This is a genomic window from Thalassomonas sp. RHCl1, from assembly GCF_947387555.1.
Classification (GTDB): domain Bacteria; phylum Pseudomonadota; class Gammaproteobacteria; order Enterobacterales; family Alteromonadaceae; genus Thalassomonas.
Map to the genome: position 1 here is coordinate 860,586 of NZ_CANDNZ010000001.1, position 57,377 is coordinate 917,962.

60 protein-coding genes and 1 tRNA gene (1 of these 61 only partly in view) are annotated in these 57,377 nt (G+C 45.9%); 47 read left to right on the plus strand and 14 right to left on the minus strand.

From position 1 onward, the window contains the following. A protein-coding gene (locus QL234_RS03870) for a helix-turn-helix transcriptional regulator (protein WP_281556530.1) crosses the window boundary here: on the minus strand, window positions 1-353 show its 5' portion. Its footprint begins 61 nt before the window's first position; only the first 353 of its 414 coding nucleotides appear in the window; it begins with the start codon at window positions 351-353; its stop codon lies beyond the left edge, outside the window. A 437-nt stretch (window positions 354-790) separates the two neighbouring features. On the opposite strand from QL234_RS03870, the gene QL234_RS03875 reads away from it, so the two are divergent. The 9 genes from QL234_RS03875 to QL234_RS03915 all read left to right on the plus strand — a co-directional run bounded on the left by QL234_RS03875 (window position 791) and on the right by QL234_RS03915 (window position 7,871). Then, on the plus strand, window positions 791-1,960 hold the full coding sequence (locus tag QL234_RS03875) for a replication initiation factor domain-containing protein (RefSeq protein ID WP_281556531.1): 1,170 nt from the start codon (window positions 791-793) through the stop codon (window positions 1,958-1,960). Window positions 1,961-2,012: 52 nt separating this feature from the next. Beyond that, window positions 2,013-2,396 (plus strand): DUF1293 family protein, encoded by a 384-nt coding sequence (locus tag QL234_RS03880; RefSeq protein ID WP_281556532.1) that lies wholly within the window; start codon window positions 2,013-2,015, stop codon window positions 2,394-2,396. Further along, entirely contained in the window at window positions 2,389-2,589 is a 201-nt protein-coding gene (locus tag QL234_RS03885) for a hypothetical protein (protein ID WP_281556533.1), read from the plus strand. The genes QL234_RS03880 and QL234_RS03885 overlap by 8 nt, the downstream gene beginning before the upstream one ends. Further along, on the plus strand, window positions 2,586-2,888 hold the full coding sequence (locus QL234_RS03890) for a hypothetical protein (RefSeq protein WP_281556534.1): 303 nt from the start codon (window positions 2,586-2,588) through the stop codon (window positions 2,886-2,888). Before QL234_RS03885 ends, QL234_RS03890 begins: the two co-directional genes overlap by 4 nt. A 17-nt stretch (window positions 2,889-2,905) precedes the next feature. After that, on the plus strand, window positions 2,906-3,130 hold the full coding sequence (locus QL234_RS03895; protein ID WP_281556535.1) for a hypothetical protein: 225 nt from the start codon (window positions 2,906-2,908) through the stop codon (window positions 3,128-3,130). Between the two features lie 114 nt (window positions 3,131-3,244). Continuing rightward, the gene (locus QL234_RS03900) at window positions 3,245-4,663 is read left to right on the plus strand and encodes a hypothetical protein (RefSeq protein ID WP_281556536.1); all 1,419 of its coding nucleotides are present in this window, start codon (window positions 3,245-3,247) and stop codon (window positions 4,661-4,663) included. Then, on the plus strand, window positions 4,660-5,070 hold the full coding sequence (locus tag QL234_RS03905) for a DUF2523 family protein (protein WP_281556537.1): 411 nt from the start codon (window positions 4,660-4,662) through the stop codon (window positions 5,068-5,070). Before QL234_RS03900 ends, QL234_RS03905 begins: the two co-directional genes overlap by 4 nt. Continuing rightward, entirely contained in the window at window positions 5,070-6,356 is a 1,287-nt protein-coding gene (locus tag QL234_RS03910) for a zonular occludens toxin domain-containing protein (RefSeq protein WP_281556538.1), read from the plus strand. Before QL234_RS03905 ends, QL234_RS03910 begins: the two co-directional genes overlap by 1 nt. A 297-nt stretch (window positions 6,357-6,653) precedes the next feature. Continuing rightward, window positions 6,654-7,871 (plus strand): hypothetical protein, encoded by a 1,218-nt coding sequence (locus QL234_RS03915; RefSeq protein WP_281556539.1) that lies wholly within the window; start codon window positions 6,654-6,656, stop codon window positions 7,869-7,871. Between the two features lie 199 nt (window positions 7,872-8,070). On the opposite strand, the gene QL234_RS03920 is transcribed toward QL234_RS03915, so the two are convergent. From QL234_RS03920 to QL234_RS03955, 8 genes are all read right to left on the minus strand, one after another. Then, a complete protein-coding gene (locus tag QL234_RS03920) occupies window positions 8,071-8,331 on the minus strand; it encodes a hypothetical protein (protein ID WP_281556540.1) in 261 nt (86 codons plus the stop codon). Beyond that, entirely contained in the window at window positions 8,328-8,516 is a 189-nt protein-coding gene (locus QL234_RS03925; RefSeq protein WP_281556541.1) for a hypothetical protein, read from the minus strand. Before QL234_RS03925 ends, QL234_RS03920 begins: the two co-directional genes overlap by 4 nt. A 610-nt stretch (window positions 8,517-9,126) precedes the next feature. After that, entirely contained in the window at window positions 9,127-9,390 is a 264-nt protein-coding gene (locus tag QL234_RS03930) for a hypothetical protein (protein ID WP_281556542.1), read from the minus strand. A gap of 431 nt (window positions 9,391-9,821) precedes the next feature. Further along, window positions 9,822-10,085 (minus strand): hypothetical protein, encoded by a 264-nt coding sequence (locus QL234_RS03935; RefSeq protein ID WP_281556543.1) that lies wholly within the window; start codon window positions 10,083-10,085, stop codon window positions 9,822-9,824. Between the two features lie 212 nt (window positions 10,086-10,297). Then, on the minus strand, window positions 10,298-10,888 hold the full coding sequence (locus QL234_RS03940; RefSeq protein WP_281556544.1) for an endonuclease: 591 nt from the start codon (window positions 10,886-10,888) through the stop codon (window positions 10,298-10,300). A gap of 178 nt (window positions 10,889-11,066) precedes the next feature. Beyond that, on the minus strand, window positions 11,067-11,480 hold the full coding sequence (locus QL234_RS03945; protein WP_281556545.1) for a hypothetical protein: 414 nt from the start codon (window positions 11,478-11,480) through the stop codon (window positions 11,067-11,069). 138 nt (window positions 11,481-11,618) lie between these two features. Next, window positions 11,619-11,695: transfer RNA gene (locus tag QL234_RS03950), tRNA-Arg, on the minus strand. 186 nt (window positions 11,696-11,881) lie between these two features. Further along, entirely contained in the window at window positions 11,882-13,045 is a 1,164-nt protein-coding gene (locus tag QL234_RS03955; protein ID WP_281556546.1) for a flagella assembly protein FlgT, read from the minus strand. 432 nt (window positions 13,046-13,477) lie between these two features. On the opposite strand from QL234_RS03955, the gene QL234_RS03960 reads away from it, so the two are divergent. Beyond that, entirely contained in the window at window positions 13,478-13,945 is a 468-nt protein-coding gene (locus QL234_RS03960) for an LPP20 family lipoprotein (protein ID WP_281556547.1), read from the plus strand. A gap of 68 nt (window positions 13,946-14,013) precedes the next feature. Here QL234_RS03960 and QL234_RS03965 read toward each other — a convergent pair whose 3' ends face one another. The 3 genes from QL234_RS03965 to flgA all read right to left on the minus strand — a co-directional run bounded on the left by QL234_RS03965 (window position 14,014) and on the right by flgA (window position 15,478). Then, window positions 14,014-14,445 carry a flagellar protein FlgN gene (locus QL234_RS03965; protein ID WP_281556548.1) on the minus strand — a complete coding sequence of 144 codons (432 nt, stop codon included), beginning with the start codon at window positions 14,443-14,445 and terminating at the stop codon, window positions 14,014-14,016. Window positions 14,446-14,470: 25 nt separating this feature from the next. Then, on the minus strand, window positions 14,471-14,782 hold the full coding sequence (gene flgM, locus QL234_RS03970) for a flagellar biosynthesis anti-sigma factor FlgM (RefSeq protein ID WP_281556549.1): 312 nt from the start codon (window positions 14,780-14,782) through the stop codon (window positions 14,471-14,473). 72 nt (window positions 14,783-14,854) lie between these two features. After that, window positions 14,855-15,478, minus strand: coding sequence for a flagellar basal body P-ring formation chaperone FlgA (flgA, locus tag QL234_RS03975; protein ID WP_281556550.1), 624 nt, complete (start codon window positions 15,476-15,478; stop codon window positions 14,855-14,857). 249 nt (window positions 15,479-15,727) lie between these two features. On the opposite strand from flgA, the gene QL234_RS03980 reads away from it, so the two are divergent. The 20 genes from QL234_RS03980 (at window position 15,728) to QL234_RS04075 (ending at window position 38,458) form a co-directional block, all read left to right on the plus strand. Then, window positions 15,728-16,654: a chemotaxis protein gene (locus QL234_RS03980; protein ID WP_281556551.1), complete on the plus strand. Its 927-nt coding sequence runs from the start codon at window positions 15,728-15,730 to the stop codon at window positions 16,652-16,654. 41 nt (window positions 16,655-16,695) lie between these two features. Then, window positions 16,696-17,529 carry a protein-glutamate O-methyltransferase CheR gene (locus QL234_RS03985; RefSeq protein ID WP_281556552.1) on the plus strand — a complete coding sequence of 278 codons (834 nt, stop codon included), beginning with the start codon at window positions 16,696-16,698 and terminating at the stop codon, window positions 17,527-17,529. Between the two features lie 63 nt (window positions 17,530-17,592). Then, window positions 17,593-17,991, plus strand: coding sequence for a flagellar basal body rod protein FlgB (flgB, locus tag QL234_RS03990; RefSeq protein WP_281556553.1), 399 nt, complete (start codon window positions 17,593-17,595; stop codon window positions 17,989-17,991). Window positions 17,992-17,993: 2 nt separating this feature from the next. Continuing rightward, window positions 17,994-18,413: a flagellar basal body rod protein FlgC gene (gene flgC / locus QL234_RS03995; RefSeq protein ID WP_044830647.1), complete on the plus strand. Its 420-nt coding sequence runs from the start codon at window positions 17,994-17,996 to the stop codon at window positions 18,411-18,413. A gap of 17 nt (window positions 18,414-18,430) precedes the next feature. Next, complete coding sequence (locus QL234_RS04000; protein WP_281556554.1) at window positions 18,431-19,120, plus strand: flagellar hook assembly protein FlgD; 690 nt, start codon at window positions 18,431-18,433, stop codon at window positions 19,118-19,120. A gap of 28 nt (window positions 19,121-19,148) precedes the next feature. Next, a complete protein-coding gene (gene flgE / locus QL234_RS04005) occupies window positions 19,149-20,528 on the plus strand; it encodes a flagellar hook protein FlgE (protein WP_281556555.1) in 1,380 nt (459 codons plus the stop codon). Window positions 20,529-20,889: 361 nt separating this feature from the next. After that, window positions 20,890-21,633 (plus strand): flagellar basal-body rod protein FlgF, encoded by a 744-nt coding sequence (flgF, locus tag QL234_RS04010; protein ID WP_281556556.1) that lies wholly within the window; start codon window positions 20,890-20,892, stop codon window positions 21,631-21,633. Window positions 21,634-21,654: 21 nt separating this feature from the next. Continuing rightward, window positions 21,655-22,443 carry a flagellar basal-body rod protein FlgG gene (flgG, locus tag QL234_RS04015; RefSeq protein ID WP_044830650.1) on the plus strand — a complete coding sequence of 263 codons (789 nt, stop codon included), beginning with the start codon at window positions 21,655-21,657 and terminating at the stop codon, window positions 22,441-22,443. 17 nt (window positions 22,444-22,460) lie between these two features. Continuing rightward, window positions 22,461-23,147: a flagellar basal body L-ring protein FlgH gene (gene flgH, locus QL234_RS04020; protein ID WP_281556557.1), complete on the plus strand. Its 687-nt coding sequence runs from the start codon at window positions 22,461-22,463 to the stop codon at window positions 23,145-23,147. Window positions 23,148-23,202: 55 nt separating this feature from the next. Then, a complete protein-coding gene (locus tag QL234_RS04025) occupies window positions 23,203-24,300 on the plus strand; it encodes a flagellar basal body P-ring protein FlgI (protein WP_281556949.1) in 1,098 nt (365 codons plus the stop codon). 19 nt (window positions 24,301-24,319) lie between these two features. After that, window positions 24,320-25,312: a flagellar assembly peptidoglycan hydrolase FlgJ gene (flgJ, locus tag QL234_RS04030; RefSeq protein ID WP_281556558.1), complete on the plus strand. Its 993-nt coding sequence runs from the start codon at window positions 24,320-24,322 to the stop codon at window positions 25,310-25,312. A gap of 86 nt (window positions 25,313-25,398) precedes the next feature. Further along, window positions 25,399-27,390, plus strand: a complete 1,992-nt coding sequence (gene flgK / locus QL234_RS04035) for a flagellar hook-associated protein FlgK (protein ID WP_281556559.1) — start codon at window positions 25,399-25,401, stop codon at window positions 27,388-27,390. Between the two features lie 8 nt (window positions 27,391-27,398). Then, window positions 27,399-28,661 carry a flagellar hook-associated protein FlgL gene (flgL, locus tag QL234_RS04040; protein ID WP_281556560.1) on the plus strand — a complete coding sequence of 421 codons (1,263 nt, stop codon included), beginning with the start codon at window positions 27,399-27,401 and terminating at the stop codon, window positions 28,659-28,661. Between the two features lie 353 nt (window positions 28,662-29,014). Further along, window positions 29,015-30,448 (plus strand): flagellin, encoded by a 1,434-nt coding sequence (locus tag QL234_RS04045; RefSeq protein ID WP_281556561.1) that lies wholly within the window; start codon window positions 29,015-29,017, stop codon window positions 30,446-30,448. Window positions 30,449-31,030: 582 nt separating this feature from the next. Continuing rightward, window positions 31,031-32,470, plus strand: a complete 1,440-nt coding sequence (locus QL234_RS04050; RefSeq protein WP_281556562.1) for a flagellin — start codon at window positions 31,031-31,033, stop codon at window positions 32,468-32,470. Window positions 32,471-32,790: 320 nt separating this feature from the next. Further along, a complete protein-coding gene (locus tag QL234_RS04055; protein WP_281556563.1) occupies window positions 32,791-34,230 on the plus strand; it encodes a flagellin in 1,440 nt (479 codons plus the stop codon). Between the two features lie 201 nt (window positions 34,231-34,431). After that, window positions 34,432-34,899 carry a flagellar protein FlaG gene (locus QL234_RS04060; RefSeq protein ID WP_281556564.1) on the plus strand — a complete coding sequence of 156 codons (468 nt, stop codon included), beginning with the start codon at window positions 34,432-34,434 and terminating at the stop codon, window positions 34,897-34,899. Window positions 34,900-34,963: 64 nt separating this feature from the next. Next, on the plus strand, window positions 34,964-36,397 hold the full coding sequence (gene fliD / locus QL234_RS04065; protein WP_281556565.1) for a flagellar filament capping protein FliD: 1,434 nt from the start codon (window positions 34,964-34,966) through the stop codon (window positions 36,395-36,397). A gap of 310 nt (window positions 36,398-36,707) precedes the next feature. Then, window positions 36,708-37,433 (plus strand): DUF1566 domain-containing protein, encoded by a 726-nt coding sequence (locus QL234_RS04070; RefSeq protein ID WP_281556566.1) that lies wholly within the window; start codon window positions 36,708-36,710, stop codon window positions 37,431-37,433. Between the two features lie 182 nt (window positions 37,434-37,615). Continuing rightward, the gene (locus QL234_RS04075; protein WP_281556567.1) at window positions 37,616-38,458 is read left to right on the plus strand and encodes a PEP-CTERM sorting domain-containing protein; all 843 of its coding nucleotides are present in this window, start codon (window positions 37,616-37,618) and stop codon (window positions 38,456-38,458) included. Window positions 38,459-38,637: 179 nt separating this feature from the next. Here the strand turns inward: QL234_RS04075 and QL234_RS04080 are convergent, their stop codons facing one another. Both QL234_RS04080 and fliS read right to left on the minus strand, forming a co-directional pair. After that, on the minus strand, window positions 38,638-38,922 hold the full coding sequence (locus QL234_RS04080) for a hypothetical protein (RefSeq protein ID WP_281556568.1): 285 nt from the start codon (window positions 38,920-38,922) through the stop codon (window positions 38,638-38,640). Window positions 38,923-39,021: 99 nt separating this feature from the next. After that, window positions 39,022-39,429, minus strand: a complete 408-nt coding sequence (fliS, locus tag QL234_RS04085) for a flagellar export chaperone FliS (RefSeq protein WP_281556569.1) — start codon at window positions 39,427-39,429, stop codon at window positions 39,022-39,024. 469 nt (window positions 39,430-39,898) lie between these two features. On the opposite strand from fliS, the gene QL234_RS04090 reads away from it, so the two are divergent. From QL234_RS04090 to fliR, 17 genes are all read left to right on the plus strand, one after another. Continuing rightward, window positions 39,899-41,431 carry a sigma-54 dependent transcriptional regulator gene (locus QL234_RS04090; RefSeq protein ID WP_281556570.1) on the plus strand — a complete coding sequence of 511 codons (1,533 nt, stop codon included), beginning with the start codon at window positions 39,899-39,901 and terminating at the stop codon, window positions 41,429-41,431. Between the two features lie 278 nt (window positions 41,432-41,709). After that, window positions 41,710-42,876: an ATP-binding protein gene (locus tag QL234_RS04095; protein ID WP_281556571.1), complete on the plus strand. Its 1,167-nt coding sequence runs from the start codon at window positions 41,710-41,712 to the stop codon at window positions 42,874-42,876. Then, complete coding sequence (locus tag QL234_RS04100; protein WP_281556572.1) at window positions 42,873-44,261, plus strand: sigma-54 dependent transcriptional regulator; 1,389 nt, start codon at window positions 42,873-42,875, stop codon at window positions 44,259-44,261. Before QL234_RS04095 ends, QL234_RS04100 begins: the two co-directional genes overlap by 4 nt. Window positions 44,262-44,545: 284 nt before the next feature. After that, a complete protein-coding gene (gene fliE, locus QL234_RS04105; protein WP_281556573.1) occupies window positions 44,546-44,869 on the plus strand; it encodes a flagellar hook-basal body complex protein FliE in 324 nt (107 codons plus the stop codon). A 41-nt stretch (window positions 44,870-44,910) separates the two neighbouring features. After that, window positions 44,911-46,632, plus strand: coding sequence for a flagellar basal-body MS-ring/collar protein FliF (gene fliF / locus QL234_RS04110; RefSeq protein ID WP_281556574.1), 1,722 nt, complete (start codon window positions 44,911-44,913; stop codon window positions 46,630-46,632). Further along, the gene (gene fliG / locus QL234_RS04115) at window positions 46,625-47,674 is read left to right on the plus strand and encodes a flagellar motor switch protein FliG (protein WP_044830667.1); all 1,050 of its coding nucleotides are present in this window, start codon (window positions 46,625-46,627) and stop codon (window positions 47,672-47,674) included. The genes fliF and fliG overlap by 8 nt, the downstream gene beginning before the upstream one ends. 66 nt (window positions 47,675-47,740) lie before the next feature. Beyond that, the gene (gene fliH / locus QL234_RS04120; protein ID WP_281556575.1) at window positions 47,741-48,541 is read left to right on the plus strand and encodes a flagellar assembly protein FliH; all 801 of its coding nucleotides are present in this window, start codon (window positions 47,741-47,743) and stop codon (window positions 48,539-48,541) included. 152 nt (window positions 48,542-48,693) lie between these two features. Then, window positions 48,694-50,079, plus strand: a complete 1,386-nt coding sequence (gene fliI, locus QL234_RS04125; protein ID WP_281556576.1) for a flagellar protein export ATPase FliI — start codon at window positions 48,694-48,696, stop codon at window positions 50,077-50,079. Window positions 50,080-50,109: 30 nt separating this feature from the next. Continuing rightward, window positions 50,110-50,544, plus strand: a complete 435-nt coding sequence (gene fliJ / locus QL234_RS04130; protein ID WP_281556577.1) for a flagellar export protein FliJ — start codon at window positions 50,110-50,112, stop codon at window positions 50,542-50,544. Between the two features lie 133 nt (window positions 50,545-50,677). After that, on the plus strand, window positions 50,678-52,633 hold the full coding sequence (locus QL234_RS04135) for a flagellar hook-length control protein FliK (protein WP_281556578.1): 1,956 nt from the start codon (window positions 50,678-50,680) through the stop codon (window positions 52,631-52,633). 172 nt (window positions 52,634-52,805) lie between these two features. Beyond that, a complete protein-coding gene (fliL, locus tag QL234_RS04140) occupies window positions 52,806-53,345 on the plus strand; it encodes a flagellar basal body-associated protein FliL (RefSeq protein ID WP_281556579.1) in 540 nt (179 codons plus the stop codon). A gap of 29 nt (window positions 53,346-53,374) precedes the next feature. Then, window positions 53,375-54,436 carry a flagellar motor switch protein FliM gene (gene fliM, locus QL234_RS04145; protein WP_044830672.1) on the plus strand — a complete coding sequence of 354 codons (1,062 nt, stop codon included), beginning with the start codon at window positions 53,375-53,377 and terminating at the stop codon, window positions 54,434-54,436. Window positions 54,437-54,545: 109 nt separating this feature from the next. Further along, on the plus strand, window positions 54,546-54,956 hold the full coding sequence (fliN, locus tag QL234_RS04150; protein ID WP_044830673.1) for a flagellar motor switch protein FliN: 411 nt from the start codon (window positions 54,546-54,548) through the stop codon (window positions 54,954-54,956). Between the two features lie 9 nt (window positions 54,957-54,965). Next, window positions 54,966-55,472 carry a flagellar biosynthetic protein FliO gene (gene fliO / locus QL234_RS04155; protein ID WP_281556580.1) on the plus strand — a complete coding sequence of 169 codons (507 nt, stop codon included), beginning with the start codon at window positions 54,966-54,968 and terminating at the stop codon, window positions 55,470-55,472. A gap of 137 nt (window positions 55,473-55,609) precedes the next feature. Beyond that, window positions 55,610-56,287, plus strand: a complete 678-nt coding sequence (gene fliP / locus QL234_RS04160; RefSeq protein ID WP_281556950.1) for a flagellar type III secretion system pore protein FliP — start codon at window positions 55,610-55,612, stop codon at window positions 56,285-56,287. Between the two features lie 12 nt (window positions 56,288-56,299). Continuing rightward, complete coding sequence (gene fliQ, locus QL234_RS04165) at window positions 56,300-56,569, plus strand: flagellar biosynthesis protein FliQ (protein ID WP_044830674.1); 270 nt, start codon at window positions 56,300-56,302, stop codon at window positions 56,567-56,569. Beyond that, window positions 56,569-57,357, plus strand: coding sequence for a flagellar biosynthetic protein FliR (gene fliR / locus QL234_RS04170; protein ID WP_281556581.1), 789 nt, complete (start codon window positions 56,569-56,571; stop codon window positions 57,355-57,357). Before fliQ ends, fliR begins: the two co-directional genes overlap by 1 nt. The last annotated feature ends 20 nt before the right edge of the window (window positions 57,358-57,377 follow it).

The following is a 57,377-nucleotide window of genomic DNA, read 5'->3' on the forward strand; positions in this document are numbered from 1 at the left end:
TGTTTCATTATGTCATCTGCGATTAAATCTCTCATCGCAGCAGGGTCACTAGTATATTCTGCCCAACCCATTTGGTTAAACCGGACTAACCATTCTTCAATTATGGTATTTAAAATACTTTTAATTTGAGTTGAATCTGTTTCTACTTCGAAATCTAGCAATGTATTTGGGTCTGTATTTAGACTCTTGGATAGCTTAACTAGTTGTTCTATATCCAATGGATATTTACCTGTGAAATAATGGCTAACTCCGCTTTGTGTGGTGACTCCTAATGCATCAATCAAATCTTCTTGTTTTAATCCTTTGTCTTTTATGATTTTTTTTGCTTTATCTACCCAATCTGGAATGCTCATTCTGTATCTGTCTCAATGAAGTAATTACATTACATTATGTAGTAAAACACTCGGATAAAACACAAAGTTAAAAATAATATCATCTTATTTTTGACATTTTTCTTATTTAGATTACATTTTGTAATATATGTTGGTTTTTATTACGTATTGAAATGTGGGGTCGTTGTTTATTTTAATTGAGGCAAATCTTGTTTAATTGAGGTTCGTGCCGGTATTTGATTTTTTAGGTTATAACTCATGACCCGAATTACGATTTATTACGAAGATTACAAAGTCCAGGGTGTCAACGTCACTTATGACCTAAACGGCGAACGCATCTATGACTACTTTTCATCGATGTATAAATTTAATTGCTGGGTCAACTATGAAATGGCGGGTTCTGCCACAGTAGAGATTACGGACACAAACTACGCGGATTTATCGCAAAGAGGTTTGATATGAAAAGTGAAGCTGTATTTCAATCACCCCAAAAAGGCCCGGACTTTAAACCTTATTCACCGCTTGCTGAGCGCCTTATTGCCAATCGCATTAGCGGCAAAAAAAGCACGGTAAAGGTTGACCACTTAGCATTTAGTTTCCGTCTGGCCGAACTGCGCCATTGTCACAAAGCCGGGTTCATGGGCAAGAGCCATAAAACTCAAACCCTTTTCCCGCTTCCCCCAAAAATTGAAAATACCTCTGGCAAGTCTATCGAAGAAATCGACCGCCATCGCCTCAAAATAGAAAACATATTGGCCGAGTTTTATTTTCAATCCCTTAAAGTGTTCGTTGAACATATCCTGGGCTTTGATATCTCTATTGCCCGGGGCAAAGGTTTCCATGGTTATACCGACTCCATGACTATGAAAACTCGAAACGGTGTTGATATCGGCTTCATCGGTATCGGTGGCCAGAACAATACCGTTTATATCCAGATATCCGGTCAGGGCTGCAAGCACCTTTTCGAACACACCGATGCTTTTGTTTTACATCATTGGCTCAATACCGTGTTATCCGTCACCCAGCTGTCCCGCCTCGACTTATGCAAAGACGATTTTGACGGTAACTTTGATTGTGACTATGCCCGTAAAGCTTACATTGACGGCTTCTTTCGCAGCAGCGATAAAGGCATGAGTCCGGGCTTTGGTGACAACAACAAGTACAGCCTTGATAAAGACCTCAACAAAGTCTTTACCCAGGAAATGGTCACGGTTGGCTCTCGTACCTCCGTGATTTACTGGCGCGTCTATAACAAGAAACTAGAGCAGGGCATCAAAGAGGATGACTTTATCTGGTACCGCTCAGAAGCAGAGCTGAAAAAGTGGAATGTAGACGCATTGCTTGATATCGATGCCACCTTTGCTGGTCTGTGTCCTTTTGCCCAATCCATGATAACCACACAAGGCGTTGTTACAAAATCCATGAGCAAAGCCAAAGATGCCTGCCTTGAACTGGCTGGCCGGGTTCGCTGGTTCCGCCGCATGGCCGGACGCGCGCTTGGTGATGTTTTAGAAATTTTTGAAGGCGATATTGAAAAAGCCTTTGGTGTATTGCTGCCTGACGATACGGGGCAGAAATTAGGCATACCCCCAACGTATCAGAACCTCATTAACCAAGTACTTAACTGATTACGTACCCGGTTAGCTGCGTACTTAATAAATCACATACTGGAGCATTATTATGTCTATTGTCATTGCAGGTATAAGTATCACTCGATTCCCCGAGTCTAAAAACCCCACGGCAGAAACTGGCAAGCTGGAAGTGCTTTATCCGCTTGAGAATGTCGATGCCCCTAAGTTTCATCGTAAAGCTGCCGGTCGAACAACCGATACCCCTTTTAATAAAGAGCCGATATCGATCAATGTCTCTTATGCTCATGTGCTTATCGATACCGGCGCGTTTGTCGGGGATAAAGAATATGACCTTAAATTTTCCTTCAATGACCAGACCTTTGAAAATGAAGTCATTGAAATAACCCCTGTTGACCCGGCCCTGAAAAAGCATTTTGACGATTGCTTAAACCCATCAACGGCGACTTTAAAAAGGGTGAAATCTAATGGCTGATACCGTGGTTATCCGTGAGCGGGAGTTAAATATCACTTCGCAAATGAGTAGTACCGCTCCGTTTCATTGTGAATGCGGTTGGTCAGGCGTAGCGCGGGACTTGGCTGAAACTAACGGGCTTAGCACCTGCCCCAGGTGCCAGAACCTGGATGTTCGCCTCGACCTGGAAAAGCACTACGGATATTTAGCATGAAATATATAGCCCTGTTGTTATTGCTCATTGTCACCCAGTCACACGGGGCTATCTGTGTACACGTTACCGCCACCGGCTCAGTAAGAAGCACCGGCGTACCCATGGAAGAATGTAGTGATTTTGTCCTGGTATCCAGGACGGAATATGAATCAATGAATGTTCAAACGGTAGTGGCAACACTCATTGATTTATTTGGATTCTCGGTCGAAGACTTTGCTTATTTTAATGCGATTTGTTTGATCGGGTTTATCGGTGGCCATTCTCTTGGCCGAGTTGCCCGTTTACTGGGCAAAACTTAATAGAAGTGAGAAGTATCATGAAAAATGTAATCAAAATGGTTAAAAAAGGTGGTGTTTGTGCTGCGGCAACAGGTTCAGCCATGTTTGCTTCAACAGTGGTTTTTGCTGCCGACCATACGGCGGCTATCAATGCTGCCGGTACTGATGGCCAAACCAATACCGGGGCAGCGGTTGTTGTTGTCCTGGGCATTGCAGCCGTTGTCACTGGTGTTGGCATTGTGATTAAGCTCTTGAGTCGCTAACCATGCTGACTTCATTGATGTTTGCGACAATTTTTACTTACTGTTTTGTAGAGGGCTTTAGTAGTGCAATTCGTACCAGTTAAAAATTGCCGCAGCATACATAAGGCGGCTGTGATGGCCGCTTTTTTTGGCCCATTTTTTACTCAGGCCAGTATTTTTACTGATGGCACTGTACCTGTTCAAGCGCCGACCATGATTTACGGCGTTAATGTTGATTGCCTAACTCCATATGGTGAAAAGTTGGGATCTGTTTTTATGGAGGGCCAGCCCAGTGAAGATGCCCAATATCAGGCATGTCATGGTATTTTTGTAAGTTACGTTAATAGCCTGGCAATTGCTTATGGCTGTAAAGTGACCTCTGCGAGCTGGAGTGATGTTAGAACATATAAGCGAACACACCAGACAGGGCTTTATTGTGATATGGGAACAACGACCAGTATCCACTTATTAGGTAAAGCCTCAGAAGTCATTGAGAAAACCTATTGTCCCCCTGAGGAACTACCTTCTTTTACTTATAGTATTAAGAATGCTGAAGGGGATACCACAAGTTGTGCAGATCCCAACGCCATACCAATGTTCGATACTTGCCCGGCTCCCAGCTCTGCCATCTTGCCTGCTGGCTCTAATACCGCCGATGAGATGTGTTACTCCCTTGCTGATGGCTCTGTTTGTTCGGTTTCCAGGCGTTCAAGCGGTACGTATACTTTTTCAGAAGGCAATTGTTATGCTGTCCCTCAAGATAATTTTGAGTTGCCAACCGGCCAAGATGATGGGCAGGGCTGTACTGACTATGGCTCTGCCAAAGCCTGTGTTACCGACCCGGCGGATGTTTGTTCAACCGGCCCGACAATTGACGGCTCAGCATATTATACTTGTGCAGCCGGTTGCGGTGATTATAACGGCGAGTTTGTCTGTTTTGATGATGACTCCGCCGCCCAAGAAGAAACCGACCCTTTTGAACAGGATAACCCCGATAGTAATGATGACGGTGTTGTCGATACTTCGGACACTAACCGGATACTCGGTAAGCTCCAGTCGCTGACCAATGACGGTAATGCCAGCCTGCGCCAGATGAAATCTTCTCTTGATGGCATTAAAACCAATACCGATATCATTTCCTCTTTTGGGCAGGGCTTAAGTGAAATCTCCAAAGGCATAGGTGAGGCCAACGCCAAGCTAGAAGAACAAAAAGAAAAAGAAACCTACACCACCACCTTAACGACTCCCGATAAAACCCTTTATAACGGCCTCTTTGATGATGCACATATTGCCGAGGTCAAAGCAAAAGTAGAAGAAAAAAAAGAAGAAATGAAAGCATACATCGTCCAGGTGCGGGGGGAAGCGGCGGCCATATTATCCGTCACTGTCCCTAATGCTGCCGACTACCAGGACAGAACCCTAACCTTAACACAGGGCAGCTTTGACCTTTCCTTAAACCGTTTTAGCGATTTCTTTAAATTACTGGCAGGCCCAATCATGTTGGTTTGCTCTATTCTCGCGGCTTTTATTTTATTAGGAGGTAAGGACCGATGAAAAAGCTGTTTCTTTTTTCTCTACTGCTGTTGCCGGCTTTGGTTTATGCCAATACCCAAACCTATCAAGACGCTGCCGGCACTTCTCAAATGCTGGCCGATAGTATCGGTGATTTCTGGACCTACCTTTTTACCGATACCCCTAACATGCTGCATCGCTTTGCGGCTTGGCTGCTCGAATACTGGGTACAGCTAAAGTTATATGTTTATCTGGAACTGATGAAATTCTCCTGGGGCGTGGCTAAGGTCATCATTGAAGACCTGAGTATTATGTCCCAAATCACCGCCCAAATGAGTTTATTACCTATCGATGTTCGGCAAGCCTTTGTTGATATGCGCTTGTTTGACGGCATCAATCTCATACTCAATGCCTATGTCACCAAATTTGTCATGAGGTTATTACCTTAATGGCCGCTTCAATCTTTCATGGCGCACCGGGGTCTTTTAAGTCGGCTTCCGCTTTTTGGTTTGAAGTGTTACCGGCGCTTAGACAAGGCAGGGTAGTTGTCACTAATATCGAGGGCATATTGCCGAAAGAGTCTATTGAGATAGAACTTGATGAGGTCTTCCCGGAGACAGCCGATGTTTGGCGGCTATCTTCGCAAACTGACAAAGGCTTGTTTCTTTGGCGCCGGTGGTTTTGGTGGATGCCGGTTGAAGCGTTTATTATCCTTGATGAAGTCCAGGACGTCTTTCCCAATGACTCAACCGTCTTTAAGCCGGTTGAACTCGATAGCCAAGGCATAGGAGCCATCAAAGACCAGCTGCCAGACAAATACTATGACCATTATCAAACGGCCATTGCCAACTATACTCCACCCAATGATGAAGGATCGATTGATGATACTGGCGAAATTGTCCTCGATGAAAACGGGCATATCATTTACCCCAAGAATATGCGGGAAGCCAATATGCGCCACCGTAAATATAACTGGGACATTATCTACTGTACGCCGGAGATTACCGAAATTCATAAACTGGTGAGAAGCGTTTGCCAGTACGCCTATAAGTACAAATATTTTGATTCACTAGAATTTATTCCTTGGTTTAAAAGGAGGCCCAGATATCATGAGCACAGCCCTAAATCCAGCGGAGAAACCCTCAACAAAGGACAGCCAAAAAAATGGCGAAGAATCCCCGAAGCAGTTCACAAGTGTTACCGCAGCACAAGCACAGGACAAATTACAAAGCGAAGAGGAGCTAACGGCCTTAAAGACCCTACGCTTATTTTTGCTATCGCCTTACTACTTTGTTGTTTCGGTTATGCGACATGGTGGTTATTTCTTAAGCCAGAGCGCCAAGACCCTTTTTCGACTGAGCTGGTATCTAAAGAAACCACTGAAAAAACTCGGTCGAATACTGCTGCGAATAATCCTTTTAGTCCTGATAATGACAGTCGTCCGGCTGCTGATGAAGTTCCTGTTCCTATAGAACTGCCATTCCAGGCGACCGATATAACCTTTAACGGCTACTTGGATATCACCGATAACAATCAAAAGTACCGGGAATACTTCTTTACCATGCGTGTTGGTCATCAAGACGTTTATGTCAATCAGGACGATTTACGTAATTTTGGCTTTAAGGTCAGCTTTATTAATCAGTGCATGGTGAGGCTTAAGAAAGGAGAGTTTTTTAAACTTGTTACTTGCAATCCTCGGCAATTAATTAACACCGAGGAAAAAGATGGCGTTTAGCTCTAATAGACGGTTTGTTTTGCTTTATCTTCTTCAACCCCTAGATAAAGTCATATTTGATTGTTCAGGCTATATCTTCTTCCGCATATGAATCCTGTGTGTAAAACATTTCTATGCTTATCGCTTTGTTTTATACAATGGTTGATGAGTCTTTTAGTAAATAAGCAATTGGCTGAAATTTAGTTGTTTATTTTCTATATTAAAATAGGATTAATTTTTGACTTATCTTTCATGTAAAGGTTAATGCTTAATGATTAGAGCATACTGAGCCACCAAAGATCATAAATGAGATGTTAATTGAAAGGAAATGAACCTAATAAAGTTGATGTAAGTGAAAACTCGACAAAGCCTAAATCGTGGCATTGGCATTCAACCCCTGAAACAACATTTCGTTTGGAGGTCAGTGTTGTTGCACTTATTGAAACCATATGTGCGGTTGGATTCTACATATGGTTAGCTATTAATGACCACACTTTACACATTATTGCAAGTGCATTTGTAGCTCCACTTCTTTTATTTAGAACGAGTGAGTCAACTGATTTTGCTTTGAGGGTGGGACAAACTTGTTTGTCCCATATGTTTGATTTTACAGAAAAAATTCTTTCATTACTGGAGCGGCAAAGTAAGTTTTCAGTATTGCTAATAGTAATAATAATGATGGTATTCATATCAATAGTAGCTCTTGTTTTATTAGGAATTAAAATCGGTACAACCATAATCACCGTGTTCAAAAACCCCAAGGACTCACTATTAGCAATACCAGGAAATTGGTGGAGAATAATTGGTTGTATAGATATTTTTCATCCACCAGAGCCGTTGCCAGGATATCTTATGCTTGAAAAAAAAGCTCTTTGGGTGGAGTTTGAGGCTTTTGTTGATCCCATGAGAGAATTGCCAAATATCTATTTTCAGATGCCAAGAAATCATGATGATTGGTTTGCTGCCTTATTCTTAATGCCTATGTTAATTATATTCATAGTTCTTCCTGCATTTTTATATAGATTGTCGCTAAAAGGAAGTTCTATTATTTATCTGCCTCTTCTGTGGATTGTACGAATTTCTATGGGGGGAGATGTCCGTAGCCGGATGGAAGAAATTAAAGATCTCAGTTTTCATAAGCTAAGGAGGTGGTTTGGGTTTCTTATTATTATATTCTTAGTGAGCAAGTTACTTTTAGCTAAACTGTGGGACAACGCTAATCATTTATGGTTGTCAAACGATGCTTATGGATTTGTATCATTATTTATCGCACCCTTAGAAATTCCCAGATGGCAAATCGCTTCAGCTACTAATGGACTAATCGTTTGGATGATTTTTTTTATCGCGGAGTTTGCGTTACATAATGCAAACAGAAATAATCTACCTGTAATTAGTAAAGGGTACGATGTTGCCGTTAGAGTATTATGGTTTTTGGGCTGTATTCTTACACTGTATACACTGTCAATTCTTTTATATAACGCTGGCACAATACAGTGGGGCTTTATTCCTATCGGTGAAGACTGGTTTCCTTGGTAGCTCAACCAGCTAAGTTTTTTGTTTTTAAGAACTTGATTAGCAGGTTGAAACTGGTTTTGGTCGACATTGTTCTTTCAATTTGTGACGCTTCTAGTGTGGCACTATTAGACCTAATGTTTTAGAGTTAGGTCTAAATGTACATTTTAACAATGTTACATCAACTATGAATCATAGCAGTTTAGTTAAACCGCTATATTTATTACTGATTAATACCTTTCATACGACCTGTCTTAATACTTCTCATAGTACAAGGAACTAGGTCTTTATCTTCACGGCATAAAGTAGCCATTAATTTAAAATCATCCTGGCAATGGTTAGGTACCCATATGGTGATTTTACTAAAATTATTTCTTCGCATTTCCTGTTCATACTTGGCATTTCTGCTGATCTTTTTAGGTACTGTCACTGGTGACACTATTTGGTTTTCAAAGTTCAGTTCCAGTTGTTCTTCCTCCCTCATGACAAAATATCCTTCTTTATGGTGTTACCTGGTAGCAGCTGCTCCAGTTCTTTAGTTTTGATGTGTCTTTGTTCTTCGGTTAACTGGCAATAGTTGTGGCAGATACCATCGTGATATCTAACACAAAGGTTTTGGCATGGTTTTATTGGGTCTTTGGTTTGTGAAGTATTAATAGGTTTAGCCATGTGCAGATTCCTCTTAACTGTATCAAATTAAGGAAGTCCCGCTGCTTGCAGCGTAGGGGACGGCCTTGATTTGTTACAAACAAATCAGATTTCAAACGGGAATTGGTCAAGGGAAATCTCGGAGTGTCTGACAGCTATTTTTTGTCTCTTTAAAAAATCGCTGTTAGAAACCGTTATTTCCCTTGACCAAGTCACGTTTGAAGTCTCCAGCAATTAATTGCTGGCATGAGCTGATGAGGGGCTGGCACTTAGCTTATCTTTTGAATTTTCGCGCGCAGCGGCGAGAGGGCGAAGCCTGAGCACCGCGCGCCGCTGTGCGCGCGAATCCCCCGTGCTGTATTACGGGGGTAGATTAGGTTAATTAATGTGGGGTATAGAATTAATTATTGAATTAAGTAAAAAATGACCTGTATTTCTATTTTGATTAGTTTTATTCTTGTTACTGAAGGACTAATCAGTACTTTTGTTTAAGATAGGTATGTTATGCGAACTGAAAATACACAGCAGTTAATAAAAGAACTAAAGGCTTCTTTGTCCCGTAGCGAAGCCCTTGTTCTTGAATCTCTTGAGAGGCTAGGTATTACCTATGAGCAGTTTTTATTGCTAAAGGCTAGTAGCTCACGTCAAAAGGTGTCTGTAAACTAGATTGCGTACTTTCTAATTCTTCAGTTACAGCTTTTATTTTTTTGCGAGTGTCATCGATTTTGAAGAGTAAGTTTATTTCTTGCTCTTCATCCTCAATAGATAAAAGCTGATGTTCGGTTTCTAAGTTACTCAACTGTATTTGTAGTTTGTGTGCTTGCTCTGCAAGTACATCAATTACGTTGTAACTTAGTTGGCTATTTTTGTTTTTTACTGGTTTAACTGTGTTCATCGTACGTTTGTACTCCTTAAATTATTTAAAAAAACTATTAAAAAGTACTTGACAGGTGTTTTATGGCAACTTAGAATTTGTTTTGATTAAACACAAAGTTAAATACCTACCAAGTATCCCCGTTATTGAATGTTGCTGTAAGTGGTGAGAAACTATAGCAATTTATTCAATGGTTCTCGTGAGCATGTCATACAAAAGTTTAAAGTAAAATTATTTGGTTTAATTTTTGTATGCAAGCGAATTATGTTTATTTAATTTTGTTTGCTGATAATGGATATTCCTCCTTTTTAGAAAAGGTACTGTTATGCGAACTGAAAATACACAGCAGTTAATAAAAGAACTAAAGGCTTCTTTGTCTCGTAGCGAAGCCCTTGTTCTTGAGTCTCTTGAGAGGCTAGGTATTACCTATGAGCAGTTTTTATTGCTAAAGGCTAGTAGCTCACGTCAAAAGGTGTCTGTAAACTAGATTGCGTACTTTCTAATTCTTCAGTTACAGCTTTTATTTTTTTGCGAGTGTCATCGATTTTGAAGAGTAAGTTTATTTCTTGCTCTTCATCCTCAATAGATAAAAGCTGATGTTCGGTTTCTAAGTTACTCAACTGTATTTGTAGTTTGTGTGCTTGCTCTGCAAGTGCATCAATTACGTTGTAACTTAGTTGGTTATTTTTGCTTTTTACTGGTTTAACTGTCTTCATCGTACGTTTGTACTCCTTAAATTATTTAAAAAAACTATTAAAAAGTACTTGACAGGTGTTTTGTGGCAACTTAGAATTCGTTTTGATTAAACACAAAGTTAAATACCTACCAAGTATTCTCGTTATTGAATGTTGCTGTAAGTGGTGAGAAACTATAGCAATTTATTCAATGAACTTGCCGATTATAACATAAAATAATTAAAAGTCAACTTTTATTTAACAAAAGGGTTCTTATTCCCTTGAATCACTTCAATTTTGTTATTTCTCCACTGCTCTTTGTCATTGGAAGGGTAATTATTTGCCCATTTCAGCATTAAAAGCTCTAACTCATGATCTGGTAACTGGTATTTCCAGATCATATAAAGGATAGAACGGGCAATTTTTCCCTTGGCATAATCTCTAGGTTCGACTCCATTTTTTGAGCTTTCAAAATCACATTTATCTTCCGGGAAGCGCATTACTTCCCCTGGGATTTCAATAAACGGTAATTTTCCCCGGCTGCTGTTATAACGGGCTAGGGCAGGCCAAAGATTATGTAGATCTGAACTTACCTGTTTGTAGGCTTCTGTATCGCAATTTTTGCGACTTTCACAGCCATTGGCTTGTGCTATCCAGTGTGCCGGGTAAATATGCTCTACAGTGACTTTTTGGCCAGCTTCTTTGCTGACGGCACAATAAAGTGTGTGATAGCTTTGGTTATATAATTGGGGCCAGAATATTTCATCCCGGACACGTTCATATTCACTGTCATTGGCTAGGTTAGATATACTGGTTACTGCCAAAATAACCGGCAAGAATTTCATCCAATATCCTTATTTGAGAAATGTAATAATTTATGAATTGTAGGTTTTGATAGTCAAAAAAGGTAGGTCGAAAAAAGCTGGCGGGTACTTTTCGGGTACTAAAATAAAACCCTTTATAACCTATTGATTGTAAAGGGTATTGTTTGGTGGGGCGGGGCGAAACCCGGACTAATATCTTTTAAATATGGGATCCCAAAGCTTGTTTTACTAATGTTTGAATTGTAGTTACACCGACTACAGATGCTCCTTTTAATAAAGCAGCACCTACTGAGCTTTCTTCTTTTAGGCTCTCAGGAACTGAATTAAGAGCTAAAAGGCCTTTAGGGGATAATGTCGCTTGAACAGAGTAATTGCCTTTCGGATCAATATCGGTCCATACATATCCTGCTTCTTTCAGCCATACAAGCGTATATTGGGCTATTTGAAACTCAATATCTGACATGTTTATTGTATTGGGGTCATCTATCGGATAATACTGTTTAACTTTTTCACCCAGGTCGAGCCGCGACAGTTTTGCAGGCAAAGGGAAAGTTCTATAGCACTCTCCAAGAATCTCTGCCACTGCTTGATTAAACATTTGTATATTTTGCATAGCTTTCTTTGATTTTGTTGGTGCACTTTTGGTGCACTTATTATCGGATTTATGCGTATAAATGCGCTTTTTCTTGTTGTTTTTATTTTGCGTTATGCTCAGTTGTGAGTATAAATCACTGAATAAAAAAGAAAAATATGGCGACCTCGGAGGGAGTCGAACCCACGACCTGCCCCTTAGGAGGGGGCTGCTCTATCCAGCTGAGCTACGAAGTCACACTTGAGAAGGCAAAGATTATCAAATATTTGTCGGCAGTAAAGGGCTAAATGGTATTTTTTTCACTTTACTGCCTTATGTTTATATCTTTTGAGCGATTTGTGTGCGATTTTTATCCTCGGTTGGGGTGAAACTATTCTATTTATCCTGGATTTACTCTTTCGTTTTTTCCTAATAGAGAATAATCAATAACGAACAACCAGATCGTTTACCTGAATATTGCCCAGCAAATGATCATCGGTTGTGGTCGCGCTCGCACTTTGGCGGTTAACTTGAGTGACTTTGACTTTATAAGAGCTGACATTAAAGCCGGCATATTGTTTACCGTTATCTGCTTCAAAATTATTCAGGTGTAATAAGGAGAATTCATCACCAATCTTAACACCGTGCTGGCTGCCTAAGTTGAAGGTGAGTTCATTGCCGCTGACCTTGACGATTTTACCCCGGGTGGGCTCGCACATCATGTTTTCATCAAGCAGGCGGACAAATTCATTCAGGGTTTGCTCTGTCATTAAGCCATAGTGGCTTTGCCAAAAATCCCTCCCGGCTAAATCTACTACCTGACGGCGGCCAAAGGTCCAGGGAGCTTTTCTTTGATATTGCTTTTCCAGGATCATCTCGCCGTTGATGCCGTTATATAAATAGAAAGACAAACCTAAGTGGCGGTCATAAATGTTTTCCTGCCAAAACTGCCACTGGTTGTTATTTTCATTGGCAAAAGACAAGTCGGCTATTTCTGTAAACAGTATGTACTGGCTGTCGGTGAGATTCGCCAGCGACATACTCAGGGCTTTAATTTCTTCGTATGCCAGGCTTTGGTTAAGTCTGGAAAAATTGGTTTTGTTTTTAAGGGCAAGCTTGGTTTTTATATACTGGCTGTCTGATTTTAATTTTTTAGACAGTACTTTCATTAACATGGCATCAAGGGCATAGATCTCGCCGATATTGGCCTGCTCCCTGTGTATTAAGTTGCTTTTGGTTAAGAGCAGGGACTTGCTAAAATCAGCAGAAAAGCATTGTTTTTCCTGCGGAAAGATATCTGCCCGGATAGTGATGTTTACTTGGTTACCGCTATAGCTTTCATCAACGATTTCTATGGAGTTAACGCTGCCGCTGGCCCTAATGCTCAGTTCATCCTGTAACAGCAAACCGTTTACCACTTGCTGAACGCTTGATACCGAAGCTCCCGCGACTAACAGGGCTTTTTTCAGGGCATTTTCCATCGCCTGTGTCCGCGCAGTGGCCTTATCATTGTCGAGGATAAAAGCTTGCCCCTGCGTTTCATACCACTGACTGTTCACGGAAAAACTCGAGACAACTAAAGCAAATATAACTAGCCATTGACGCATATTGATGTCACTTCTTTGAGGGATCTGTTCATGCTCTATCAATATGCAGGTTTTGTGCCTGTTTGATTATTTACTGTTGAGGGGCTTTTGGCATGGAATATGCCTGCTTATAGCCGTAGTGAGGATTCGGCTAATCAACCCTGTATTGTTATTTTAGCCGGCGGGTTGCTTTGCAATAAAGAGTTTATCAGGGCAGGGAGCGCGAAGCTGGAAAGCAGAACGAAAGTTTGTAAAACAAATCTGGCGCTACGTTGTTGCAGATGTCAGATAATTGACATAAAAGCTGAGCAGCTGAAGCCTTGGTTTATAGCACTAAGTTGGCTCCCGGGTATGGGAAAGCAGGGTTTTACTCTGCGCCGGTATATAAACGCTAATGATCATAACCTGACAATAATGTCTGTGGTTGTAGTATTGAAACATATGGTAAAGATTATGAATAAAGTTAACGGTAAAGTGATATTTCTGACCTTGTCTCTGGGGTTGGTCTCTGGCTGCTCTTCGGTTTATGATAAGCATGTGTCATGGGAGTCGGTTGAACCGGAAACTTTTCCGGTGATCCATGCGGTAGGTTATGCGCCTATCAGTTTACAGAAATCCGAGCATGAAACCCAGCGTATGCTGATGGCGATAAAAGCGTCCAAATTGGCGGCTTATGCCGAACTGGCAGAGCAGGTATACGGTCAGCAAGTAAGCAGTAAGGTCTCTATGGCGGATTTATTGGTCCAGAACAATCAGCTGTCGTCTTCGGTACAAGGGGTGATCCGCGGGGCTAAAGTTGTCAAAAGTTATGCTGTTGGCGATACCTATACCACAGAAATGACTTTAGATTTTAAAGAGGTCTATGATATTTATCTGTCCTTTAAGCGGGATAAAAAAATCAAAAGCGTCAGATACTACTAATTAGTGCTGGTCGTATTGCCGGCAATGCCGGCTGTTGCTGGAGTTTCTTTAGATGGTGCCTGAAAAGATCAGGCTTTTAATCCTAAACTGCTTAAGCCGCCGCTTTTTTTCCCTTTGCTGTCATAGGTAAGCGAGGTTTTGCTGTGACTTTCAAGCAGGCTGGTTTTCATGCGTTCAACGGTTAGCTGGGATTGCTGGATAATTTGACCGTTTAGCTGGTTTTGCTTTTGGCAAGACTCCAGCACTGAGGCGATTGCCTTTAATTCTTCACTAAACTTGCCGTCTCTTTTATCCTGAATAAATTGCCTGTTTTGGCCAATGTGGCTATCCAGGGTTTGAATGGCCATTAACAGATCATTTTTTTTCGCGGTAACTTCATTAAGCGCATCGGGAGATTGCTTGATGATAATGTCTTTTTCACTTTGCAATAATGTTTCTAATGCCTGCAACTGGGATAATTGCCGGGCAAGGAGTTGTTCTGGGGTATTGTCAACAGACATAAAACCGGTGCCTTAGATTAGGAAGTTACAGCAAATTAAACTCAAAGTTGGAGATGCTGGCCGCCAGTTTCTCCGGGTTGACTTTATATTCGCCGGAAGAAATGGCCATTTTTAATTTTTCAATTTTCTTTTGATCCATTACCGGTGCATCCGCCGCTTTTTTCTGCAACTCAGTCAGCTGTTTTGCCTGTGGGGTAATAGAGACAGAATCCTGGCGGGCAAGTTTTGCCTGCTCGGTGCTGGCGGCTTGTGCGCCGTCGCTTTTTACCTTTGATTGTTGTTCAAGGTTTTGCTTAACTTGATTGTTCGCATTCAAGTTGTTGATATTTATGGCCATAATAAGTTCCCATGCAACTCGTCATTTTCTACTATCTTGTTATCGGCAAAACTTGAGATAACTTTAGAAAAATTATAAATCAATTATTACCTGGTTAATAGCACTAATTCTGGCGCTGATGGTTTTACCTGAGCGCTTGTTTTTAACCCTGATTTGTTCACCGATATTACCGTCTTTAAGGGCGATGCCTGAAGTTTTAATGGAAAAGCTGTCTGAGCGGGCAACAATAGTGACACTGTCGCCTTTGCATACCATGCAGATATTGCGTTTGGTAATTAAGGTGCCCTTTGAAATAGACCTTTTAGCTTTGCCGCCAATCAGGTTATCGGTATTATCCTGCCATTCACCGCGTATTTTCTTTTGCTGGTGGTAGACTAATTCAAGGTTGCTGTCGTCGAGTAAGCTGCCTTTGCTGATATTTTCTTTGGCAACGACAACCGCAATGGTGTTGATGATTTTCACCGGCAGATAAATGTACCATGACTTTGAATCAACACAACTTATTTTAACATTTACGTTTCGGCTGTTGTGATTTTCAGGTATATTTGCCTGTAGTGGTGATTCGCATGGTTTGATCTGTATCCTGGGGTCTATCGCGGATACTATCACTTCCATTTTTCCGTTGGGCGGTGCGGTAATGTGTTTTTCAACATATTGTTTGGCAAAATTTTCGATATAGGACCTGTCAAAAGTCATTGAATGAACTGATATTGATATCAAAGTGACTAATGATAAAAATGGTAGAAAAATCTTTATTTTGCTCATAAATTTTATGTTCTATATGCTAGGGAAATACAAATACTGGACTATGCTTAATTTAAGCTAATGTAATTACAATTTGTGTCAAATAAAAGGCACATATCTTCGAATTTACATTTACTATCAAGAAATGTGCCTTCTCTAATTCTTTTATAAATGAGGGGCATGGTTCGAAACGAGGTTTTTATGGCAGGCATTTTAGATTCAGTGAACCAGCGAACTCAGTTGGTTGGACAAAACAGACTCGAATTATTGATGTTTAAATTGGTGGGCAGACAGCGGTTTGGTATCAATGTTTTTAAAGTGCGGGAAGTACTGCAATGTCCTCGTTTGACCAATTTACCCAAGCAAGATAAGTATATCAAAGGGGTTGCCCATATCCGGGGGCAGACCATTTCGGTGATTGATTTAAGTAAGGCCACCGGCGGTCCTGAGATAGAGCAGACCGATGATTGCTTTATTATAATTGCCGAGTATAACCGCAGTGTTCAGGGCTTTTTAGTTTCCGGGGTGGAGCGTATTATCAACATTCGCTGGCAAGATATTTTACCGCCGCCTGAAGGGGCGGGGAAATCCAGTTATTTAACCGCGGTCACAGAAATTGACGAAGAAATGGTGTCAATTTTAGATGTCGAGAAGATCTTAAATGAGATCAGTCCGGTGTCGACCGAGCTCAGTGAAGAAATTGTGGATGAAACGGTTGGTGAAAGCATAGGTGATAAAGTGATCATGATCGCCGATGACTCCACCGTTGCCCGCAACCAGGTGCGCCGGGCATTAGAACCTTTAGGTTTAAATATGGTGTTGGCCAAAAATGGTCAGGATGCCCTGGATCAGCTTAAGGCCATAGATGCCGAATGTGAGCATGCTATCGGTGAAAAAGTCGCCCTGCTGATCTCGGATATTGAAATGCCGGAAATGGACGGTTATACCTTAACCGCTGAAATTAAAAGTAATGAAAGGTTGCGTGATATGCCGGTGATCCTGCATACCTCCCTCAGTGGTGTTTTTAATAATGCCATGGTGGAAAAAGTGGGGGCCCAGGATTTTATTCCCAAGTTTCATCCGGACGAGTTGGCAACTGCCGTGAAAAAATGGTTGAAACTTGACTAGAGCGTTAATGTTGGCAGTAATTAAACAGGCAGGTGCATATAGTGTTATCTAAGGAGCTTGATGATAAAAGCTATCATCAGTTTAGAACTTTTCTCGAACAGCAATGCGGCATAGTGCTCGGGGAAAACAAGCAATATCTGGTAAAAAGTCGTTTAGCCCCTTTGATGGCCAAATTTGAGGTCGCGACCTTAGGCGCCCTGGTCAGCAGAACCCTGTCTCCGGTAGAGCGGCAATTACGTGCCGCTGTTATCGATGCCATGACCACTAATGAAACCTTATGGTTTCGCGATGATTATCCTTTTGAATTATTAAAAAAACGTCTGCTGCCGGAATTTACCGGCCGCAGGACGCCGGTAAAAATATGGTCGGCGGCCAGCTCTTCCGGGCAGGAGCCCTATTCCATTGCCATGTCGGTGCTGGAAATGCAGCAATCCCAGCCGGGGGCTTTTCCCGGCGGCGTACAAATCACCGGCACCGATATCTCCAATACTATGCTTGAGCATTGCAAATATGGTCATTACGACAGTTTGGCAATCGTACGCGGTTTGTCGGCGGAAAGGAAACGTCAGTTTTTTGAACCGGGCGACAATGGCATGTATAAGGTCAAAGACCAGGTCAAAAAAATGGTCAGCTTCCGCCAGCTAAACCTGCTGGGCAGCTATAGCCTGATAGGGCGCTTTGATATTGTTTTTTGCCGTAATGTGCTTATCTATTTTTCCCCGGAAATTAAAGCCAAGATCTTGAGTCAAATTCATGGCTCCTTGAATAACAAAGGTTATTTATTTCTCGGCGCTTCTGAATCTCTCTCCGGACTCAACCAGGATTTTGACATGCTGCGTTGTAATCCCGGCATCGTTTACCAGAAAAAAACGTAAATTTGACGTTCAGCCTTGGCATAATTATTGAATGAGTACTGTCATCTAATTGGAGGTGGCAGTATGGCTATTAATCTTGACAAGGCATTTGGACTTCACGCAGACGGGCTGGTATTACGCTCAAAGCGTGCAGAAGTCATTGCCAGTAATATCGCAAATGCGGATACTCCAGGGTATAAAGCAAAAGGTATGGACTTTCAAAAAGCCCTGGCCCAGGCCTCCCAAAGACAATCTATGGGTATGACCCGCACCAACGAAAAACATTTTGATGTTCGCATGGAGCTCAATAATGGTGTGGAGTTTCGGGTACCTGATCAGCCGGATACCGGTGATGGTAACACCGTAGATGTACAAGTGGAACGAAACTTGTATCTAGAAAACTCATTAGAATACCAATCAAGCTTTCAATTCCTTAACGGTAAAATCAAGGGACTGAAAAAAGCGATCACCGGAGGGCAATAACAATGAGCCTGTTTAACGTTTTTGACATTACCGGCACTGGCATGAGCGCACAATCCGTGCGTTTGAATACCACGGCAAGTAATATTGCAAATGCCGATAGTGTCAGCAGTAGTATCGACCAAACTTACCGGGCACGGCATCCGGTTTTTGCCGCAGAGATGCAAAAAGCTGCCGGGGGGCAAAATGCTTCCGTTGGTGTGAATGTCCTTGGCATAGTCGAAAGTGATAAACCGCTTAATGTTGAGTATTCTCCCGAACATCCCATGGCTGACAGCGACGGTTATATTTATAAGCCTAATGTCAATGTCATTGAAGAGATGACCAATATGATTTCGGCGTCGCGCTCTTACCAGACCAATGTCCAGGTGGCGGAGTCGGCAAAAAGTATGGTCACGAAAACCCTGACCTTAGGCCAAAGGTAACTGATTAGGAGCGCAATATGGTGGATACAGTAAGTGGTGGTAGTGCCCTAGACAGTCTGCGTTGGCAACAGGAGAGTTATAAAGTTGCCGAGAAAGACGACGGAATGCTGACACAGGAAGACTTCTTTGCCTTATTAACCAAAGAGCTTTCCTATCAGGATCCGACCAAGCCGGTGGAAAATAACGAAATGATTTCGCAAATGACCGCTTTTTCAACCACAGACGGGGTCACCCAGTTAAATGATCAGTTTACTGACTTTGCCTCTTCTATGTCTTCGGGGCAGGCTTTGCAAGCCTCGTCCCTGGTGGGGCGCAGTGTTATGGTGGAAGATAACAGCTTTACCCTGACAGAAGGTGAAATGCCAAAAGGTAAATTAATTACCGAAGAGCCTGCCAGTAGTGTCGTGATTTATGTGGAAAATGCTGCCGGTGAAGTGGTGCAGACAGTACCGGTAGGCAATATCGGTAGCGGTGAGTCTTCTTTTACCTGGGATGGTACAGAGTCAAGTGGTTATGCGGCGCCTCCCGGGGATTACCGTTTCCGTGTTTCCGCCCTGGTTGACGGCAAGGCCTCGGAATTGCAGGCCATGACTTATCGCAAAGTCGACAGTGTGACCCTGGCAGGTGCCGGTGGTAATATTTTATTAAATTTAAATGGTGGTAGCTCAATGGCGTTAGCTGACGTTGTTGAAGTATCCGAAGGTTAATCCAAAGTAGTTTTTCTGGAGTGTAATTATGTCTTTTAATGTAGCCTTGAGCGGGTTGAACGCTGCTCAGAAAGATCTTGATGTAACGTCTAACAATATCGCCAACGTGAACACCACGGGCTTTAAAGAATCACGTGCCGAGTTTGTCGATGTGTATGCTTCTTCTTTATTAGCCTCGGGTAAAACCAAAGTTGGTGACGGTGTATTAACCTCGGAAGTGGCCCAGCAATTCTCCCAGGGTAGTGTACAGTTTACCACCAATGCGCTGGATTTAGCGATTACGGGCAACGGCTTCTTTTCTACCGTACCGACCCTGGACAGTGTCGATAAGTCCTATACCCGTGCCGGTGAGTTTAAACTGAACGACAGTAACTTTATTGTGAACTCTGCCGGAGAGTTCTTATTGGGCTTTCCGGTGAATGCTGATGGCTCTTCCGCTTCAGTCAGTTTAAGTACGGCAACGCCGATACAAATCCCGACGTCTTCCGGCGCGCCGACCCAGACCAGTGAAGTGGATATCAAAATGAATTTACCGGCAGGAGATTCCGTTGTCGGACCGCTGGCGGAGTTCGATGCCACAGATCCGCTGACCTATAACCATTCTACCTCGGTTACTATTTATGACTCGCTTGGTGACAGCCATGTGATGACCTATTACTTTGTCAAAGAAGCCCCGGTAGGGACCACGAACCCCTGGGTGATGTTTGCCGCTGTCGATGGCCAGTTGGTGGACATAGATCCTGGCGCAGGACCGGCATTACCTGTCGGTGGTGGTACCCCGGCCACTGTGCCGACGGTTAGCGGTGCCCGCCTTAATTTTGACTCATCAGGTGATTTTATTTCACAGGAACCCTCTCTGGCTAATGGTGGTATAGTGACCACGGCCTTAGGTACCGACTCTTCGGGTAATCCTTTACTTGTTAATGGTTCCGATATTACCCAAACTGTAGAAATTGATTTTAACATCGATACAACCGGGCCTAATGCCAATGAGCCAACTCAGTTTGCTTCAAACTTTGAAGTGACGGCGTTAGAGCAGGACGGTCTGGCTGTGGGCCGGTTAACCGGTATTGAAATCGACAGCGACGGTCTGGTACTGGCCAAATACAGTAACGGCACTTCGACCCCCTTGCAACGTATTGCCCTGGTTAATTTTGCCAATGAGCAAGGGCTGACCCAAATCGGCGGTACCTCGTGGAAGGAAAGTGTCGCCTCGGGTGAAGGCTTGGCGGGCGAAGCGGGCTCAGGAACCTTTGGTACCATTAACTCGCAGGCCCTGGAGCAGTCCAATGTTAACCTGACTACGGAATTGATTGATTTGATTTCTGCCCAGCGTAACTTCCAGGCGAACTCAAGGGCACTGGAAGTGGATAACCAGCTTAACCAGACTATCTTGCAGATCCGGTAGGTTTATTTTCTTAGTGGTTAACCCGGAAGTTTGCTTGAGCTTTCGGGTTTTTTTATACATGGATGTATTTCAGCCTGTTCTTCAGGAGAAGAGAGCTCCCGGCGCCGGCGTAAGCTAAGCACCTGCATCCTGTAAGTAATCTTGCGATCATATGGATACAAAGGAGCAGGGGGTATGCTCAGGATGAAGGGCATGGATGGCAGCATGTCAGCCGAGGAATGGCGATTGGCTCTTTACTTAGCTGTTCAGCTTTAGTACTGCTGGTATTTTTTCTTTATAAACACTTCATTTAATTCTTTTCTTTTTTTTGGCACTCTTGTTGCATCATTAACCATATAGTTTTAATTGACCGGAATTCATTATGGATAAGATGCTTTATATTGCCATGAGTGGCGCCAAGCAGAATATGCAGGCCTTATCAGTGAATGCCAATAACCTGGCAAACGCAAAAACCACGGGCTTCAAGGCTGATCTGGCGCAGGCGCGCTCGATGCAGGCCTTTGGTGAAGGCTTACCGACCCGGGTTTTTACCAGTACCGAACGTGCCAGCCAAAACTTTGACAGTGGTGCTTTACTCACCACCGGCCGTCCTTTGGATGTGGCTATCGAAGGAGACGGCTGGTTATCGGTACAGGCAGAAGATGGCTCTGAAGCCTACACCCGCTCGGGCCAGTTAAGGTTAACGGCAGAAGGGGCGTTGGAAACCAATAACGGTGAGCTGGTTTACGGCGATCAAGGGCCGCTTTTTATCCCTTTGCCGGTCAATAATATTCAAATTACCCGTGACGGCATCATTATGATCCAGCCGGAAGGGGCGCCGAATGCGGTACAGGAAGAAGTTGGCCGGCTTAAGCTGGTGAACCCCGATAACCGCATGATGGAAAAAGGCAATGACGGTTTATTCCGTCGAAAAGATGGTGAAGTGGCTGAAGCCGATATTAATGTCAGTGTGCTTAGCGGCACGTTAGAAGGCAGTAATGTCAGCCCGGTAGGGGAGATGACAGAAATGATCGCCCTGCAACGGCAATTTGAAATGCAATTGAAAATGATGAAGACCGCTGAAGAAATCGATGCCAGTGCATCCTCTTTGCTGCGCGCTTTCTAACTTAACTTTACGAGGTGATTTATGAATCCTGCATTATGGATCAGTAAAACTGGCTTAGACGCTCAGACTAAAGATATCGCGGTGATTTCCAATAACCTGGCCAATGCCAGCACCGTAGGTTTTAAGAAAAGCCGTGCGGTATTTGAAGATTTACTTTATCAGACAATCAACCAGCCGGGCGGGCGTTCGGCGCAAGATACCGAAATGCCGTCGGGTTTAATGTTAGGTGCCGGTACTAAGGTAGTGGCGACCCAGAAGATGCATACCCAGGGGGATATGCTGACCACAGACAATTCTCTGGATCTGATGATCCAGGGGGAAGGCTTTTTTGAAATTGCGCTGCCGGACGGCACCTCTGCCTATTCTCGCAACGGTCAGTTTACCCTGGATGAAGAAGGCAATATGGTTACCCCTGGCGCAGGTTATCTGCTGCAGCCACAAATAACCATTCCGGAAGACGCCCAGGAAATTATTGTTTCACAAGACGGTGAAGTCTCGGTGCGACTGCAGGGGCAGGCAGAAAATGCCGTAGTCGGCCAGCTTAATACCATTAATTTTGTTAACCCCACAGGCCTGGAGCCGGTAGGGCAAAACCTCTATGTGGAAACCGCGGTCAGTGGTGCCCCACAGGAAGGTGTCCCGGGATTAGACGGTTTTGGCATGATAGTGCAGGGAGCGCTGGAAACCTCCAATGTTAATACCACAGAAGAGCTGGTTAACCTGATCGAAAGCCAGCGAGTCTATGAAATGAACTCTAAAGTCATTTCCGCGGTTGATGAAATGCTTAGCTACATCAATCAACAACTTTAAGCACTGAGGAGCCGGCTATGAAACTTTCCGTTATTACCGCCTTATTATTGACGTCACTCGTTACCGGCTGTGCCAGCACCGAGCAGGCACAGGTATTGCCCAATGACCCTGACTTTGCTCCTATCCTGCCGGAAGAAGAAGAAGACAGCATAATACCGACCGGTTCTTTATTTAAAGCCAATTATGTCAATAACATATATTCAGACTCTAAAGCTCATAAGGTGGGAGATATTATCTCGGTGATTTTAAGCGAGAGTACCCAGGCAAGAAAAAGTGCCAAAACCGAGATCACCAAGGAAAACTCTGCTTTGCTTGATCCCATCACCGGATTTGGCGGTAACGCCATTAACTTCAAAGGGGATGCTATTCAGTTCGGCCTGAATCAAGAGTCTGATTTTTCAGGAGATTCAAAATCAGATCAGGGAAATAGTTTATCGGGCAACATTTCGGTACATGTCTTGCGTGTATTACCCAACGGTAACTTGATGATCCGCGGGGAAAAATGGATGACCTTAAATAACGGTGACGAATATATCCGCCTGACCGGCATTATCCGCGCCAAAGATATCAGCTCGGATAACACCATTATTTCCAGCAAGGTGGCTAATGCCCGTATCCAATATGCCGGTACTGGTGCTTTTGCCGAGGTGCAGGAGCAGGGATTAATTACCAAATTCTTTAATAGTTCATGGTGGCCTTTGTAGGGTCTAAGGTTCAGGTGCTGTAATGAAAACGATTTTTCAATTTCCTGCTGTTAGAATGGCATTGGCTTACCTAGTGGTATGCGGCCTGATGATATATAGCCTGACGCCAACTTTGGTTCAGGCACAGCGTATCAAAGATTTGGCGGATGTTGCCGGTGTGCGTTCGAACCAATTAGTGGGTTATGGCCTGGTAGTCGGCCTGCCGGGCACCGGTGAGCAAAGTCCGTTTACCGAGCAAAGCTTTAAAACCATGTTAAGTAACTTCGGTATCACCATGCCGAGTAATTTAAAACCAAAGATTAAAAATGTTGCCGCCGTGGCGGTGCATGCCGAGTTGCCGGCCTTTACCAAACCGGGACAAAAAATTGACATAACCGTTTCTTCTATGGGCAGTGCCCAGAGCCTGCGCGGTGGTACCTTGATTCAGACTATTTTAATGGGTATTGACGGTAATGCATATGCGGTTGCCCAGGGCAGTTTAGTGGTAGGCGGCCTGGGAGCCGAAGGGCTGGATGGTTCAAAAATTGTCATCAATACCCCGACCGTAGGCCGTATTGCCAATGGCGCAACGGTCGAGCGGGAAGTAAAATCTCCCTTTAGCACTGGCGATCATATCACCTTTAATTTACGCAACTCTGACTTTACTACTGCCAAACGCCTGGCGGATACCATCAATGAGTTGATTGCCGGCTCGGCCAGGGCGATAGATGCGACTTCGGTAAGGGTTAATGCCCCAAGAGATGCTGCCGACCGCGTTGGTTTCTTGTCGGTACTGGAAAACCTGGAATTTGAACCAGACTCTCCGGCCGCGAAAGTGATCGTAAATTCACGCACCGGTACCATTGTTATCGGCTCTGATGTACGTTTGTTAGCGGCGGCCATTACCCATGGCGGTATTACCGTGACCATTAACGAGCAGCAGGAAGTTTCTCAGCCGGATGCCTTTTCTGAAGGGGATACGGTGACTACCACCTCGTCGATTATTGATGTACGCCAGGATGACTCGCGTATGTTTGTCTTTAATCCCGGGGTTACCCTGGACACCCTGGTACGGGCCATCAATGAAGTAGGTGCCGCGCCGGGAGATGTGATGGCGATTCTTGAAGCCCTTGATCAGGCGGGCGCTTTACGCGGCCAGTTGATCATTATTTAAGGCGGCTGAGGGTACTCTTATGACAACTGAACTGGCTAATGCACGTAACTTCCTGGAAATTAATGGCTTAAACTCCATTCGTCAGCAGTCCCGCGCCGATGATGAAGGTGCCAAGCAGGCGGCATTAAAAGAAGCGGCCAAACAGTTTGAAGGTATCTTCACGCAAATGCTGCTCAAAAGCATGCGCAGCGCCCAGGATGTGCTTGAGTCAGACAGCCCGTTCAACTCCCAAAGCACTAAGTTTTACCGGGATATGCATGATCAGCAGCTGGCGCTGGAATTGTCCGCCAACGGCTCTTTGGGGTTATCGGATTTGATTGTCCGCCAGCTTGGCGGCAGCGATGACTTTACCCCAAGCAGCGTGATACGCGGTGACGGCCAGTTAGACTCACGCCATATGGGGAACACTGGTGCGGCTAATGTTGCCGCCAATGTTGCCAATAAGGCCGAACAGTTTTTAGCGGCTGAGCAGGTGTCAAAAAATCGTCAAGTGGATATTCCTCTGGCTGCGGCCAGTAATAATACTGCACAAACAGAAAGATTTGAGCAACCGCAGGATTTTGTTACCGCATTAACCGAGCCTGCGAAAATGGTGGAGAAAAAGCTCGGCGTGCCCTTTGAAGTGGTGATTGCCCAGGCGGCGTTAGAAACCGGTTGGGGACAAAAAATCATCCAGACCCAAGAAGGGAAAAGCTCCAACAACCTCTTTAATATCAAGGCCGACAGCCGCTGGCAGGGAGAAAGCGCCACTAAAGATACCCTGGAATTTGAGCAGGGTGCTATGGTGAAGAAATCGGCGCCGTTTAGGGTTTATCAATCCCTGACGGAAAGCGCCCAGGATTACATTAATTTCCTTTCAAATAACGACAGATACCAAGCCACCCTAGAAAAATCTGGTGATGTGGAACAGTTCCTGCATAGTCTACAGAAAGCCGGTTATGCGACGGATCCTAATTACGCGAACAAGATTTTAGGCACCATGCGCAAAGTGACCAGCTTACTTAATAACTAACAGCAATCACTTAAAGCAATTTCTTAAAGCAGGCATGAACAAAAACAAGGCCTGTTGTTAAGGCTTGCATGTGCAGGAGCCCGGGTATGGCAATCGATCTATTTAATACTGGTACCAGCGGACTATTAGCGTCCCAGCAACAGTTAGCCACTGTTGGTCATAATATTGCCAATGTTAATACCGACGGTTACAGCCGTCAGTCGGTGGAGCAAAACCAGGCGCTGGGCAATTACCAGGGCAATAACCTGATAGGCTCAGGTACCTATGTCCAGGACATCTCCCGGGTTTTTAATTCCTTTACCTACCGCGAGCAGCTGATCACCCAAAACAATGCCAGTTATAGCAATAAATTAAGTGACCAGCTCGATCAGCTTGACGCTACAATGAGTACTTACGGCACCCAGATTTCCAACTCGTTAGACAGTTTTTATGGCGCCTTGCACAGTATTGCCGAGCAGCCGGATGATATTACCCTGCGCAGCATGGCATTAACCCAGGCCGAGTCGATAACGGTTCAGGTGCAGGATCTGCAGTCGAACATGACCAACTTGACCAAGACCGCCAATAATGAACTGGTACAAATGGCAGATCGCATTTCGGCGATATCAGCGGAAATCGGTCAGTTAAATGTCGAAATCTCCGGTATGCAGGCGGGTAATCTTAGCGGTGAACCCAATGATTTGCTGGATCAGCGCAACCGGCTGCTCAATGAGCTTAATGATTATGTCAAGGTGACCACGCTTGAAGATCCCAATAACGGCGTGATGACGGTGATGATAGGGGAAGGACAAACCCTGGTAGCCGGTACCACAGCGTTGTCTATGTCAGTGGTTGCCGGCGACCCGGATCCGTTAGACGTCCAGCTGCAAATGAACAGCATCAACAGCAGCTATACCCTGCAGGGAGATACTTTAGGCGGGGCGGTCGCGGCGGTGTTTGATTTTCGCGATAATACCTTAAAGCAGGCTTCAGCAGATATCGACCTGCTGGCGATGAGCATCACCGATACCATGAACCAGGTCCAGGCAGATGGTCTGGATCTCAATGGCTTGCAGGGGGCAGATATTTTTGCCGATATCAATACCACCTCGGCAACCCAAAGCCGCTCTATGGGTCATAGTGATAATCCCAGTGCTACTTCCCTGGCAGTGACGATCACCGATATGACTTTAGTGACCACCGATGAATATGAAATGAAATATAACGGTGTCAACTACGAGTTAACCAATTTATCAACCGGCACTACGACCGCCTTAGGGGCTACAGGTGCCGGACCTTTTGCCATCCCTGCCTTGGGCATTGAGATCTCTGAAGTGACTCCCGGAACGGCGATGGACGGCGACACGTTTCTTATCCGGCCTACGCAAAATGCGGCTGAAGATTTTAAAGTCAACTTAACGGATCCCGAGGCGATTGCTGCCAGCTCTCCCATTCAGGTGACTGCCGATGAAAATAATGTCAGCGCCGGTAGTGTCACTATTACCGATATTACCGACCCGGTATTGGCGCAAACCTTTGCCCAGACCAATGCCCCTATTACCGTAGATGTTTATGAAAGTGCTCCCGGTGTTTTTAGTTATCAGGTAACTGATTCAACCGGGCCTTTGCTACCACCTGTGACCGGTACCTATCCTGCCGGCGGCTCTTCAGGCCCTATTACCATAGCAGGCGCTGGATTTGAGTTTGAAATTACCGGTGACCTGGCAGGGCTTGGCCCCAATGCCAGGGAGCAGTTTGTCATTGGTGACGCCTTCGGCGCCGGTAACGGCAACAATATGTTGGCGATGGCCGCTACCCAGAATGAGGCGGTGGTCAACGGCAGTACGCAAACTTTTGCCCAGTTAGTCGCCAGCAGTGTTTCGACCGTGGGCTCTGAAGCATCTTTGACAGAAAACCAGGCACTGACCGCAGATGCCATGTTTGAACAGGCACAGAGCCGGCACCAGGCCGTATCCGGGGTTAACCTCGATGAAGAAGCCGCCAATATGCTCAAGTACCAGCAGGCTTATCAGGCATCGGCGCAGATCATTACCGTTGCCCAAACTATTTTCGACACTATTTTATCGTCAGTGCGCTAAGGAGCTAAATGATGAGAGTTTCCACGTCACAATTTTATCAGTTTAGTACCAACAATATGGGCCGGCTGCAATCTGATGTTACCAAGCAGACGGAATATCTTTCTACCGGCAAGCAGGTGTTAACGGCAAAAGATGCCCCCGTCGGAAATTTGTCGCTGCTCGGCTTTAAAGAAGAGCTGATGTCGATAGAGCGTTTTAATAAAAATATTACCCAGGCAGAAAGCCGCAATAACCGTCAGGAAGTTGCCTTATCTAATGCCCAGGATATTTTGCTGCAGGTAAAAGATATAGTCATTCAGGCTAATAACGGTTCATACAGTGAAGAAGAATTTACCTCGCTTGCCCAGCAATTAAATTCCAGTCTGGATCAGCTGCTCGATGTCGGTAACACCAAAAGCGAGTCCGGCGAATATATTTTTGCCGGTTATCAGACCCAGCAAAGGCCATTTTCAATAGCCCCGGACAATAGCGTGAGTTATTCGGGGGACAATGGCCAGTCTGACTTGCAGATAGCACAAAATATTTATGTGCCGATCAACCAGGCCGGGGATGATGTCTTTATGCTGGTGGACAATATTGTCGGTGACTTTATGCCGACCTATACCGATAACCTGACAATACCGGTGGATGATATCGACCCTGAAGAGCCGGATATCTATGTTGAACGGGCGGTGGTTGTTGACCGTGAAACCTATAACGGCGCCGGTATGACCCCGGGGTTCCAGTTTGATTTCGCCGATGATGGTGCCGGCGGCATTGACGTGACGGTAACCGATGCCAATGGCGCGGGCGCCGCGGTTTACGGCCCGGCCACATATACCGCAGGGCAAGCCATTGCCTTTAACGGCATGGAGGTGAACATAGACGGCAATCCTTTGCCGGGAGATCAGTTCACCTTAAATGAGCAGGATAAAGTCAGTATCTATGACACCTTGAAAGATGCCATTGACTGGGTAGATGCTGCCAGCACGAACCTGAGTGATCCCAAACAGCATCAGGTGGATTACAACCATATTATTACCCAGCTCGACGAGGCTTTCAGTCACATCACCAACCAAAGGGCAGAAGTGGGCACAACACTTAAAACCATTGATACACAAAGAAATATTGCCCTGGATACCGAAGTGCTGGTGAACAGTTCGCGTGGTAAAATTGAAGATTTGGACTTTGCCGAAGCCATTTCGGTTTTTGAACAGCAGAAGCTGTCGCTCCAGGCTGCGCAGCAAACCTTTTCACAAATTCAGGGCTTAAGTCTGTTTAATTTCATCTAATACCTTTCTTTTTTTATAAGTGGCATCACCTTTGCATTCTTATAGTCAGAGAGTTAACAAAATGACGGTTTTATAACGTTTAACGCTTGTTTTTACTCGGTTTATGTCGGTGTTTTGACATTTATTTACCGCTTATGGTGGCAAAAGTTTGCCAGCGGCAAACGCCACCATCCGAACGGTTGATAACCGAAGAGCTAACAGGCAGGAACAAGCGTTAACGGCAAAGGTTGATTCTTAGACAACAACTTTTAACAACAACGTTTATCGGCAAAGCAATTTGAAGATAACAGAAGAGGCTTCACTTTGCAGGCTTCTAATAACGTAGAGATAATTGAAATCATTAGGAGTTTACTATGGCTTTATCAGTAGTTACCAATACCTCGTCAATTAACGCCCAGCGTAATTTGTCCAGATCCAGTGAAGGCTTGGCGACGTCCATGCAACGTTTATCTTCGGGTATGCGTATTAACAGTGCCCGTGATGATGCTGCGGGTATGCAGATCGCCAACCGTTTGACCTCTCAGGTAAATGGTCTCGGAGTGGCCCAGCGTAATGCCAACGACGGTATTTCTATGGCGCAAACCGCAGAAGGGGCGATGCAGGAATCTTCTTCTATTTTACAGCGTATGCGTGATTTGGCGCTGCAATCTGCCAACGGCTCTAACTCTTCTGAAGACAGGGACGCCCTGCAAAAAGAAGTGGCCGATTTACAGCAAGAATTAACCCGTATCGCCGAAACCACGAAATTTGGTGGTACCAGCTTGCTAGACGGTACTTTTGGTACCAAGCAGTTCCAGGTAGGGGCTAATGCCAATGAAACTATTAATGTTTCATTACAAAACATGTCTGCAGACCAGATAGGTGCTTATGAGGTCTCTGGAGTTGGTGCAACCGGTATAGGTGTTGCCGCCGTCGGTACCACCTTGGCAGCTCAGTTAACAGCTGGTGTGGCAGGGGATACCATGACAGTAAACGGCACCAGCGTGACTTATGCTGCAGCTGCCGGGGCGGCCACGATAGCAACTGCTATCAATGATGCCAATACCGGTGTTACCGCAACCGCCAATATTGATGTGACCATAGGTAATATGGTGGCTGCCGATGACGGTACCCTGGCATTGGGGGCCGACAGTTATGCCTTAGCTAACTATGGTGGCGATATTGACCGTTTAGCAGAGGATTTACAAGCAGATGGCTACGATGCTGTAGTCAATGATGCCGGTACCGAAATAAGGTTAAAAGCCGATGGTGTTGATGGTGTTGAAATCACCGGTGCTACGGCAGGCACCATTACATTAGATAACAATAATGTGGCGAGCGCCCCTGTGGCGGCAGTTACCGCAGGTAATGTTGCTATCGCTGCACAGCTGGATTTATCTTCATCAGAAAAAATTGGTATTTCCGGTGCTGCCGTAGATGATATTTTAGGTGGCGGCATGCTTGCTACCGGCGGATCAGGCGTTTTGAATAATGTCGAAACCATAGATATTTCCGGTACCGATGCTACCGGAGCACAAGATGCTATCAGTGTTATCGATGCGGCGCTGGCGCAAATTGATAAATCCCGTGCCGGTTTAGGTGCTGTGCAAAACCGTTTCAGCCACACTATTAGTAACCTGGCCAATGTTCAGGAAAATGTCTCCGCTTCTCGTAGCCGGATCCAGGATACTGATTTTGCCTCGGAAACGGCACAAATGACGAAAAACCAGATCTTACAGCAGGCTGGTACGTCGATTTTGTCGCAAGCAAACCAGATCCCTCAAGCAGCGGTTAGTCTGCTGGGGTAATGATTCAGTAAAGCCCATTTGGGCTGCTGAAATGACAAAAAGGAAAACTTCGGTTTTCCTTTTTGGTTTTCTGAGCAGGACAATTTTCCTTCATTAATAGCAACTTTCTGACTAGCTTAATTTTCATTTATCAACCTGAGTGCATTACCAGTCATTTTGTCAGCCAGAGGCTTTTATTCTTCTAGCCTGACTGGGGTTTTAGTTCCTGCTGCTTCTTTGCACCTCCAACCTTAACTTTTCTTTGGGCTCCCTTAAATCTGGATGAAAGTTTATTGCTATTCCGGTCACTTTTTTGACGATCTATGCGCTGCTTTTCAATCGGTTGAAAATACCGTCAAAAAAAACGCCCCTTTCTTTTATTTCGTTGATTTTTATGGTGTTTTTTGTTTTGGCCTGTTTTTTGCTCAACTACAGGTACCAGGAATGCCAAATTGCAGATAGATGATAAAAGAGCAGTTTGGTCGTAATAACTCCTGAGCAGCGATGGTTAAGCATTAACTGCACCTCGTGAGTACTCAGGAATTGAAAGACAGAGGCTTAGTTATGTGCGGGCTTCTAAAGTAAAAGATTAGGAGTTTTATTATGGCTTTATCAGTAATTACCAATACCGCATCGCTAAATGCCCAGCGTAATTTAGGTAAATCTAGCGATGGCTTAGCCACCTCAATGCAACGCTTGTCATCGGGGATGCGTATTAACAGCGCAAAAGACGATGCCGCCGGTATGCAAATTGCCAACCGCCTGACCTCGCAGATTAATGGTCTTGCGGTAGCCCAGCGTAATGCCAACGATGGTATTTCCATGGCACAAACTGCGGAAGGGGCGATGCAGGAGTCTTCATCCATATTACAGCGGATGCGTGACCTTGCCCTGCAATCCGCCAACGGTTCCAACTCTTCCGAAGACAGGGATGCGCTGCAAAAAGAAGTTGCCGATTTGCAACAGGAACTCACCCGGATCGCCGAAACAACCAAGTTCGGTGCCACCAGCTTACTGGACGGCTCTTTTGGAACCAAACAATTCCAGGTGGGCGCCAATGCCAATGAAACCATTAACGTTACTTTAAGGAATATGGCGGCAGATGTAATAGGCGCCAACCAAATTAATGGTGCGGGTACTGTTTTAGGGGATGTGCAAAACACTACCTTAGCCGCAAACATGAATACCACCGGGGATACCTGGAGCTTGAATGGCACAGCTGTGTCTTTTAATAACAATGATGGCGCATCAACCATTGCCAATAATATTAATGATGCCTCTGCCGGTGTTGATGCCAAGGCGGTGTTAACCACCCGAATTCAAGGATTGTCGGCTGCCGATGCAGGTACATTTAACGTTTATAAAAATGGTGCGGTAGAGGACACATTCCTACTTTCTTCTTATGGCGGTGATATGGAGCGGCTGACGGAAGATTTGCAGGCCGCAGGTTATAATGCCGTTTTTGATGCCGATTTAAATGGCGGCGCCGGGGGAATTGATGTTGTCGCAACGGGAGTAGACGGTTTTGAAGTGACCGCTTCAGCAGGGGCGACCATTGAAATGGGACCTCCGCCAACTCCCACTGCCGCCGGTGCCGGTGCTTTATCACATTCTGCCGAACTGCATCTATCATCTTCAGATAAAATCGGTATTTCTGGTACTACCGTAAATGAAGTGTTAGGAGGCACTATTGTCGCCGCCGGCGGGACAAGTTCATTAAACTCGGTAGAATCTATCGATATTTCAGGCATTGATTCATCAGGGGCACAATCTGCTATTGAAGTGATTGATGCGGCACTGGCACAAATTGATGAAAACCGTGCCGGTCTTGGTGCGGTACAAAACCGCCTAAGCCACACTATCAGTAACCTGGCCAATGTTGAAGAAAATGTTTCTTCTTCACGCAGTCGTATTCAGGATACTGATTTCGCCAAGGAAACCGCGATTATGACGAAAAACCAGATTTTGCAACAAGCCGGTACTTCTATTCTGTCGCAAGCAAACCAGATCCCGCAGGCGGCAGTAAGCCTGTTAGGTGGTTAATTTTTCATTAGCTGATTTGCGTTAGCTAAAGCCATGTTCCCTTCGGCTGCACGAGAGACTCCTGGTAGTGCAGCCACTTTTTCCTCTGAATATTTATCTTGCTTTATTTGACGTGCAACGCCCGTTTTACAGGCTTTCACTACGACTTATGCCTATTTGACTTAGTCATTTTTATTGCTGTTTGGTAATTTTTTAAAAAAAAGATTAAAGGTATTTTTCCCCTTGCCGTTAACACTTAATAGCAGGGGCTAGTAATCATTATCTCAGCACCTGATACAAACATAACGAGTTTATTACGACATGTAATCAGGAGTTTTAAAATGGCTTTATCAGTAATTACCAATACCGCGTCACTGAACGCACAACGTAACTTGTCTAGATCAAGTGAAGGCTTAGCCACCTCAATGCAACGTTTATCTTCTGGTATGCGTATTAACAGCGCAAAAGATGATGCTGCCGGCCTGCAAATTGCCAACCGTTTAACCTCGCAAATCAATGGCCTAGGCGTAGCACAACGAAATGCCAATGACGGTATTTCAATGGCACAAACCGCAGAAGGTGCGATGCAAGAATCTTCATCTATCTTACAGCGTATGCGTGACCTGGCTCTGCAATCTGCCAACGGTTCAAACGGTGCCGATGAACGTGATGCGCTGCAAAAAGAAGTTGCAGATTTGCAGCAAGAGCTTACACGTATCGCTGAGACAACTCAGTTTGGTGGCACTCAGTTACTAGATGGGTCATTTGGTACCAAACAGTTCCAGGTAGGGGCGAATGCTAATGAAACGATCAATGTATCTTTAAAAGATATTTCAGCCGATCAGGTTGGTGCTTATGAAGTTCAGGGCGGGGCCGTTGGTTTAGGTAAGATCGCTACGGCACAAACCTTAAATGCGGGACTAACCGCAGACCAAGCTAATACAGGTATTACCTTAAACGGTACGGCTGTAACTTATGCTGCTGCCAGTGGGGCCGGAACGATAGCAGACGCGATTAATGCCGCAGCTACAGGGGTTACTGCAACGGCTGAGCTGGATGTGACGCTTACTGGCTTGTCTTCGGCCGATACAGGTACCATTGAAATGAGAAAAGGTGGCGGTGGTGCCACTATTGTTGACAGTTATGTGTTAGCTGATTTTGGTGGCGATAGCGACCGCTTAGTCGAGCAAATGCAGGCGGATGGTTATGATGCGGTCAACGATAATGGTACCATAACGCTAAAAGCAACCGATGTTGATGGCATTAACATCAGTGGCGGTACTGCCGGTTCCACTATCACCCTGGAAAATAATTTAGTCGCTACCCAGGTGGCAGGTACCAACGCAGACATTTCAGTAGCCGCTGAACTGAAGTTATCTTCACCGGATCAAATTGGTATTTCCGGTACCGATGTTGATGACATTTTAAACTTAGCCGCTACTGGTGGTAATGGTGCGCTGACAACTGTCGAAAGTATCGATATTTCAGGTACCGATTCTACAGGTGCACAGGCTGCGATAAATACTATTGATGCAGCATTGGCACAGATTGATAACCAACGGGCTACCTTAGGTGCGGTACAGAACCGTTTCAGTCATACAATTAGTAACTTGTCTAATGTTTCTGAAAATGTGTCAGCATCACGTAGCCGTATCCAAGATACCGATTTCGCTTCTGAAACGGCGCAAATGACTAAAAACCAGATCTTGCAACAAGCCGGTACCTCGATTTTGGCACAGTCGAACCAGTTGCCACAAGCGGCGCTTAGTTTAATCGGGTAATTTATTACAAGTTAAGCATCGAAAAGGAAGGCGTTTTTATAGCCTTCCTTTTATGCTTTAAGTACTTTTACCCTAACCTTGATTTTTAGCCTTTGTTTAGGCAATGTGATTAAAGTTGCTGAAACATTAATCGTTAATGGCCTGGTTATTAAGTAGCTAAACGTCAGGGTAAAGCGTAAAATGGTAATAAAGGAGTAAGAAATGAGTAATGTACTAAACGGACAGCAAGCGATTAATAACCTGAATTTTGATTTAGGCAAATCTTCTGCTGCCGCTCAGGCGGATAATGCTCAGGTTAACTCTCAGGCTCATACTGAAGCCGCTAAAGCTGAGCTAAAAAACGAACGTCAGCAGACTATTAATACTGAGCGGCAAAAGGCAACCAATAAAGCTGAGCAAGCTTTAGGCACCGGCAGCGATGCAGAATCGGAAAAACCACAAGTTAATAGCGAACAGCTTGAGGTTGTGGCGCAAAAATTGCAAGAGTTTGTCAGTGGTATGAACCGCGGCCTGGAATTTTTAGTCGATGAAGATTCCGGTCGTGACGTGATTAAAGTTATCGATAAAAATACCGGCGACTTGGTCAAACAGTTCCCTTCAGAGGAAGTGCTGGAATTGGTTGCTAACTTGACGGAAGCCACTGGAAATTTTGTTGATTCAAAAATTTAATAGAATCTGTATCTGAGATTTATTATTCGTGCTCTTAAATTAAGCTAGGTAAAATGGTGTTATTATGGCTGGTATATCATTTCCCGGGGTAGGTTCCGGATTACAAGTAAGTGAAATTGTTACTGCAATTGTTAACGCAGAAAAAGTGCCATATCAAAACCGGGTTACCCAAAAGCAAGCCGAATTTACGACCGATATTTCTGCCGTAGGCTCATTAAAGTCAGCTTTGCAAGAAGTGAATACTTCTCTGGAAGCTTTGGGTGATGCCGATAACTACCAGCAACGTAAAGCCACCGGTCGCGATGACTTTATTGGTATAGATACCACCAAAGATGCTGCTGTTGGCAATTATTCCATTGAAGTAAAAGCCTTATCTCAATCTCATAAATTAATGTCCGGTGCTATCGACAGTTCAGCTGCTGTAGGTGAAGGTACTATGACTATTGCTGTTGACGGTGACAGTTTTGACATCGCCACTACTGCCACGACTACCCTCAGTGAATTACGTGATTTAATTAACGATAGCGAGTCTAATGATTCCGTTGTCGCGACCATAATTACCGATGGTACCGATCAGCATTTGGTACTTAACAGTAAAGAAACCGGTGTCAGTAGTGAAATAAAGATCACCGTTGATGATAATGACGGTAATGATACTGACGGTACGGGCTTGTCTCAGCTCGCTTATGATGCCTTGGCTGCGACTCCGGTATTAAACCTGTCAGAAGTAGATAAGGCACAGGATGCTGAAATTATTATTGATGGCAGTGTAACGGTAAACAGCAGTACTAATGAGTTTAAAGATGCCATCGACGGCGTAACCATCACCGCAAATAAAGCGCATGACATTGCCGGTGGCGATGATTTAAGTAAGGCGACAATCTCCGAAGATAATAGCAACGTGGCTACCGGCATCAATGCCTTTATAGAAAGTTTTAATGCCCTGGTTGATCTCAGTAAGCAGTTGGGAGCTTCAGAAGATGGCGCTGTAGGTGCATTAGCCGGTGATTCCATGTTGCGTAATGTGATGACGAAAATCCGCTCTCAATTTACCACTGATTTTGAAACCGGCGTTAGCAGCTCAGGCAAGACTACGCACTCTATGCTGGCTGAGCTTGGGGTACGCACAGAACGTAGCGGACACTTGAGTTTAGATTCTGATGCTCTAAATGATATACTTGATGCGGATCCAAGTGATGTACAAAACTTTTTTGTCGGCACGGATACCGGTACCGGTTTTGTTGAAAGTATGGATGATTTGATTGGTTTTTATACCGAATCTGATGGCTTAATTGATAGGCGTGTTGAGGGTAACAATACCCAGATTTCCAAGTTAGAAAAAGATGTTGAAGCATTTAATATTAAAATGGATGCTCTGGAAGCTCGTTTATATGCCCAATACAATTCTATGGATACCTTAGTTGCACAACTAAATAATACCGGCAGTTATATTACCCAACAGCTAGATAATATGCCGGGTGTGGTAAAAGACTCTTAATTTTTCAAAAACTATCCCTGCAAAACCAGTTACTCCCAGATTAACTGGTTTTATTCTCAAGCCTTAATTTGGCAAGCATAGCTGGTTTTAGTCATTTTTTCATTCCTTCAATAGTCCCTGTGCATTGTTATCAACAGAGCTTGACCTCCTCAAAAAGCAATGATGTTTTTCCTTATTGGCCTTTTTCTTGCTGAACCCAATGAGATGGCATTTTTTTGTCGTTTTCTGCCGGGAGAGTAGAGTAAGTGGTTTGAATACTTCTTGTACTGCGTTGTTATCGGTGGGGAGTCTTATTAAATGGAGCAGTTGTATGAAAACCATTATAAAAACAAACATGAGTAAAGTAACTAAGGGCATAGTCTCAATCGGCTTGTTCAGCGCTATTTTAGCAGTCTCAACTTATGCCAATGCAGGTTTATTTCTTCGTGATGGCGGCATGGTTTATGATGATGTCTTAGATATCACCTGGTTGCAGGATGCTGATTATGGGAGAACATCTGGTTATTATGCCGGCAAGGGAATGACTTGGGAGCAGGCCAATGTTTGGGCAAATGATTTGGTTTATGGCGGATATGATGACTGGCGTCTATTTAATGCCGCACCAGATGACTCAAATTGTTCTCACTCAAGAGTTAGTGATGCAGGAATTAGTGCAAACTTTGGTGCTAATTGCACTAAGAATGAATTTGCGCACCTCTTTTACGAAGATTTTGGGCTAACTGAATCCCAGTCCCTGGCTGATATGGCTGATGCTACGGGGCAAGAGCTTAGCAACTATAACTTATTTGAAAATATTCCGATCACTAATTATTGGTCAGCTACAGATTACGCCCCTCTGGCTACCAGTGCGTTTTACTTTAATCCCACTAATGGTCATCAAAGCTTTGGCAGTAAAGATTATAAGCTAACCGCTTGGGCTGTTCGTGATGGCGATGTGACCAAGACCGGCGTAGTAAGTGAAGTGCCTGAACCCGGCTCATTAGCTTTATTAGGGTTGGCGGTATTGGCTTTAAGTACACGCCGTTATAATCGATAGTCAGCGTGTAATGCTCAGTTTTTCCTTTGCTAGCGAGCAATAAGGCTAATTAAGAATCGCTTTGTCTTAGTTGTTATTTCAAAGCGAGTTCAGTTCCCCTATTTATTAATAAATCTATTTCAAAGTTTATCTGTTGTCAGGAGTCATTTTTCCTGATTTTGAATATTAAATGGAGTATCAAGATGAAAACCAAACTAAAACAGCTTGCTCAGGCAAGTGTATTATTAACTACCTTAATAGCATCAACCCAGGCAAGTGCCAGCTTAATCGTAAGAGATGGCGGCATGGTTTATGACGATGTTCTCGATATTACTTGGCTATTAGATGCTAATTATGCCAAAACATCGGGTTATGCTGCTGACAATCAAAATGGCAGTGCAAATTCGACATCAACGAATATCCAAGCCGATGGCCGCATGGGCTGGGATGCGGCAATAACCTGGAGTGAACAACTTGTTTATGCTGGTTTTGATGACTGGCGCTTGCCGACTTTACAGCCTCTTAGTTGTGCCGGTCAAACAAACTGTACCGATGATTTTAACTACCCATTTGCTTATGACGGCAGCAGAGACCATGGCAGTAATATTACCAGCCCAATGTCTGAACTTGCTTATATGTTTAATGTTAATCTTGCGTTGCCTGGTCAATGTGATCCGGTATTATCAACAGCGGATACCTGTGTAACAAATGATGCCTGGACCCGTTATTACCAACAAAATATTCCTGCTAGTTTTATTGACGCTGCCACGGGAGATACCGTAGAGGTAGATAATCTGATGGGAGAGCGTTACTGGTATGATCTAGAGTATAAGAATAATATTGGCGTAAGTTCATGGGTTTTTGGCATGTATGATGGTTCGCAAGGGCACAATGGCAAGTCAAATAGTATGTATGCCTGGGCAGTACGCGATGGTGATGTCGCAAACTCAGCGGGCAGTGAAGTGCCTGAACCTGGTTCTCTGGCGTTATTCGGTTTAGTTATGTTAGGTTTGGGAGCAAGGCGTTTTACTTCTGCCTCCAACTAGTCAATATGCTAAAGTGAATTACCAAGTTACCGTCAAAAACAAAGCCCCGTTAGGGGCTTTGTTTTATCTGAGTGAGGGAAAAACGTAGAGAATAAATCTCTATATGAGGTTGCAATAAAGGTAATTTTTATAAATAACTGTCAGGAGAAGTAAAGGAATTTCTTGGGATAATGGCGAAGCTATTTATTACCTTTATAGGCATTAACCGCCTTTTGATTCTTTTTAAAACCTACCAATTGGTCTGCTACTGTTTGCTTGTATTCGTTGCAGCGTGTCAATATTTGCCGATCGAGTTGTTGTAGGGTATTTAATAACGGATTTTCTGCCTGATAAGCATTTTTGTCATAAGCCTGAAAAAAATGCTGCACACCCGCAAACCTCTGCTCTTCTTTCTTGGCGAGTAAGAGCACATCAATTTCTTCTGCCTGAGTAATTGCCAGTATTTCTTCAGATAAGGCGATCAACGCCAGTAGCTCCTGTTTTAGGGCTTGTGCTGGCGTTTGCTCTGTGTTTATTGCAGGCTCTGTAGTCATACTTTTAGGCGTTTATTACAGTGAATCAGGTTAAACCGATTCAAAGCTAACTTTATCCTGCTCTTCTTTAGGAATGCTGTCCCAGCCGGCTTTTATCGGCAATAAAATTTGAATGATCTCATCCAGCAAGGCTTCATCATTGTTGGTGTTGGCTTCCACCAGTTTATCCGAGCAGAAAATATAAAGATCGGACAGGTTACGGGAAATATCCCCGCCTTGTTCAAAATCCAGTGAACCCTGCAGTACCCCTATGATGGTAATCGCCTTTGACAACAAATCACCTTTTTTGGCGTGATCTTTCTGCTGGATAGCTCCTTTCGCTGAAGCAATATTACCCAGTAATTTTTGGAACAGCATGGCCACGAGCTGGTAAGGGTTTGCTTCTTTCGCCGCGCTCACCGTAGTTTGCTGATATTTTTTAACTGATATATGTGCCATAAGTGTACTCCACCAAGTGTCCGCTACTTCATCTTAACAGTGTAAGAAATACCGGTAAACTTGTCATTTGATATTTGATTAATCCGGCACTTGCCTGACTAATACCTGAATTATTGCTATTTGTTATTAATAAGCATTTATTATGCCTGTTTTTATCGTTTTAGTGTTTTTTACTGGTTTTAAGTAAAAATAACACATCATCCGCTTTGATATACCTTATATAACGGCGAAAGGTGAATTTTCTCCAATGAATTTAGCAAAAGTCTTGTTTAAACATCGGTAAAGTTACTCTCCTTTGCTGTTAGTTTACTTGTTCTGGCCTTTTATTAAATGCTTATATGAATTTATTCAAATCAAAGTCAAAAAAATGTCATTGCCCGTAAAAAGCGTCATAAATTTGTTGCTAATTTTGTTCTACTCGCTAAAATCACATAATACGTGATATAAATTAGTGGTTTATCAGGGTATTATGCAAGAGCAAAAACATATAATAGTGGTTGATAGCGATGACGCCAGGCGTGGGCAAGTTGAAACGGTTTTGTCTTTTGTCGGTGAGCACTACTATGCCCTGGATGAAGGCCGGTTATCCGCTTACCTGCTGGATAAGACCACCACAGGCTCCGCTGCTAAAACCAGGGAGAATCATCCTGTATTAACCGTGATCCTCTGCGGCCGGTTGTCTCCTGAACTGGTACAAACGGTACAGCAATATCCGGCGATCCCTTTTGTTATTCACGATGTCTTAGATCAACAGCCGTTAACGTCCTGCGTCAATATTATCGGTGAATTAAAAAAACCGCTCAATTATGCCCAGCTGACCGAACTGATCCATCATTGTCACCAGTATCATAATAAACTACCGTCCAAACAGGGCAAGAATAAGCCTGCTACCGCCTTGTTCCGCTCACTGGTAGGCGTCAGTGAAGCCATGAACCAGGTACGCTTTTTAATCGAGCAGGTGGCCGATACCAATGCCACGGTTTTGGTCTTGGGGGAGTCGGGCACAGGTAAAGAAGTGGTGGCTCGCAATATTCACGATCTTTCCGATCGTTCAGGTGCGGCTTTTGTGCCGGTGAACTGTGGCGCCATTCCGGGAGACTTGCTGGAAAGTGAGCTGTTTGGTCATGAAAAAGGGGCCTTTACCGGCGCCATTTCTGCCCGTAAGGGACGTTTTGAGTTGGCGGAAGGCGGTACCCTGTTCCTTGATGAAATCGGGGATATGCCGCAACCTATGCAGGTGAAGCTGTTAAGAGTCCTGCAGGAGCGCACTTTCGAGCGGGTAGGGGGCAGCAAAAGCATTAAGGCGGATGTCCGTATTATTGCCGCCACCCACCAGCAGCTTGAAGGCATGATCAAAACCGGGGATTTTCGTGAAGATTTGTTTTACCGCTTAAATGTCTTCCCCATCGAAACCCCGGCGCTTAGAGAGCGTCAGGAAGATGTGCCGCTATTGTTGCAGGAGTTGGTGAAACGTTTCGAGCAGGAGCAGGGGCATAGTGTCCGCTTCACCGATCAGGCAATAGAGTCACTGCAGCAGCATCCCTGGTCCGGAAACGTCAGGGAATTGTCGAATTTAATCGAACGTATGATCATCATGTACGGCGACCAGGTGGTCAATGTCAGTGAGCTTCCGGCCAAATACCGCCATATAGAAGTAGAAGAATACCAGCCTGAATACCCGGAAGAGCTGCAGGAAAGAGAAGCTATTAACGAGTTGTTTTCCGGTTTCGACTATGACGAAGAGGATGAAAGCACTGCGCCGGGTACAGAGTCATTTGGCAGTTTTGATGCATTTCCGCAGGAAGCTTCAACCGATGGTTTATTACCGGCTGAAGGCTTGAACCTGAAAGAGCATTTGGCCGAGTTAGAAGTTTCCCTGGTTACCCAGGCATTAGAGCGTCATGACTGGGTGGTAGCCCGGGCGGCTGAGCTTCTGGGTATGAGACGTACCACCTTAGTGGAGAAAATGCGTAAATATCAGCTGCAAAAAGACAGTGACTAAGCGAAGCATTACACCAGGTAATTGCTCATCCAAATATAGTGTTAGATAAGAGGCCTGTTCTGCTGTTATATGAGCAGAGCAGGCTTCGCCATTTTACTGCCGACCATTACCTAAAGCGACCAACCACAGGCCGGTATTGATAAACTTCCCGCCCCAGCCAATTTATTGACAAGGCTTTTCTTTAAATAATCCCTAGTAATTCACTGTAAATAAAGGAAAAAATTATTGGCACAGAAGCTGCATTGCTGAACTCGTGATTATTTATTGAGTGAAGTCTTATGGCAGTTGCATTACATAAAACGACTGAAAATTTTTTCAACCAAGGCGATGTGTCGTTTCATTATCAAAGAAACGCCCTGCAGCAAGAAGCCTATCCGGGGGAATTAGAGCAGTTACGTCAGCAAAGCGGTCAGTACGGACAGATCATTGATGTCATGCCTACGGGTATGGTGATGCTCGACGGTGACGGCGTGGTGGTTAAAATCAACAAGGTTGCCAGGCTGCTGCTCGATGAACCTATTTTAGGCCAACCCTGGTTTGACGTTATCCGCCGCTCGTTCAAACCCCGTGCCGATGACTGGCATGAAGTCTCGTTAAAAGACGGTCGCCGGGTAAAACTGGAAATTACCACCTTAGGGGATCAGCCGGGCCAGCTTATTATGATCACAGATCTTACCGAAACCCGTTTGCTGCAGGATAAAATGGCGCAGATGCAGCGCTTATCTTCCCTGGGGCGCATGGTATCTTCCCTGGCACACCAAATCCGTACGCCGTTGTCTGCGGCCATGTTGTACGGCGCCAATTTGAGTAACGGCAAGTTAAACGACCAGGCCCGGGATAATTTTCAGAGTAAGCTCATGTCGCGGCTGCAGGATCTGGAGCAACAGGTTAACGACATGCTGTTATTTGCCAAAAGCGGCAAGGAGCAGGTGGTGAATGCCCTCTCGGTGAATGACATTATTGAAGAATCCGTTGCCGGTATTGATGTGCTGGCGATAAAAGAAAAAGCGCAAATCACCGTGCTGCCCTGTGAAGGCGACTGCCAGATTTTGGGTAATAAAACCGCGCTCAGCGGCGCTATCCAAAACCTGATCCATAACAGCTTACAGGTAATGGAGCAGCAAGGTGAAATTACCATTGCCAGCCGCTGTACCAGCTCACATGCCTTGATCAGTGTCCGGGACAACGGCCCGGGAATCAGCAAAATACAGGCAGAAAAAATATTCGAGCCTTTTTATACCTCAAAGGTGCATGGCACAGGTTTAGGCCTGGCCGTGGTCAAAGCGGTGGCCAATGCCCATCACGGCAGTGTGCACTTGATCAGCAGCCCGGGTGAAGGGGCTAACTTTTGTTTAAAAATTCCGTTACTGACAAACCAGCCACAAGGGCAAGTGTCAGCAACAACAGAACAACCTATAGAGCGACCCCAGGAGGCAGCCTTATGATCACCAGTAAATTATTAGTGGTTGAAGACGACGCAGGCTTACGTGAAGCCTTAGTTGATACCTTATTATTAGCCGGTTATCAGTGCCTTGAAGCCGAATCCGGTGAAGCAGCCTTGTTGCAGCTTAAAAATCAGCATATCGACCTTGTCGTCAGCGACGTTAATATGGGTGGTATGTCGGGTTTGTCTTTGCTGAAAAGCATTAAGAGCAACTACCCCAATATGCCGGTACTTTTGATGACGGCATACGGTACCATAGACGATGCGGTGCAGGCCATGAAAGACGGCGCCTGTAACTATATGGCCAAACCTTTTGCGCCAGAAGTGTTATTAAATATGGTTTCGCAATATGTGCCGCTGCAGGTGGTGAACCATGAAGCGCCGATTGCCGAAGATGTCCGCTCGAAAGAGTTGCTGACCCTGGCCCAGAAAGTGGCCTCAACCGATGCCTCTGTAATGGTCTTGGGGCCAAGCGGCTCGGGTAAAGAAGTACTGGCGCAATTTGTCCATTATAATTCTCCCCGTGCGGATCAGCCGTTTGTCGCCATTAACTGTGCGGCGATACCGGAAAATATGCTCGAAGCCACCTTGTTCGGTTATGAAAAAGGCGCCTTTACCGGTGCTATTCAGGCCTGTCCGGGTAAGTTTGAGCAGGCGCAGGGCGGTACCATCCTGCTGGATGAAATCACTGAGATGGATTTAGGCCTGCAGGCGAAAATCCTTCGGGTATTGCAGGAGCGGGAAGTCGAGCGCCTGGGCGGGCGTAAAACCATTAGCCTGGATGTGCGGGTGATTGCCACCAGTAACCGCGATCTTAAAGAAGCGGTTGCCGAAGGCGTATTCCGTGAAGATTTATATTATCGTTTAAATGTTTTTCCGCTGACCTGGCTGCCGCTGGGACAACGCCGGGATGATATTTTACCGTTGGCGAAACATCTGGTGAAACGTCACAGTCAAAAAAATGGCAATAGTCATACCGAGATTGAATTCTCCCCCGCTGCCCGCAGCAAGCTCATTGCTTATCAGTGGCCGGGTAATGTCCGCGAGCTGGATAATGTGATCCAAAGGGCGCTGATATTACACACAGATAATGTGATCGATGCCACAGATTTGCTCATTGAAAACTTTGATACCATGAGTATTAATACCAGCCTTAATCACCAGCCGGTGCAGGCACAGGTACAGCAGGCACAACCGGTCGTTCCGGCGGCTGACGATAAACTCGGCAGCGAGCTGAAATTGCAGGAGCATCAGATCATTCTCGATACCTTGCAAACCTGCCGCGGCAGCCGTAAGGAAGTGGCGGACCGTTTAGGCATAAGCCCGCGTACCTTAAGGTATAAAATTGCCCGAATGCGCGACAGCGGTATCCAGATCCCGGCATAACATAAGGATAAAACAGGCCATTGAACTGTCAAAGTGATGCCTTGAAGCGTTAACCCCGGGGTTAGCGCTTTTGTTTATCTCTTTCTTCCAACAAGCAGCACTCTCGCTGCTTGTTTTTTGATAATTTCACCCGGCGTTAAATTATCGTCATTGTTTTTACTGTTACCAGCCTCAATCAAGTTGTTGTTTTTAATTGTTTATTTTTGTTGTTTTATTTTGGCATTACCTTTGCATCATTAGGCTTATATCAGTAAGCACAAGAAATTGACATAAGCGAGTAAGCCATGGATATTACAAACAATTCCCTATACGCACAGATGCAGAGCATGTCTCTGGAGGCGGCAGGTAATAATATCACCTCGATGCCTAAAGTGAATCAATCTTCAAGTGACTTTGGCAACATCCTCCAGGATGCGGTAAAATCCGTGAACGAACTGCAAAAAGATGCGGGCGCGAAGAAAACAGCGTTTGAATTGGGCGACCGAAGTGTTACCCTCGCTGAAACTATGATTGCCAGTCAAAAGGCCGGTATTGCCTTTGATGCAACGGTTCAGGTACGCAACAAGTTTGTCGAAGCATATAAAGAAATTATGAGTATGCCTGTTTAAGACAGTGGCTAAGCAAATAAACGGGTAAACGGAGAAGTACAGTGGCAGATACATCAGGTTCAACAGGTTTAGCAGTGGCCGACGGCGGCGCGGATTTAATTGCTTCGGAAAATGGCGATAACATTGAAGAGCAAAAGTCCGGCTTTGCCGCCAGCCTGGGTAATGTTGATGTTTTACGTCAAATTACTCTGGTGATGGCGCTGGCCATTTGTCTGGCCATCGCGGTATTTGTCATTATGTGGGCTAACCAGCCGGAATACCGTATGCTGACTAAATTGCCTACCGAGCAATTAATCGAAACCATGGATTTTCTTGACGCCAACAAGGTGGAGTATCGCCAGGAAAGCAATACCATCTCGGTACCCGCCGAAGATTATCAAAACATTAAGCTGTTGCTGGCCCGCGAAGGGTTAACCGATGAACCCAAAGAAGGTTCGGAAATTCTGATGCAGGATATGGGCTTTGGCGTCAGTCAGCGCCTGGAAAGCGAGCGCTTAAAACATGGCCGCGAGCAGCAACTGGCCAGAACCATAGAAGAATTACAGTCTATTTCCCGTGCCAAGGTATTACTGGCGATCCCAAGAGAAAATGTTTTTGCCCGCCGGGCAAAAAGTCCCTCGGCAACCGTTGTGCTGACCATGCAAAGAGGCCGGGTATTGGCAGAAGAGGAAGTGGATGCCGTGGTCGATATTATTGCCTCGGCGGTACAGGGGTTAGATCCTAACCGGGTGACGGTAACCGATCAAAACGGCCGCTTGCTTAATTCCGGCAGCCAGGACTCTATTTCCTCCCGCTCACGTAAAGAGTTTGAAATCGAACAAAAACGTGAGCAGGAATATATGGATAAAATCGATACTATCCTGATCCCTGTGGTTGGCCTGGGTAATTATACCGCTCAGGTGGATGTTACTATGGATTTTACCAATACCGAAGAAACCCAGCGCCGCTATAACTCAGACTTACCTGCGTTGCGCAGTGAGATGAAGGTAGAAGATAATTCTATCGGCGGCGTGTTAGGCGGCATTCCCGGCGCCCTGACCAACCAGCCGCCGCTGGAGTCGGACATTCCTGAAAATGCCCTGGGTAATAATCAGCAAAGAACCATGCCCAGCCGTAAGCATACCGAGTCGACGAAGAATTACGAGTTAGATGAAGCTATCAGCCATACCAAGCAGCAGGCGGGGGTGATTCGCCGCATCAGTGTCTCGGTGGCGCTGGATTACCTGCCGTCGACGCCGGCAGAAGGTGAGCCGACTATGGTGCCGCGCTCGGTACAGGAGCTGGCCAATATCCGCCGTTTGCTTCAGGGCAGCATAGGGTTTGACCTGCAGCGCGGTGATGTGCTTGAAGTGGTCACCCTGCCGTTCTCCCGTGCCGATTTAGGGGTACAGGTTGAGCCGCCGATTTATGAGCAGCCCTGGTTTATGAAAATGGTCAAACTGGTGTCCGGCGCCTTAGTGATCATCGTCTTGATTGTTGCGGTTGTCCGTCCTATGCTCAAACGTTTAATCTACCCGGATCAGTCGCCGGCGGATTATGGTGATAAGTCACTGGACAGCCATATAGATCTGGGCGATGAAACCATGGATATGTTAACCTCAGATTTTGACGCCGGTGCGGTAGGATTTGCGCCGGATGGTAGCCTGCAATTACCGGATCTGCACAGAGACGAAGATGTCCTTAAAGCGGTACGGGCATTGGTGGCAAATGAACCTGAATTATCCTCCCAGGTTGTGAAAAGTTGGTTGAGCGAAGATGAGTGATGAAATCCAAGAATTAGCGCCTATGGCGCCGGGCTTTGATGTTGATAAACTTGACGGCATCGAGCGGGCGGCCATTTTATTACTGAGCTTGTCTGAAGAAGATGCGGCCCAGATCTTAAAGCACTTAGAGCCCAAGCAGGTGCAGCAAGTGGGTATGGTGATGGCGGGTATGGAAGACTTTACCCAGGAAAAAATCACTGCGGTCCATAAGCTGTTTATCAATGAAATCCAGAACTTCAGTACCATAGGCTTCCAGAGTGAAGAATTTGTCCGTAAAGCATTAACGGCGGCCTTAGGTGAAGATAAAGCCGGTAACCTGATTGACCAGATCATCATGGGCAACGGCGCCAAAGGTCTGGATTCCTTGAAATGGATGGACTCAAAGCAAGTAGCAAATATTATCCGCAACGAGCATCCGCAAATCCAAACCATAGTATTGTCCTATTTAGAGCCGGAGCAATCGGCGGAAATCCTCGGTCAGTTTGCCGATAAGGTCCGCCTGGATCTGATGATGCGTATCGCCAACCTTGAAGAAGTCCAGCCGGCGGCCTTGCAGGAATTAAACGAGATCATGGAAAAACAATTTGCCGGTCAGGCAGGCGCCCAGGCTGCGAAGATGGGTGGTCTCAAAGCCGCGGCAGATATCATGAACTACTTAGATACCAATGTTGAAGGTATGTTGATGGACTCTATCCGTGAACACGACGAAGAAATGAGTCAGCAAATTCAGGATCTGATGTTTGTCTTTGAAAATCTTGCCGATGTTGATGACCGCGGTATCCAGGCCATTCTGCGCGATGTGCAGCAAGACGCCCTGATGAAAGCAATTAAAGGCGCTGATGAAGCCCTGAAAGAGAAAATTCTTAATAACATGTCTAAACGTGCGGCAGAAATGCTGGCGGATGATCTCGAAGCTATGGGGCCGGTGCGTATCAGTGAAGTGGAAGCGGCGCAGAAAGAGATCTTATCTGTGGCCAGACGCTTATCCGATGCCGGTGAAATCATGCTTGGCGGCGCCGGTGGCGGCGATGAGTTCCTCTAATCTACAGTTAATTTCAATGCTATATTTGCCGGCTGCCACGGCCGGCTGTTCCTTTAAGGCTTTTTTATGAGTAATGACATTCGCCCCACCGTGCACCAGGTGATCAAAAAGCAATCCGAGGAAGGTTTAGATGTCTGGCCTTTGCCTACGGTGGAAAAACCGTTGACGCCGGAGGAAGAAGCGAAAACCAATGCCATTGGCAAGAAAAGCAACTGGCGCTATGAGCCCCCGGAAGAAATTGAGGTGGAAGAGCCGCAGCCGCTGACGGCAGAAGAAATCGAAGAAATCCGCCAGGCGGCCCATGAAGAAGGTTTCAGCCAGGGCAAAGAAGAAGGCTTTGCCAAGGGTTATGAAGAAGGCTTGGCTAAGGGACATGAAGAAGGGCTGGCCAAGGGCCATGAAGAAGGCGTGGCCACCGGATTGGAAGCGGGTAAAGAGACCATAGACGGCTTAAGCCAGAACTGGCAAATGATGATCGAGCAGCTGCATCACCCTATGGCCAATGTCGATAAAAATATCGAAGAGCAGTTGCTGGCGCTGGTGGCGCAATTAACCGAAGCCGTGGTATTGCAGGAAGCGAAAACCAATCCCGATATTTTGATGGCGGCGATCAGCACCGGCATCAAGGTTTTGCCCGGACAGGAAACACAAACTCAGATCCATTTGCATCCCGAAGATATCCGCCTGGTGGAGCAGCAATTTGGCAGCGAGCATATTCACGAAAGCGGCTGGCGCTTGTTACCGGCGCCGCAGCTGGAGCGGGGCAGTTGCCAGATTGAAAATAGTACCTCCAATATCGACTTACAGATAAAATCCCGTTTAAAGCAGGTGCTGGACAGCTTTCTCGAACAGGCCTTGCACCAATAAGATCACCTCGGGTAAGTTTTGCCAACCATTGACGATAATTCAGGTCTAAGTAAATTACCGGGTCTTTGCCTTGGCATATTTGAAATGTTGGAGCATTTCTTGCAGAAAATTTGGCAATAAACCTTGTTCGTTATTTTTGTCAAAGAGTTGTCATGGTCGATACCGCCCGTATTACACAAAGGCTGCAAGCCTGCCAGCAATATATCCACCCCTATAAACAGTCGGTTGCCGGCCGCCTGGTGCGGGTGGTGGGCCTGACCCTGGAAGCCGTAGGCGTTAAAGCGCCTGTGGGCAGCCAGTGCCTGGTAGAAACCTCCCAGGGAGATCTGATCGCCGAGATTGTCGGTTTTTCCCAGGACAAAACTTATCTGATGCCGGAGCAAAGCGTGCAGGGCGTTTTACCGGGTGCCCGGGTACTGCCGTTATCCACTAAGGCCAAATTGCCGCTCTCCATGGATTTGCTCGGACGGGTTATTGACGGTGTCGGTAATCCCCTCGACGGCAAAGGGCCGATCAAAAACAGCGACAGTTATCATTACAATACCCGGCCGATCAACCCCTTATCCCGCCGGGCGATATCCCAGCCCCTGGATGTCGGGGTACGCTCCATCAACAGTTTTATTACCGTAGGCCAGGGCCAGCGTATGGGGCTTTTTGCCGGCTCAGGGGTCGGTAAAAGTGTGCTGCTGGGCATGATGACCCGGGGCACCACCGCCGATGTGATAGTCGTTGGCCTGGTCGGTGAGCGTGGCCGTGAAGTAAAAGAATTTATTGAAGAGATCCTTGGCGAAGAAGGCCGGGCAAGATCTGTGGTAGTGGCGGCGCCTGCAGATAATTCACCGCTCATGCGCCTTAAGGGCTGTGAAACCGCGGTACAGATCAGCGAATATTTTCGCGATCAGGGGCTTAATGTCCTGCTGTTATTAGACTCGCTTACCCGTTACGCCCAGGCCCAGCGGGAAATCGCACTGGCGGTGGGCGAGCCGCCGGCAACCAAAGGCTACCCGCCTTCGGTGTTTTCCAAGCTGCCGCAACTGGTAGAGCGGGCCGGTAACGGCGGCGAAGGGCAGGGCTCCATTACCGCCTTTTATACCGTACTGACTGAAGGGGATGATTTGCAAGACCCCATCGCCGATGCCTCACGGGCGATATTGGACGGTCATATCGTACTGTCACGGGCGCTGGCAGATGCCGGTCACTTCCCGGCAGTGGATGTCGAAGCTTCCATCAGCCGGGTAATGCCTATGGTAACCAGTGACGAACACCAGCAATTGGCGCGTAATTTAAAGCAGGTCTATTCCTTGTACCAGCAAAATAAAGACTTGATTGCCATTGGCGCCTACAGCAAAGGCAGCGATCCGCGTATCGATCAGGCAATCCAGTTGCTGCCGGTGATCAATTTCTTCCTGCAGCAAAAAATGCGTGAAGTGATCCCCTATGATCAAAGCCTGACCCAGTTGCAGGAAATTATTTCCGCTGCCCAGGCCAATGCCAATAATCAACAGGGTGCAGCTGCCCAGCAAGCAGCTGGTGCTTAAAAAACGGTGCTAGGATAAGATGTTATGCCGATGAGACAGTTAAACACCCTGCTTAAATTTGAGCAGGATAAAGAAGCCACCGCCGCTCAGAAATTGCAGGCGGCAGAGCTGGATTACCAGCAGAACCTGCAAAGGTTAACCGGGGTGCAGGATTATCGCCTGGAGTATATGAAGCGCTTAAGTCAGCGCTCACTTTCGGGGATAGACAGTGCCACCTACAGTCATTTTCATGGTTTTATTGCCAAACTCGACCATGCCGCCGAGCAGGTACAGATCGCCATTAAACAGGCAAAATCTATGCTGGAACTGAGAAAGAAACAATGGCTGGCACAACGCCAGAAAGTGAAGGCGGTGGAGCACCTTAAAGAACAGCAATTAAAGAAAGTCGCTGTGCTCGCGGAAAAGCGCGAACAGAAAATGTTTGATGAAATTGCCACCCAACAGTTTATCCGCCGTAACTATTAGGATTCATTGTTGGAGTATTTTTTGCTTAATTATTATAACTAAGCTTGCCAGCGCCGGTTGGCCGGTAAAGCGAGATTAACCTTGATAGACGTTTTTATTTGTTGGCTTAATTCAATTTAAAACTGGGATTGTTATGAATCAAATTAATTTTTTATCACAAGATCTTATCAAAGCTGCTGATAATAAAGCAGATAGTTCAGGTGTTGAATCAAGATCCCAGGACAGGGACGACAGCTTTTCTTCCCTGGTAGAGCAGCACAGCCAAAATGATCCCCACAATAAAACCGAGCGGCAAAGCAATAAAAGCGGCAACTCAACCGGCAATGACAGCGGCAATCGCGTTGCTGATAAAAGCGTGAAAGACGTCTCGCGGCCAAAAGATAGTAGCAAAGCCGGCGAACCTGTGGAGCCGGCAGATCAAAACGCGGAATCCGTGGTCAAAGAAGCTCCGGAGACTGACAGTCAGGTGGCCAAAGAAGCCGAAAATATTGATAATGCCGAGCCCGGAGCGAGCGGCAAGCCGGATAAAGCCAAAGATCCCCAGAACCTGATCGACCTGCTTGGCGCTTCGGCCAAGTTGTTGCAGCAGCAAGTCATGGGCGAAGGCGCCGGTAAACAGGAGTTAACCGGTGATGTCAATATCGATGCCGACTTGCTGGAGACAAGTTCAGGAGAAACTTCTGTGCTTGCCAAGCTCAAGGGCTTGGTAAGCCAGCCGACACCGGCAAAAGAAATAAATGTACAGCTTGAAGGACAAGCAGCCGGGGGAGAAAATCTGGAAGCCGAAGGCACTGAGGCAGAAACCTTAACCGCAGAGCAGGCGGCAAAACAGACTAATAAGGCACAAACAAGTGCACAAGATGCTGAATTATTGGCAAAACTAAAAGGCGGAGAAGCCGAAGCAGCAATGAAAGACAAAGCCGGACAGCTGGAAGTCCCTTTGAGTGACAAGAAATTGTCACCCCAGGAACTTATGGCTAAGGTGCAGCAAACCCTGGCGGCAGAGCTAAAAGCTAAAGCCGCTGCCGACAAGGGTGACAGTGAAACCGGTGAAGCAGCTGATGATATCTTGATGGAAAAAACATTCACGGCGGGCAAGGTGCCCCTGGCTGAAGGCGATACCAGTGCTAAAAAGTCGATTCAAGTGAATAAGGCCCTGGGGGATGTAACTAAAGGGGGTGGGGCTGCAGTGCTGGCCCAGTCTGCGGCGAATAATCAGTCCCCGGATGAAGCCGTGGCAGAGATTGACCCTGCTGTGGCAGATAAGCTAGCTGTTGCCGATACTAAACCCGCAGCTATGCAAAACCAAGGCGGCGGCACAGAAAGCCACCGGCCTTTAGGTTTGGCGGCTGAGCATGGCGGGCAAGGCGCCACCAGCCAGGGCGGCAGCGAGCAGGGAAAAAATAACGGCAACCCCTCGGGGCAGCAGGCAAGCTCCGCTGAGGCGTTAATGGCGAAAGAAGACACCAGTCAGGTCCAGCAGCATAAAGTGGCGACTACTCCCTTGAAGGAGCAAAGCGCATTGGCGGCGCAAATGAATAATTCCGCCCTGGCCAATTCGGAAACACCGCAGGCGCATAATTCTGAGCATGTCCTGGATTCGGTAGCCACTAAGGTGAATGCCGAAAATTTGCAGACGCAAAAAAACAACCTGACCACCCTGAATGAAGCCCTGAACCTGCGTAAAGATTTTGTTGGCCCGATGAAAGAAAAAGTCATGATCATGATTAACCAGAAAATCCAGCAGGTGGAAATACGGCTTGATCCGCCGGAGCTGGGCAATATGCATGTCAGGGTGAATCTGCAAAATGAGCAGGCGGCGGTGAACTTTTTAGTGCAAAACCAGCAGGCCAAAGAAGCGCTGGAGCAGGGCATGGGCAAACTTAAAGATATGCTTTCAGAAAGTGGTGTTGATGTCGGCGATGCCAATGTTGCCCAACAGCAGCAGGGCTCCGGGGATAATGAACAGGGTTTTGGCCACGATCAGCAAGACAATGGCCGGGAAAATCATGGGCTGGAACAGCAGGAGTTGGTGATGCAGGCAAGTTTTGAGCAAGGCACAGCTTCCGGGGTTGATTATTATGCCTAGTTTAACTCTGCCCGGCTGTAGCCTGTTTGGTTAAAACCCAGCGGTTATGCTGGTTAAAGCCTGTGCAATTGGCCTTGATTCGCTTATAAAAAATGATAAATTCATTGGCTCAGTGGCTATTCAAGGATATAGTCTAGTGTAGATTGGCTAATTTTAAGAAAAAGGGTCACAAATGGCTGATGACAAAGAGTTAGAGCTGGATAAACCGGCAAAAAATAAAAAAATTATCATCATCGCTGCCGTAGTTGCCGTTCTTGCCCTGGCAGGCGGTGCCGCCTTCTTTTTTCTCGGCGGCGATTCGGTTAGTGAAGCCGAATTAGAAGCAGCACTCGATACTGCAGATCCGGCGGTGGTCGCTGCCCAGGTAGAAGAAGCAGCGGCGGCAGAAGCCGGCACGGCCTTGTATGTGCCTATGCCGCGTCCGTTTCGTTTCAATGTTCCGGGTGCTTCCCGTGACCGCTTTGTTGAAATCCGGGTACAGTTACTGGTACGCGGCGCAGACAATGAAGAAACCGCGAAAAAACACGTGCCTTTGCTGGAAAGCACCCTGTTAGGGGTCTTCTCGCAGGCCAATGCCGATGACCTTTCCACCAGTGCCGGGAAAACCTCGCTGAAGCAAAAATCACTGGCGGAAGTGCAAAAAATTATGATGGATATCGCCGGTAATAAAATTATTGAACAGGTATTGTTTACCGGTTTTGTCATGCAATAGCAATTTGGCTGCAAAAAGAGTACTACTGAGTGAGTGATTTATTATCGCAAGACGAGATCGATGCGCTACTTCATGGTGTCGACGATGTCGAAGAAGAAGAGATAGTAGAGGAGTCCGTCGAACAGGAAGGGACTTCCGACTATGATTTTTCCTCACAGGACCGTATCGTTCGCGGCCGCATGCCGACCCTGGAAATGGTGAACGAACGTTTTGCCCGTCATATGCGTATCAGCTTGTTTAATATGATGCGTCGCAGCGCCGAAGTATCCATCAATGGTATCCAGATGATCAAGTTTGGTGAGTACGTACATACCTTGTTCGTACCGACCAGCTTGAATATGGTGCGTTTCAGACCGCTTAAAGGTACGGCGCTGATCACCATGGAAGCCCGCCTTGTGTTTATTCTGGTGGATAACTTCTTTGGTGGCGACGGCCGTTACCATGCCAAAATCGAAGGGCGCGAATTTACCCCGACCGAGCGCCGTATTATCCAGATGTTGCTTAAGCTGATCTTTGAAGATTATAAAGAAGCCTGGTCGCCGGTGATGGATGTTTCTTTTGAATACCTGGACTCCGAAGTGAACCCGTCGATGGCCAATATCGTCAGTCCTACTGAAGTGGTGGTGATCAGCTCTTTCCATATCGAGCTTGATGGCGGCGGCGGCGACTTCCACGTGGCCTTGCCTTATTCCATGCTTGAGCCGATACGTGAACTGCTTGATGCCGGTGTGCAAAGTGATAAAGAAGATACCGATATGCGCTGGTCCAAGGCGCTGCGGGATGAAATTATGGATGTGCCGGTAGAGCTCTCGACTAAGTTCCTGGAAGTGGATTTACCCCTTTCTCAGGTAATGGAGCTTGAAGCCGGCGATATTATTCCGATTGAAATGCCGGATCATATTACCGTGCTGATTGAAGACCTGCCGTCGTTCAGGGCCAAGCTTGGCCGCAGCCGCGACAATGTTGCCCTGAAGATAGAATCGAAAATCAAGCGTCCTGAGTCGGTGAAATCCGAACTGACGATATTAACCAAAGGCGGTAAACGTCTGGACAGCGATGCCGAGTTGCATCTGTTAGAAGATGATTTATAAAAGATTCGTTAACAAGTGAATGTATAACAGATTAATGACTTAGGGAAGACTTGACCCTTTGAGGGATTTTTTAAGTGATTAAGATCATGAATGTATTGAGGTAAGTGCCATGAGCAATGAAAATGATGATGATCTGGGGATGTGGGACGAGGCACTGAATGAACAAGCTGCCGCCAAAGCCCAGGCAAGCGGCGATTTAGATGCCGAAAAGGTTGAGCTGGAAGAGCTCGAAGAAGATGCCCCGATTTCCGGCGAAGAAAAACGTAAACTGGATGCGATTTTAGATATCCCGGTCACCATTTCCATGGAAGTGGGCCGCAGCCATATCAGTATCCGTAACTTGTTGCAGCTGAACCAGGGCTCTGTGGTAGAACTTGACCGGGTGGCCGGTGAGTCGTTAGACGTGCTGGTTAACGGTACCTTGATTGCTCACGGCGAAGTGGTTGTGGTGAATGACAAGTTTGGTATTCGCCTGACGGATGTCATCAGCCAGATAGAAAGAATCAAGAAGTTAAAATAAAGGCGGGATATGATGCGGTATATACTTGCCTGTTTTTTATTGATGTTTTCCTTTGTGAGTTTTGCCCAGGAAACGGCCCAGACAACAGCCCAGGAAAAGGCCGGGCAAACGCCTGCGGCTGCGGCGCAGCAAGCCCCCGGGCAGGACAAGGTGCAGGCCGCGCCTGAAGCCGCTCCCACCGAAGTGGGAAAGCATGTCGGCACCAACATGGACTCGATGAGTTTTATCCTGTCGTTTTTGATGATACTGGCGCTGATTTTTGTTTGCGCCATGCTGTTAAAGAAATTTCAGCCGGGTTTGCAGCAGCAAAACGGTTTGAAGGTCATCACCAGCTTAAGTTTAGGGGCAAAAGAACGCGTTGTTGTGGTCCAGGCGGGTGAGCAGCAATTATTATTAGGGGTGACCGCCCATCAAATCACTTTGCTTGACTCCCTTGAAGAGCCTTTGGCCCAGGGCACGCCGATCACCGGCGACCTCGGTCAGTCATTCGCTAAGTTATTAAGAAAGTCGTCATAGGGCGGGTGAGTGGATTTATGAAACAAACAAATGCCAGAGCAACGGGCGCCATCAAAAACATTATCCCTGGTCTGACCCTGTTGCTGGGCCTGCTGTTACTGTTTGCCGGCCAGGCTTATGCGGCAGATGATCTCGGCATGTCGGCCTTAAAGTTGACCACCAATCCGGACGGCTCCCAGGAATATTCCATCACCCTGCAAATCCTGATCTTTATGACGGCGCTGGGTTTTATTCCCGCCGCGGTGATCATGATGACCTCTTTCACCCGGATTGTGGTGGTGATGGCGATTTTGCGACAGGCAATAGGTTTACAGCAAACCCCTTCCAACCAGGTAGTGATCGGCCTGACCCTGTTTATGACGTTATTTGTGATGACTCCTGTCTATAATCAAATCAATGAAGTTGCTATCCAGCCCTACCTGGCGGAGCAAATGACTTCGATTGAGGCGGTCGATCAAGCCAAAGTGCCCCTTAGGGCCTTTATGCTGGAGCAAACCCGACTCAAGGATTTGGATACCCTGGCGCAAATGGCAGGTGTAGAAGCCGAACAGCCGACGGATCTGCCGATGACAGTGATCATTCCGGCTTTTGTGATCAGTGAATTGAAAACCGCGTTTCAAATCGGGTTTATTTTATTTATTCCCTTTTTGATCATTGATTTGGTGGTGGCCAGTATCTTGATGGCGATGGGGATGATGATGTTATCGCCCATGATAGTGTCCCTGCCGTTTAAACTGATGTTATTTGTGCTGGTGGACGGCTGGAACCTGGTGATAGGCACCATAGCCACCAGTTACGGTATGGGTTCAGTGTAAAGGAGTCTTGGTATGGGACCCGAAGTTTTTGTTGATATCTTACGTGATGCCCTGTTCCTGGTGATTGTGCTGGTGAGCGCGGTGATCGTGCCCAGTTTGCTGGTCGGTCTGGTGGTGGCGATTTTCCAGGCGGCCACCTCGATTAACGAACAAACCCTAAGCTTTTTACCGCGCCTGCTGGTAACCCTGATGGCGCTGATCGCCGGCGGCCATTGGCTGGTGCAAAAATTAATGGATTATACTTTCCGCCTGATCGCCAGTATTCCCAGTGTGATCAGCTGATGGAATTTACCGAATCAGTTGTTAACCAGTTTATGGCTGATTTTCTCTTGCCTTTGTCGAGGATCACCGCACTGGTGATGACCATGATAGGCTTGAGCTCGCAAACGATACCGGCGCCGATCAAACTGGCGTTCTCTGTAGCCATCACAGTGGCGATTATGCCGGCCATTCCCCCTTCAAATGTCGGGAATTTATTTTCCTTTGCCACCGTGATCCTGGTGGCGAAACAAACCATTATCGGCGTCCTGATCGGCTTTGTGACGGTTTTGGTGATCAATACCTTTACCCTGGCGGGCCAAATCATCGCCATGCAGACCGGTTTAGGTTTTGCTTCATTAGTAGACCCCGTCAGCGGTATGAATGTCCCGGCGGTGGGGCAATTTTTCCTGATCTTATCTTCCTTATTATTCTGGGCGATGGACGGGCACCTTATTTACCTGCAATTTATTACCGCCAGCTTTGAGACCATTCCGGTTTCCAGCACCCATATCTACCCCAGTGTCCGTTTTAAAGAGCTGGTGGAATGGGCCAGCTGGATGTTTGCCACCTCCTTGTCCTTGTCGCTTGCGCCGCTTACCGCCATGTTGCTGGTAAATTTTTCTTTTGGCATCATGACCCGGGCGGCGCCGCAGCTGAATATCTTTGCCATAGGTTTCCCTATTACCATGTGTGCAGGATTAATTATCATGTGGCTGACGATGGGCAACTTTCTTACTCACTTTGAACTGCAATGGCAGCGCGCGGTGGATTTTAGTTGTTACCTGATAAATTGCCGGGCGACATCATGATGTCGTCAAGGCCAGATACG

Bases quoted from the DNA above. Each gene is read 5' to 3' on its own strand.
- QL234_RS03875 (WP_281556531.1), top strand. From the start codon at position 791: ATGAAAAGTGAAGCTGTATTTCAATCACCCCAAAAAGGCCCGGACTTT.
- QL234_RS03880 (WP_281556532.1), top strand. From the start codon at position 2,013: ATGTCTATTGTCATTGCAGGTATAAGTATCACTCGATTCCCCGAGTCT.
- QL234_RS03885 (WP_281556533.1), top strand. From the start codon at position 2,389: ATGGCTGATACCGTGGTTATCCGTGAGCGGGAGTTAAATATCACTTCG.
- QL234_RS03890 (WP_281556534.1), top strand. From the start codon at position 2,586: ATGAAATATATAGCCCTGTTGTTATTGCTCATTGTCACCCAGTCACAC.
- QL234_RS03895 (WP_281556535.1), top strand. From the start codon at position 2,906: ATGAAAAATGTAATCAAAATGGTTAAAAAAGGTGGTGTTTGTGCTGCG.
- QL234_RS03900 (WP_281556536.1), top strand. From the start codon at position 3,245: ATGGCCGCTTTTTTTGGCCCATTTTTTACTCAGGCCAGTATTTTTACT.
- QL234_RS03905 (WP_281556537.1), top strand. From the start codon at position 4,660: ATGAAAAAGCTGTTTCTTTTTTCTCTACTGCTGTTGCCGGCTTTGGTT.
- QL234_RS03910 (WP_281556538.1), top strand. From the start codon at position 5,070: ATGGCCGCTTCAATCTTTCATGGCGCACCGGGGTCTTTTAAGTCGGCT.
- QL234_RS03920 (WP_281556540.1), bottom strand. From the start codon at position 8,331: ATGAGGGAGGAAGAACAACTGGAACTGAACTTTGAAAACCAAATAGTG.
- QL234_RS03925 (WP_281556541.1), bottom strand. From the start codon at position 8,516: ATGGCTAAACCTATTAATACTTCACAAACCAAAGACCCAATAAAACCA.
- QL234_RS03930 (WP_281556542.1), bottom strand. From the start codon at position 9,390: ATGAACACAGTTAAACCAGTAAAAAACAAAAATAGCCAACTAAGTTAC.
- QL234_RS03935 (WP_281556543.1), bottom strand. From the start codon at position 10,085: ATGAAGACAGTTAAACCAGTAAAAAGCAAAAATAACCAACTAAGTTAC.
- QL234_RS03940 (WP_281556544.1), bottom strand. From the start codon at position 10,888: ATGAAATTCTTGCCGGTTATTTTGGCAGTAACCAGTATATCTAACCTA.
- QL234_RS03945 (WP_281556545.1), bottom strand. From the start codon at position 11,480: ATGCAAAATATACAAATGTTTAATCAAGCAGTGGCAGAGATTCTTGGA.
- QL234_RS03955 (WP_281556546.1), bottom strand. From the start codon at position 13,045: ATGCGTCAATGGCTAGTTATATTTGCTTTAGTTGTCTCGAGTTTTTCC.
- QL234_RS03960 (WP_281556547.1), top strand. From the start codon at position 13,478: ATGAATAAAGTTAACGGTAAAGTGATATTTCTGACCTTGTCTCTGGGG.
- QL234_RS03965 (WP_281556548.1), bottom strand. From the start codon at position 14,445: ATGTCTGTTGACAATACCCCAGAACAACTCCTTGCCCGGCAATTATCC.
- flgM (WP_281556549.1), bottom strand. From the start codon at position 14,782: ATGGCCATAAATATCAACAACTTGAATGCGAACAATCAAGTTAAGCAA.
- flgA (WP_281556550.1), bottom strand. From the start codon at position 15,478: ATGACTTTTGACAGGTCCTATATCGAAAATTTTGCCAAACAATATGTT.
- QL234_RS03980 (WP_281556551.1), top strand. From the start codon at position 15,728: ATGGCAGGCATTTTAGATTCAGTGAACCAGCGAACTCAGTTGGTTGGA.
- flgB (WP_281556553.1), top strand. From the start codon at position 17,593: ATGGCTATTAATCTTGACAAGGCATTTGGACTTCACGCAGACGGGCTG.
- flgC (WP_044830647.1), top strand. From the start codon at position 17,994: ATGAGCCTGTTTAACGTTTTTGACATTACCGGCACTGGCATGAGCGCA.
- QL234_RS04000 (WP_281556554.1), top strand. From the start codon at position 18,431: ATGGTGGATACAGTAAGTGGTGGTAGTGCCCTAGACAGTCTGCGTTGG.
- flgE (WP_281556555.1), top strand. From the start codon at position 19,149: ATGTCTTTTAATGTAGCCTTGAGCGGGTTGAACGCTGCTCAGAAAGAT.
- flgF (WP_281556556.1), top strand. From the start codon at position 20,890: ATGGATAAGATGCTTTATATTGCCATGAGTGGCGCCAAGCAGAATATG.
- flgG (WP_044830650.1), top strand. From the start codon at position 21,655: ATGAATCCTGCATTATGGATCAGTAAAACTGGCTTAGACGCTCAGACT.
- flgH (WP_281556557.1), top strand. From the start codon at position 22,461: ATGAAACTTTCCGTTATTACCGCCTTATTATTGACGTCACTCGTTACC.
- QL234_RS04025 (WP_281556949.1), top strand. From the start codon at position 23,203: ATGGCATTGGCTTACCTAGTGGTATGCGGCCTGATGATATATAGCCTG.
- flgJ (WP_281556558.1), top strand. From the start codon at position 24,320: ATGACAACTGAACTGGCTAATGCACGTAACTTCCTGGAAATTAATGGC.
- flgK (WP_281556559.1), top strand. From the start codon at position 25,399: ATGGCAATCGATCTATTTAATACTGGTACCAGCGGACTATTAGCGTCC.
- flgL (WP_281556560.1), top strand. From the start codon at position 27,399: ATGATGAGAGTTTCCACGTCACAATTTTATCAGTTTAGTACCAACAAT.
- QL234_RS04045 (WP_281556561.1), top strand. From the start codon at position 29,015: ATGGCTTTATCAGTAGTTACCAATACCTCGTCAATTAACGCCCAGCGT.
- QL234_RS04050 (WP_281556562.1), top strand. From the start codon at position 31,031: ATGGCTTTATCAGTAATTACCAATACCGCATCGCTAAATGCCCAGCGT.
- QL234_RS04055 (WP_281556563.1), top strand. From the start codon at position 32,791: ATGGCTTTATCAGTAATTACCAATACCGCGTCACTGAACGCACAACGT.
- QL234_RS04060 (WP_281556564.1), top strand. From the start codon at position 34,432: ATGAGTAATGTACTAAACGGACAGCAAGCGATTAATAACCTGAATTTT.
- fliD (WP_281556565.1), top strand. From the start codon at position 34,964: ATGGCTGGTATATCATTTCCCGGGGTAGGTTCCGGATTACAAGTAAGT.
- QL234_RS04070 (WP_281556566.1), top strand. From the start codon at position 36,708: ATGAAAACCATTATAAAAACAAACATGAGTAAAGTAACTAAGGGCATA.
- QL234_RS04075 (WP_281556567.1), top strand. From the start codon at position 37,616: ATGAAAACCAAACTAAAACAGCTTGCTCAGGCAAGTGTATTATTAACT.
- fliS (WP_281556569.1), bottom strand. From the start codon at position 39,429: ATGGCACATATATCAGTTAAAAAATATCAGCAAACTACGGTGAGCGCG.
- QL234_RS04090 (WP_281556570.1), top strand. From the start codon at position 39,899: ATGCAAGAGCAAAAACATATAATAGTGGTTGATAGCGATGACGCCAGG.
- QL234_RS04095 (WP_281556571.1), top strand. From the start codon at position 41,710: ATGGCAGTTGCATTACATAAAACGACTGAAAATTTTTTCAACCAAGGC.
- QL234_RS04100 (WP_281556572.1), top strand. From the start codon at position 42,873: ATGATCACCAGTAAATTATTAGTGGTTGAAGACGACGCAGGCTTACGT.
- fliE (WP_281556573.1), top strand. From the start codon at position 44,546: ATGGATATTACAAACAATTCCCTATACGCACAGATGCAGAGCATGTCT.
- fliG (WP_044830667.1), top strand. From the start codon at position 46,625: ATGAGTGATGAAATCCAAGAATTAGCGCCTATGGCGCCGGGCTTTGAT.
- fliH (WP_281556575.1), top strand. From the start codon at position 47,741: ATGAGTAATGACATTCGCCCCACCGTGCACCAGGTGATCAAAAAGCAA.
- fliI (WP_281556576.1), top strand. From the start codon at position 48,694: ATGGTCGATACCGCCCGTATTACACAAAGGCTGCAAGCCTGCCAGCAA.
- fliJ (WP_281556577.1), top strand. From the start codon at position 50,110: ATGAGACAGTTAAACACCCTGCTTAAATTTGAGCAGGATAAAGAAGCC.
- QL234_RS04135 (WP_281556578.1), top strand. From the start codon at position 50,678: ATGAATCAAATTAATTTTTTATCACAAGATCTTATCAAAGCTGCTGAT.
- fliL (WP_281556579.1), top strand. From the start codon at position 52,806: ATGGCTGATGACAAAGAGTTAGAGCTGGATAAACCGGCAAAAAATAAA.
- fliN (WP_044830673.1), top strand. From the start codon at position 54,546: ATGAGCAATGAAAATGATGATGATCTGGGGATGTGGGACGAGGCACTG.
- fliO (WP_281556580.1), top strand. From the start codon at position 54,966: ATGATGCGGTATATACTTGCCTGTTTTTTATTGATGTTTTCCTTTGTG.
- fliP (WP_281556950.1), top strand. From the start codon at position 55,610: ATGTCGGCCTTAAAGTTGACCACCAATCCGGACGGCTCCCAGGAATAT.
- fliQ (WP_044830674.1), top strand. From the start codon at position 56,300: ATGGGACCCGAAGTTTTTGTTGATATCTTACGTGATGCCCTGTTCCTG.
- fliR (WP_281556581.1), top strand. From the start codon at position 56,569: ATGGAATTTACCGAATCAGTTGTTAACCAGTTTATGGCTGATTTTCTC.